Below are 56766 nucleotides of genomic sequence, written 5' to 3'. Positions count from 1 at the left end.
CACTACGCCGAACCCACCCGCGACGGTGGTGGCGGCACCGGCATCTTCAGCAGGTACCCGTTGCGGGACAGCAGGAAATACGACGGCTTCATCCTGAACAATGTCTCCGCGACAATGGATCACCCGGAACGAGGGCCGATCGCCGTCTTCGCGTTCCATCCGGTCCCGCCGCCGTTCGACTTCCCCGCGTGGCAGGCGGAGATGCGCAGGATTCGCGAAATCCTCGACGCGCACAACGGTCCCGCCATCGTCGGTGCCGACTTCAACGCGACTCGCGACCACACGGCGTATCGCGATCTCCTGCGCGGCCGCTTCGCCTCGGCCGCCGAGCAGACCGGGGCGGGTCTGCTGCCCACGTTTCCCGAGGACCGCCGCTGGGGCCCGGTAATCGGCATCGACCACATCCTCTTGGCCGACGCCACCGCCGAACAGCTGCGCACCCTTTCCGTTCCCGGTTCCGACCACCGAGCGCTGATCTGCCGCATCCACCTGCACTGACGGGTCCGTGCCGCGACCCTACCCACCGAGCGCTGTGTCACATCCAGGTCGGCGTACGCCTCTTCGGCCGGATCGCCGCCGTCCGCAAGTGGTTGCGCGCCTTGTGGACCGGAGGACGAACGTCGTGATGCGCGAAGCGCGTTCGTGGTGATTACGATGTGAGCGCTCGGCGGGCCCGAGACGCGGTACCGGGGAGGCTGGTCGATGCGGAAGAACAAGCGATTCGGTGTGGTGGCGGTGCTCGCGGTGGTGACCGCGGTGCTCGCCGGTTGTGCCACGGGAGCGAACGACCGTGCGGCGCAGCAGGTCTCGCCCCACGCCGACACCTGGGAGCTGGCCGGATCGATGACGGCCACCGGTCCGAACGGCCCGCGCAAGGGCGTGCCGGACGCACCGCTCACAGCGGAGAACGGCGACGGCGGCGCCATCGACAAGCTGGCGCTCAACGCCATCGCCGACGTGCAGGACTTCTGGGCCGCCGAGTACCCCGCGCACTTCCCTGGCACGCTCGAGCCGGTCGCGAGGTATATCTCCTGGGACGCCAAGGCGCCCAGAACGCAGTCGGTCAAGTTCTGCAAGTCCGACACCTACCAAGTGGTCAACGCCGCCTACTGCGGCGGCGACCACACCATCGGCTGGGACCGTGGCGTCCTGTTGCCGAAACTGGTGCAGAAGTACGGCGAGATGGCCGTGGTGATGGTGCTCGCCCACGAGTACGGGCACGCCATCCAAGGCCAGGCCAAGCTCGCCGGTCTGCTCACTCCGCCGCTCGTGCAGGAACAGCAGGCCGACTGCCTCGCCGGTGTCTTCCTCCGTCATGTGGCGGAGGGGGATTCGGCGCACTTCACGCTCAACACCACCGACGGGCTCAACGCCGTGCTCGGCGCGACGGTGGCCGTGCGCGACCGCGACCCGAACGACCCGGAGAACGTGCACGGGTCGGCCTTCGAGCGGGTGACCGCGGTGCAGATCGGCTACACCGACGGCGCCGACGGGTGCAAGAAGATCACCAGGAAGGAGATCGCCCAGCGCCGCGGCAAACTCCCCACCACCTTCGAGCCCGGCGAGGAGCAGGCGCAGCTGCCGGTGGATGCCGCCGCGTTGACCAGTTTGAGCAAGGCGCTGGCGCAGATCTTCCCCGTCACGCGGCCGCCGCAGTTCGATTACTCCGGCGTCGGCCGCGGTTGCTCGGACGTCACCCTCACCCGGCCGGTGTCCTACTGCCCGGGCGCGAACCGGATCGGCACCGACGTCCCCGCCCTGGCCCGCCGCGGCGGACCGATGGCGGGCGAGGACCCGCTGTCGGCGGTCGTGGACGGTGATTACAACGCGTTCGTCGTCTTCGTGTCGCGATATGTGCTCGCGGTGCAACAGGATCGGAAGCTGTCCCTCACCGGAGCCGAAACGGCCGGGTTGCGCACCGCCTGCCTCAGCGGCGTGGTGACCACCGAGTTGAGCGAGCCGGGCAGCGATCCGCACCTGTCCGCGGGCGATCTGGACGAGGCGGTCTCCGGCCTGCTCGCCGACGGCTCGGCGGCCGCCGACGTGAACGGCAAGGTCGTGCCGAGCGGCTACCAGCGGCTGGAGGCGTTCCGCACCGGCGTGCTGGACGGCGAGAGCGCCTGCCTGGCCAAGTTCCGGTAGGCGCGCTACACCGGCAGCGACCGCAGCGAGCTGAGCGTGCCCGCCAGTGCGCGGGCCGCCTCGGCGCCCTTGGTCACGAAGTGCTCGGTGAAGTACGTGACGTGCTCGCTGTGCTCGTGGAAGTGGTGCGGGGTGAGCACGACCGAGAACACCGGCACGTCCGTGTCCAGCTGGACCCGCATCAGCCCGTCGATCACCGCCGACGCCACGAAGTCGTGCCGGTAGATGCCGCCGTCCACCACCAGCGCCGACGCGACGATCGCCGCGTACCGGCCGGAATGCGCCAGGCGCTTGGCGTGCAGCGGGATCTCGAAGGCTCCCGGCACCTCGTAGACGTCGATGCCGGCGGGATCGAAACCGAGGTCGGCGTATTCGGTGCGGAAGCCCTCGTACGCCTTCTCGACGATCGAGCTGTGCCAGCTGGCGCGGATGAACGCGATGGATCCGGTGGTACTCATGGACGAATACTACTGTTCGGTAAGGTGCGCTTCCAGCCAGCCGACGACATCGTCGAGCACCTTCTGTTGCTCGGGCTCATTGAACACCTCGTGGTAAAGGCCCTCGTAGCGGATCACCCTGAGGTCCTCCGACCCCGCGCCGCGTTCGATGAGATCGGAACTCGACGGCGCGGCGATCGCGTCGGCGGTGCCGTGCAGCACCAGCACCGGCACGGTGAGCCGCGCCAGCCGCTGCTTGACGGTATCCGTCGCGCTCAGCATCTCGGCGCCGGTGCGGGCGGGCAGTTTGCCCCGGTAGACCAGCGGATCGTTGTCGTAGGCCGTGACCACCGCCGGATCGCGGCTGATCTGCGACGAATCCAGCTTCAGCACACCCAGATTGGGGGTGAACCGGCTCAACACCGGTGCGAGCATGCGCTGCACCGGATTGCCCACCGGGATGTCCAGCGGCGGGGCGGACAGCACGACGCCCGCCACGTCGATCGGCGCGCGGGTGGCCAGATACAGGGTGATCAGGCTGCCCATCGAGTGCGCGACGACGAACCGCGGCACGCCGGGCTGCTCCCGGCTCGCGATGGCGAGCATGGCGGCGACGTTGTCGGCGGCGGCGGCCATGGAGCCGATGTTGGCCTTGCCGCCCGCGGACTTCCCGTGCCCGATGTGGTCGAGCGCGTAGACCGCGAAACCGGCGGCGACCAGACGCTGCCCGACGTGCGCGTAGCGGCCGGAGTGCTCGGCCACGCCGTGCACCAGGACGATCACGCCCCGCGCTGAGCCCTCCGGCAGCCACGCCCGCCAGGCGACTCCGCTGCCGATACCGTCGAACTCACCGGATTCGGTGCGGATCGCGGGCGGCTCGGTGGGCGTGGCGTCGCCCGCCGTCGGCTCGGTCGTCATGCCTCGGCTCCTGACGTCGATGGCGCGCCGACCGTCGCGAAATGCTGGATCAGTCGCCGATTGAACTCGATGAGTCGAGCGTAGTTGACCCGCGACAGCCGTTCGTCGGTTCCGTGGATCGAGGCCAGGTCGCGTTCGTCCAGCACGATCGGCGCGAAATTGCACCGGGTGCCCGCCAGGTCGTCGTAGTGCCTGGAGTCGGTCGCGCCGGGCACGATGCCGGTGGTCACCGCGATGCCGGGGACGACGGCGCGCGCGAGTCCCGCGATCAAGTCGAAGGCGGGACCGGGCCCGGTGATCCGCGACGGCTCCGACGACATGCCGATCAGCTCGAACCGGATGCCCTTGTCCCGGACCACCTTGCGGCAGTGCGCCAGCACCGAGGCAACCGTGTCACCGGGCAGGATGCGGAAGTTCACCATGGCCTCGGCCCGCTGGGGCAGCACGTTCGCCCGCACGCCGCCGCGGATCACCGTCGGCGCCGTGGTGGTGCGCACCATGGCCTCGGTCTGCGGCTGGGCCGCCATCACCCGGGCGACCACCGGTGCGGCGACGCGCGCCAGACCGAGCAGACGCCGCCGCGGGGCCGGCATGACCTCGCGCACCCGGTCCAGCATGTCCGCGATCACCGGGATCAGGCGCAGCGGCATCGGATGGTCCTGGATGCGGGCCACCGCCCGCGCGATCCGGCCGACCGCCGTCTGCTTGCCCGGCATGGACGAATGCCCGCCGACCTCGGTAACCGACAACCGGACCGTGGCGTAGCCCTTCTCGCCGAGCATGATCGTCGCCACCGGCTGCCGCACGCCGTCGACGACGCCCGCGGTGATCACCCCGCCCTCGTCCAGCAGCAGATCCGCCCGCACGCCGGCCTGCCGCAGATGGTCGGCCATGCGCTCGGCCCCCTCGCCGCCGAAGACCTCCTCGTCGTGCCCGAAGGCCAGGTAGACGGTGTGCCGGGGCCGCACGCCCGCGGCGAGCGCGGACTCCGTCGCCTCCAGGATGGCCAGCACGCGGCTCTTGTCATCGATCGCGCCGCGACCCCAGATGAATTCGTCGTCGACCACTCCGGCGAACGGCGGATGGGTCCAGCGCTGAGCGTCGTCCACCGGCACCACGTCCTGGTGCGCGAGCAGGATCGCGGCCACCCGGTCCGGTTCGACGCCGGGCCAGCGGTAGAGCCTGCTGTGCGCGAACCGCTCCAGCTCTAGTTCGGCGTGCACGCGCGGGAAGGACGCCCGCAGATGCGCGTCGAGGCGCTCGAACGCCGCGCTGTCGGCGTCGCGCGGGTCGTCGGTGGACACCGTCGCGCATCGCAGCGCGGCGGCGAGGCGTTCGGCGGTCGGGTCGTCGACCGGCTCCGTCATCGGTCACCGGTGCGGTCGGGCAGAGTCATGGGCACCGTTGCATTGTTCAGCATGCTCGGGTCGAGGGCGATCGTCTTCTCGTTTCGCCACTTCACGATGCCCTCGGTGAGCCCACCGGCGAGCTCGGGACGACGCGTTCCGGTCAGCAGCGGCAGCTCGACGCGCGCGGAGGTCACCGTCACCGGGGCGAAGGCGGGGGAGTGCGACCACACGTCGTCGACCACGTCGGTGACCCGCACGCCGATCCGGTGGCCTGCCGCGATCGGCCAGTCCTGCGCGAGCAGCCGGACCTCGGCGGTGTCGCCGACCGGTGCGATCCCTCGGGTGATGACGGTCGCGCGCGAGTCAGGGGCGATGTCGTAGAGCTCGACCGCGACCGTCGCGTTCGCCGGGCCGGTCAGCCGGAGAGTGGCGGTCGGGATGCCGGACAGGTGCTGGTCCACGGTCAGCGGCGCGGAGACCGACCACAGTTCACGGTCGGGTCCGGGGACCAGCCCGCGGTCGGTATAGGAGCCGGTCCGCAGCTCGACCGGGACCCGCCGCGCGTCGGCGGGCGGCCAGGCGGTCTCCGCGCGCCAGCGGCCGTCGAACTGGCCGACGGTGATCCGCGGTCCCGGCACCTGCACGGCACGGTCCGCGACATGCTTGTCGAAGAACGCCAGCAACTCGGTGTCGAAGTGCGGTGTGCCGCATTTGTCGTGGCAGGTGCGGTGTCCCCACTGGCCGAACCAGGCCCGGTGCTCGCCGGGGCCGAGGCCGTTCCACAGATCGAACACGCGGTAGGCGCGGGTGTTGTAGTCGACGAAACCCTGGCCGAGGAACACCGGAATCGTGCTGCCGCGCAGTCGCGCGACCAGGTCGCGGTCGCGCCAGAACGCGGTGTCGGGGTTGTGGTCGCCGATCTCGGACAGGTATCGCTGATAGCACTGCCACGGCATTTGCGTCGCGTTCGCCTGGTATTCGCCGGAGTCCTCAGGACGGGGCGGGGTCGAGGCGATGAGCAAGTGCTCCAGCCCAGCGAAATCGGCGGGGCGCACGCCGCTTTCGGTGATCGGCTTGCCGGAGAACTTCCACGAGACGCCCTGCATGTACAGGTAGGAGTAGGGATCGACGACCGGCTCGAACGCGCCCACCGCGGCGAGGCCCTTCGGTGCGGCGGCCAGACCCATCAGGCCGGTCCAGGCTTCGTACGAGGTGCCGAACAATCCGACCTTGCCGGTGGACCACGGCCGGCTCGCCGCCCACTCCACGGCCGCGGCGACGTCCGCGCGTTCGCCGGGGCCGCCGAAGTCCGGGCAGCCGTTGGAGCCGCCGAACCCGCGCAGGTCGACGACGACGTAGGTGTAGCCCGCGTTCAGGAAGAGTTCGGCGGTGAGGTTGTCGGTGGACGGTCCCCCGGTCAGGCGCGGCTCGCTCAAGTACGCCAGGTGCGCGCGATACGGGCTGACGGTGAGGACGACAGGAGTGCGGGCGTCGTCCGGGAGACCGGCCGGGCGCAGGATGTCCGCGTGCAGGCGGGTGCCGTCCGCGCTGTCGATGAACGCTTGCTTCCACTGGTAGGGCACCGGCAGCGGTTCGGCGGCGGCGGTCACCGGGGTGAACGCGGCCAGCAGCAACAGCAGGCCGCACAGGGCACGAGACAGGACGGCGCGGTCGGTCACCATAGGACTATCGAGTGTGCCCGGACGGTCGTCCAGCCCCCGGAATCGGGGTAGTCGTCCAGCAGCCGGGCCGACGCCATCCGGTGTTCATCCGGGCGGGTCAGCATCGAGGCCATGCCGGAACACGGTTTCGGGTCGGTCGACTCGATGGCGACGATCGCCTTGGCGTTACTGGCCGCGTTCCTGTTCGCGGTGTCCGCGGCGCTGCAACAGAGCGCCGCCCGGCAGGCCGCCACCGAATCCGGGCAGGGACGGTTCCTGCTACTCGCCGCCATCGCTCGGCGTTTGATCGCCGACCGTCGCTGGCTGGCCGGGCAGGCGGCGAACGTGGCCGGGTTCGTCGTGCACGCGCTCGCGCTGCGTTTCGGGGCCATCGCGGTGGTGCAGGCGTTGCTGGTGGTGCAACTGCTGTTCGCGTTGCCGTTCGCGGCGCTGCGGCGCAGGCGCGCGCTGCTGGTGCGCGACTGGGCCGGAACCACAGCGGTGTGCGCCGGGCTGATCCTGCTCGTCGCGCAGGGGATTCCCGCGCATTCGGCGGTGCACGGCGACCTGTTGCCCGCCGCGGGCGCCGGTGTCATCGTCGTGGTCGTCGTGCTGTTCGGCACATCTCGGCTCGCCCGCTCGACGCAACTGCGCTCGGCGCTGGTGGCGGTGGCGGCGGGCTGCTGTTTCGCCACGACGGCGGTCCTGGTCGTGGTGGCGACGGGCGCGCTGCCGGAGCCGAGCTGGGCGCTGCTGGGCATTCCGGTGTCGACCGTCGTCGGCGGCATCCTGACCCAGGAGGCGTACGCCCGCGGCTCGCTGCCCACGGCGCTGACGGCGATGACGATCACCGACCCGGTGCTCAGCTATCTGGTCGGCCTGACGTTGTTCACCGCGACCGTCCACCCGCGCCCGCCGGTGCTGGCCTGCGCGGCCACCGCCGTGATCGTGGGCGTCGCGTTGCTGGCGAATTCGCCGACGCTGCACGACGAACGGGATCTTTCCGAGCAGGCCCCGGCGCGGGCGGCGATCGCTTAGGTGTGGTCAGGCGGAGCGAGCCGGGGTCTCGTAATCGGCATAGAGCGCGAGCATGCTCTCGATCGTCGCCGACCACGGAAAGCGTTCCGCGGCGGCGCGGGCGGCCGCGCGGCGCTGCGCCTCCGGCAGGGTGAGCAGTGCGCGGACGCCGTCGGCGAGGCCGCTCGGGGTGCCGTCGCAGACGACGCCGGAGCCGGGATCGCCGACGAGTTCGCGGGCGGCGCCCGCCGTGGGAACGACGACCGGGGTCCCGCAGGCGAGGGCCTCCAGCACGGCGAGGCCGAAAGTCTCCGCAGGGGAGGGGAATACGGCGATGTCGGCGTCGGCGACGAGCGCGGCCATCGCGGACCGGTCGGTGAGGTGGCCGTGGAAGACGACCGGAAGCCCGGCCGCCTGATGTTCGAGTCGAGCACGCAGCGGGCCGTCCCCGATGACCGACAGCGCACAGCGCAGGCCGGAGCCGACCAGCACCCGAATCGCCTCGATGGCCCGTTCGGCGCGTTTCTCCCGCGACAGCCTGCTCACCAGGACCAGTCGCACCGGATCGCCGCAGCGGTCGCCGGACGGCTGCCCGGCGGACGGACGGAAGGTCGCGAGGTCGACGCCGAGCGGCACGCGGCGCACGTTGCGCGCGCCGACGCGGTCGAACTCGGCCGTGGCGAAACGCGAGGTGACCACGACCTGCTCGGCACGCACCCAGAGTCGCCGGTTGGCCAGATCGGCCGCGGCGGTGAGCGGGAACCCGCGCGGCACCCGCGAGCGCAGGATGGCGTCGATCCGTTCGTGCGAGAACAGCACCAGTGGGACACCCGCGCCGCGCGCCCACGGCGCCAGCCAGCGCACGCTGAGTTTGTCGCTGCACTCGAGCACGTCCGGAGCCAACCGGTCGAGCACGGGGCGGGTGCTCCGGGCGGTGAGCACGTGATACCCGGCGTCGCCGAACTTCGGGCTGCGCACAGTGATCCGGTGGCCGGAGGCGGTGTGCTCGTCGTCGTCGCGCTGGCCGGGCACCACCAGGACCCGGTCGTGACCCGCCGCGCGATAGCCGCGTCCGATCTCGTCGACACACGTGCGCAAACCACCGGAGGCGGGGGTGTAGAAGTTGGCGATCTGCACGATCCGCACTAGCCGACCGCCGATCCGACCAGCTCGCCGTAGGTGATCGCATGCGCGCCGGTCCGCAGTACCGCATCGATGGCGCGCAGCGTGGAGTCGCGCAGACCCGGCCTGCTCAGATCGTCGGGGTGCAGCGCCAGCCGGACCAACCCGCCGCGCTCGGCCGTGCGCCGCGCCACCGTCTCCAGCATCGCCGCGCCGAACCGTTCGGACCAGCCGCCGCCCGGCCGGTGCGACAGCGCGAATCCGCGATACCGGCGTCCGGTGCCCAGGTGCTCGGCGCCGAAATGCGAAGTCGTGTAGGTGAATCCCGCCGCGCGCAGCGCCTGCTTCGCGCCGGGTGAGGCCAGCCAGCCGGGGGGAGTGAAACCGGTCGTGGGCAAACCTGATCCGGACATCACCTCGGCGGCGGCACGCAGTTTGTCGGTGGCCGCGCCCGCGTTCAAGGCGGCGAACTCCGCCGCGCCGCGCGCCACCGCACGGCCTACCGCCCGGCGCGGCCACCCGCCCTCCGGCCCCGCCCGGTGCGACCACCCGTGCGTCAGGACGTCGTCACCGGCCTGCCTGCGCTCCCGCAGGAACGCGGCGTAATCGGGTTCGTCGGACAACCGCCTGCCCCGCCACGGCCCCGGAATCACCAGCAGCGAGACGGGGATGCCGAACCGATCGGCGTCGGCGCACCAACGCGCCGTCTCCGCCGCACTCGCCGGTGCGACGTCATGGACGCTCACCACCAACCGCGCACACACGTCGGGGAAGCTAACACCGCCCGGTGGCCGCGAGCTGAACAGCGCGGTGCGCTCGTCTGAAGGATGCGTTCCCGGCTCCCGGCGCGGTCGCGACCGCGCCGGGCATGCTCGATACGGTTGCGGCTGTGTCGCCGAGTCGATCGCCGGATAGATATCGGCCCGAACCGGCAGCTCGGATACGACCGACCGCGCGCCCGCCGCAGACCCCACGCAGCACGTGCCCGGAGCAGCGGGACCCGGTGATCCGGGCGAATCCCGTACTTCCGCGCAACGTCGGCCGGACAGACGACTGTGCGAGGACCACGTGGCGAAAGCGCGGCAGCAATTGCCTTTTCGTTTCCGAGCCGGCGTTTTCCGCAGGTGAAGGAATGGCGTCCACGGGAAACGCTTGCGATCTCCACAGTGCATTCCGCACTTGGTTCTACGGCGGCTTCTCCGGACTGTCGTGGGTAAGACGCGCCCGCGGGTCCCGGACGCTGTCCGCGATCGTGAACGGACGCGGCGGTATCCGGTCGAACGCCGGGCCCACGATGGAGATGCCGCAGGCAGGCGTAGTTTCGAGGGGGAACGGCCGACGGCGGCGAACCGGAGCGAACCAGTAGGCGAGGCAACAAATTTCGTCTGGTGTTCCCGGCGGCGCGGCGTATGATCAGGCCAGTGCGAATACCCGGGGGAAGAATGAGCGAGCCGGAAACCGCGGACTGGGAACGGTTCGTGCAAGCACTGGCGCACTGTCTCGCGGAGCTGCCCTCCCGGGCGACCCTGATCATCGCCGCCCCGGGAAATCGCTATGTCCAATTTGTCCAATACGACATCAAATTGTCCGCCGAACTGGCCGGGAATCATTACCTGACCGACCCCATCCCGGAGACCGCCGCGCAGGCGTTGCGCGCACTGGGCTGGCACGAGCCCGTCGTGCGGCGCGACGTGGACAACTGGACCAGGACCCTCTTCTGGCCGATCGCGCCGAACAGCCTGCTCGAGTTCGCTCGCTCGGTGGCCGTCGGCTTGCGGGACGCTCTCGGGGTCGCGGCCCCGGTCGAGTTGCGGGCGATGGGCTGGACCGAGGCGTCCGGCGACCTGGATCTCACCGTGCTCGGTCCGATCGCGCGCCGGGGGTAGCCCGTCGGGCCGCTGTCCGGCGGCGAGCCGCGACTACCTGGGCACTATTCTGAGAGACATGGCAGCAGGTAAGCCCACCAAGGAAGCGAAGGCCGCGGCGAAAGCGGCCCGCAAGCAGCAGTCGAGAGAGCGCCGCAAGCAGCTGTGGCAGGCGTTCCAGATGCAGCGCAAGGAAGACAAGCTGCTGCTGCCGCTGATGATCGGCGCCTTGGTCGGCATCACCGCCGTCTTCGTCGTGATCGGCCTGATCTTCGGGCTGACCTGGTTCCTGGTCCCGCTGGGCGTGGTGCTCGGCGCGCTGGCGGCGTTCATCATCTTCGGCAGGCGGGTGCAGAAGAGCGTCTACCGCAAGGCCGAGGGCCAGGCGGGCGCCGCAGCCTGGGTGCTGGACAACCTTCAGGGCAAGTGGCGGGTGAGCAACGGCGTCGCCGCCACCACGCAGCTGGACGCGGTGCACCGGGTGATCGGCCTGCCCGGCGTGGTGCTGGTCGCCGAAGGCGCCCCGCAACGGGTCAAGTCGCTGCTCGCCCAAGAGAAGAAGCGCACGGCCCGGCTGATCGGCGACACCCCGATCTACGACGTCGTCATCGGCAACGACGAAGGCCAGATCCCGCTCAAGGACCTGCAGCGCTACCTCACCAAGCTGCCCCGCAACATCGACACCAAGCGCATGGACCTCATCGAAGGCCGGCTTTCCGCGCTCAGCGCGCGCAGCGGACCCGCCCTCCCGAAGGGGCCGATGCCCGCCGGCGCCAAGATGCGCGGAGTGCAGCGGACCATCCGCCGCCGCTGACCTGAGCGGGCCCATTCGGTGCACGGGCCTTGCGACTGCTCCGGCGGACTACGGTCGACGCCGCGTCGCCGAATCACGGGTGAGCAGCCAGACGACCCGGTCGTAGGCGAGCACGTGATAGACGATCACCAGCACGGCGAGCGCCACACCCCAGTGCGGCAGCCCCGCCGACTGCAGCGCGAGCGCCCCGCCGCCGAGCACCGAGAGCTCGATCGCCAAGCGCGCGGAGCCGGACACGGCGACCCTCGCCTGCCCGGCACGGCTCGGGTCGCCAGGCACCGCGAAGGTTCCCCAGGCGACTGCCGCGACGACGGGCAGCGCCACCATCAGGAGAAAATTCCACGGCTCTCCGAACGCCCGCCAGCCGAAGACGCCGAACGAAGCCACCGCGACGAGCTCGAGCAGGAAACGGATGACGAGCATCACCGGACGCGACGACACCGGCGCAGCCTAACGCGGTGACACGGTGGCCGATGGCGGGCGGCTCAGCGTGAACGCACCAGCGCGGTACCGGTCGCACGGTCGTGCATTCCGCGGCCGTCGGCGTCGGTGAACAGCGCGGGCACCACGAACAGCAGCAGCACCTGTCTGGCCAGCGCGCGGACGAAGCCGACCGGCGCCGGGGCGTCGATGCGGACCGTCCGCAGGCGCAGGAAGTACTGACCCGGGGTGAAGCCGAACAGTGTGACCGCGCCCACGCCGATGACGAACCAGATCAGCAGTGTCAGGCTCGACGCCGACCCGCTTCGGGTGATCAGCGCCGCGATGCCCAGCGCGATCAGCCAGTCGACGAACAGGGCGGCGATGCGGCGGCCCATGCCGGCCAGTGAGCCCGCTCCGGTCTTCGGCAGGCCGAGTTGTGCACCGGGGAACTCGGAGGTTGCCGGGCCGCCGGAGTCGGCCGGGGGTCCGGAGAGCCAGGAGCCGGTGATGCGTGCCATGCACCCAGGATAGGCGCGGCCGAACCGGCGGCCGGGACCGCATAAGCGCCAGTTCAGCGTCGGCGAGCGCCGTGGCGGGGGCAGGACTACCATGCATTTCGAGTCCGGGTGGTCAGCACCACGCTGCCTGACGCACGTGTAACACCGGCGAAACACATCCTTGACTGCAGGGAAACACGGCATCCATAGCGTCTGGTCGCGACGAACCCATGCAAGCGACACTGGCTGGGAACCGATCCGTAAGGAGAACAAGTGACGTTCAGCACGGCCGACGAGGTCATCAAATACATCGCTGACGAGGACATCGAGTACGTCGACATCCGCTTCAGCGACCTGCCCGGTGTGCAGCAGCACTTCTCGATCCCCGGGAAGGCCTTCACCACCGACCTCGCCGAGGAAGGGCTAGCGTTCGACGGCTCCTCCGTTCGTGGGTTCCAGTCCATCGATGAGTCGGACATGCTGCTGCTGCCCGACTTCTCCACCGCGCGCGTCGACCCGTTCCGCGCCGCCAAGACGCTGAACCTGAACTTCTTCGTGCACGACCCGTTCACCCGGGAGGCCTACAGCCGCGACCCGCGTAACGTCGCGCGCAAGGCGGAGGAGTACCTGCGCTCCACCGGCATCGCCGACACCGCGTACTTCGGCCCCGAGGCGGAGTTCTACATCTTCGACTCGATCCGCTACGACTCGGCCATGAACGGCGCGTTCTACGAGATCGAGTCGGTCTCCGGTTCGTGGAACACCGGTGCGGAGTTCAACCCGGACGGCACCCGCAACCGCGGCTACAAGGTCCGCAACAAGGGCGGCTACTTCCCCGTCGCGCCCTACGACCACTACGTCGACCTGCGCGACAAGATCTCGACCAACCTGCAGAACTCCGGCTTCGAGCTGGAGCGCGGCCACCACGAGGTCGGCACCGCCGGTCAGGCCGAGATCAACTACAAGTTCAACACCCTGCTCGCCGCGGCCGACGACCTGCAGCTGTTCAAGTACATCGTCAAGAACACCGCGTGGCAGGAAGGCAAGACCGTCACCTTCATGCCGAAGCCGCTGTTCGGCGACAACGGCTCGGGCATGCACGTGCACCAGTCGCTGTGGAAGGACGGCAAGCCGCTGTTCCACGACGAGGCCGGCTACGGCGGCCTGTCCGACCTGGCGCGCCACTACATCGGCGGCATCCTGCACCACGCGCCGTCGCTGCTGGCGTTCACCAACCCGACGGTGAACTCCTACCACCGCCTGGTCCCCGGCTACGAGGCCCCCATCAACCTGGTGTACTCGCAGCGCAACCGCTCCGCCGCGGTCCGCATCCCGGTCACCGGCAACAACCCGAAGGCCAAGCGCCTCGAGTTCCGCGCGCCGGACTCCTCGGGCAACCCGTACCTGGCCTTCGCCGCCATGATGATGGCCGGCCTGGACGGCATCAAGAAGAAGATCGAGCCGCTGGCTCCGGTCGACAAGGACCTCTACGAGCTCCCGCCGGAGGAGGCCAAGAACATCCCGCAGGCCCCCACCAGCCTGGCGTCGGTCATCGACCGCCTCGAGCAGGACCACGACTACCTCACCGAAGGCAACGTCTTCACCGAGGACCTGATCGAGACCTGGATCACCCTCAAGCGCGAAGGCGAGATCGCCCCGGTGAACCTGCGGCCGCACCCGTACGAGTTCGAGCTGTACTTCGACGTGTAAGCCGTTACCGGCTTCGTCGGTAGTAGTCAGCGAGTCCACCTGTTCTGTGACCCTTCGACGGTCGCGAGCAGGTGGACTCGTCTGCTTTTCGGACACGCTCGAGACTTCCCGGCTGTGGGAAGTGTGTGGGGGACCGAGAAGAATGGCCCCGTAACATTCACGGGTGGAGGTGGCATGCGTAGAGAGCTGAGTGCCGTTCCGAGTTCGCGTCCGACAGCTTCGCTGCCGGACGTGCTTGTTCGAGCGGTGTGGGGCCCGTGCCTTGTTGCCGCGGAGATGGTTCGTCACCTGTCCGAGGAGGGCTGATCGTGGCGGACATCTGGCCCCGTGATATGCATCCGGAAACGGTGTCGGCGGTGCAATCCGGTCGGAATGTGGTGAACACCATTGACGACATGCTGGAACGGATCGACCGTATCCGCGCCCGGCGGCCTTCGCCCAGCGCCCGGGTGATCCCGGAAGTGGACGGGATGGGCAGGCTCACCGATCTGTACATCGCGCCCGGGACGCTCGCGGGCGCCGCGAGCGGACAGGAGATCGCCGCCGACATCATGGCGGCGATTCGGGACAGTACGGTCGACGCCCTACGGCAGCACAAAATCGCCATCCAGGAAACGGCCCTGCCGAAGGTGCCGTGGCCGCAGCCCTGACTCGCCGGTGCGGTCGACGATACCCAGGAGTGATGCCGTGACCGATCTCGATATGCCGGGCGCCGCGGGAGCGGAAGCCGCGCCCGACTGGCGCAATCTGATCTACGAGGTGTTCAACCCGGACTATTCCGTCGGTGTGGCCTGCGACCGCAGCGGCATGATCGTCGGTCTGCACCTCGCTGACGAAGTGCTCGACCATCCCGACAGCTGGCTCGCCGAGGAGATTCTGCGCGTCGCTCGGCTGGCCCGCCAGAAGTCCCGCGTAGGCCGCCGCGCCGAGTTGCTGTACAAAGGCGGATTGCCCCATTTCGCCGACTCGTTGGAGCTGCCTACCGAGGCGGATTACAACCTCATGGAGAAGACCGAGTTCGCTCGAGATCACTGATCGCGAACTCGGCGAAACCGGACTGGCACGGCTTCGCCGGCGTCCGGGCCATTCCTCGGAGTCTCAGTCCCCAGCGATGGGGATGCCCGAGAATGGGGGGAGCCGGTGGGAATGGAGTCGTCGATATGGTCGAGAAGTTTGTTCAGGATCCGCAGGAACTGCGCAGGTTGGGTGATGCCAACCGCGCCGCCAGCGCTCCCGCGTATGCGCGGGCAGAGGGAGATCCCGAATGGGAGGCCCAGTTCGAGGCGCAGTACGGCAAGGCAGCCAACGCGTACCGGCTGTTCGCCGTCCAATATGGCGTCGAGCGGGGAATCGGCTGGACGCAGGTGGGCGACGGGCGCAATGCGACCGGTGACAACTCGACGACCGCCGGAAACACCTTCGAGGTGACAGATATCGATGGCGGCGCACACGTGCGGCGGACGAACCCGGAGATCTGAGGCCGAGGGGTCGAAGATTTCGGGTAGGAGGATTTGGAATGGCTGTTCCCGGCTCACGAGCAGTTCGGAATCACATGTGTGATCGGGGGTGGAACTGATGGGTGACATCGAGGGTGGCATCCTCAATCGGGAACAGAGAATCAAAGAGGGTGAGTGGCTCTACTCCCCGAACAAGCAATACCGCATGGGCATGCGGGACGGCGAGATGGTCATCGAGCATGTCCCCACAGGCAATGTCGTCGATAGATATGGAGAGAAGGGCAGCGACGCCAACCAGATCAGATTCGAAGATCAGGGAGGTGATGGCAGCGAAACCCGGCTCGAACTCCACGACAAAGATGACGATGAAGTCACGGCAATTTCCGAGCCCGGCGATGAAAAGCACGAAGGTGGCGCGGCCACTGACGACTGGGATGACGAAGACGACGGGGTCGGGCAATATGTACTGACCAACGACGGACAACTGGTCGCCGTCAAAGACAAAGTCGGTGACAACTGGGACGGCAATCGCCCGGCGGACGGCAACATTGTCTGGTTCAACGAGCTCCCTGCCGATGTCGCCAAGCGAAAGTTCCTCGGCCAGGACGCCGATGAGAATGATATCACCGACGGCAAAAAGATATCTGATTTCAAGCTGGAAATCCGGACGCCGCCGGGTAAAGTCTCCCCCGAACTCAAGGCGTTCATCGATGTAGCCAATTCTCAGCTGCTCTATCTGATGGCTCAGATGGGCAACGGGAAGCCGGAGAAGCCCAAATTTCTGATTTCCCCTAAAGAGGGCAAAGACGACAACTGGCGCGACGACAACCTGGCCGACTCCTTCATTCAGCAACTCGAACATCGGGGTCACGGTTCCGGTTACACCGAAGAAGCCTACAATTCTGCCGTCTTTTATCTCAACGGACTCGCGGACCAATGGCAGAGTGGGGATCTCAAGTTCGAGCAGACGACCGAGGAGCTTTCCCGCACCAATTACTCGTACTACCGCAGTATGTACAACAAGATCCAGGACACCCACGACAAGATATGGGACAAGCTCAACGACGGTGTCGAGGGGCAGGGCCCGGGTCAAGGCCGGATGTACGCGGAGGACGGCATCCAGAATGTCGCGGAGGAAGCACCGCTTTACGGCCTGATCAGGGATGCGGTGAAGCATTGCACCGACCAGGTCATCGCGTACGCGGATAGGGCCGCGCAGCTTCCGTTTCCGATCGGCTCGAGTTCTGGGTCCGGCTCGGGTTCCGGGTCGGGCTCGGGCTCCGGTTCGGGCTCGGGTTCCGGGTCCGGTTCGGGTTCGGGTTCAGGTTCGGGTTCGACCTCTGGCTCGGGTTCCGGGTCGGGCGACACACACAGCTCGGCCACCCAGCACACGAGCGCCGGCCAGCCGTACACCCCGCCATACACCCCCCCGGCCACGACGTCTCAGTCGCCAGGCACCACCGCTCAGCCGGTCAGTACGAGCCAGGATTTCAGTTCCACATACGACGACCTGCTCACGTCGGATTCGGACACCACCGGTTCGGTGGACAGCACCCAGCCGACCTTGGGCACCGGCAGCGGTGACACCGCGTCCAGCACGGATCTCGGTTCCGTGGTGACCGCGTCGATGCCGACCGGCACCGGGACCGGGACCGGGACCGCGACGACCGCTCCCACCGCCAATGCCACACCGGCCGCCAATACCGGGAGCAACGCGTCCGATCTGATGGGGCAGATGGCGCTGATGAACGCTCTCGGTCAAGCGACTCAGCAGCCGCGCGTTCCGGCCGATGACAGGGGCTACGACGAGCGGGACTCGCGTGAGGAACGCGATCGGGAACGGGAACGAGAACGAGCCCGGGAGCAGAACCGCGCTCAACAAGCCGCGAACACCCAACAAACTGCTCAACCGTCTCCTGCCGGCGTGACGGCCCCGGTGTACGCGGGTGCTCCGCCGGCGGTGACGACGCCGGGTACTACGGTCGATGTCCCCATCGACAATACGAATGTGAAGGCGTCCCCACCGGTAGCAGAAGCTTTGCAGAAGCAGGTGCAGAACGTCGCCCTCGACGCGATGTCCGCGTACAAGGGAACTGCGGGCGAGTTGACGGCGGATCATCCGCCCGCGGTGGTCAACGGTCCCGGCGAGCTGAAAACGGGCGACATCCTCCAGTGGGAGCGGCACAGCGCGCTGATCGTCAGAGACGAGGAGCACAACAAACTGTTCGTCCTCGACGGCGGTCATCTCGTTCCGCTCGACCCCAATAACCCTCCGCTGAAAGAAAAGTACGGTAATTTCGCGGGCTACCTGCATCCGACCGGTTTGGATACCGGCAATGCCGATCTGGGGACTGCGGCGGCACCGCCACCGACCGTGAGCCAGGCGCAGCCGTCGGCTCCGCCCCCCGTGGCGCCACCGCCACCGCAACAGATCTGAGCGGGCCCAAGGCGTGGCTGCGAAAAAGGACATCGTCATCGGAGCGGCAGCGGGCTACGAGTGGCCCGCTGTCGAGCCGTGGGCCAGGAGCCTGGTCGCGAGCGGTTTCGCCGGTGTGGGCGCGGTCATCGTGTACGACCGCGACGACCGCGGCGATGCCATAGCCGAACATCTGGACGCGCTGGGTTTGTACGCGGTCCGGATGCCGCCTCGGGACAGCGTGTACAACGGGCGATTCGAGGATGTCGCCCATGTGCTGCGTATGTTCGCGCCTTCCCTCCGGTTCGCGATCGTCACCGATGTGCGCGATGTGTTCTTCCAGTCGGATCCGATCACGTGGTTGGAAGCCCACTTGCGACGCCCCTTTCTCGCTGTCAGCGAGGGCGTGCGGTATTCCGACGAAGAGTGGAACCGGGCCAATTTGCAACGAAGTTTCCCGGCACATGTACAGCGCCTGTGGTCGAAACCGGTCTGCAACGTCGGAGTCATCGCTGGAGAGGCGGGGGTGATGGCAGATTTGTGCTTGGCCATCTCCCTGATCGCGGCATCGTCCGGGGTGTCGATCGCCGATCAGAGTGGGTACAACCTGTTGCTCGATATGGAGCCGTATCGATCGGCGGTGCAATTCGTGACGTCCGAGGAGGGGTTCGCCTGTCAAGCCGGGACATTCGCGGACCCCGGCAAGCTCGGCGCTTTGCGCCCATTTCTCTTGGAGCCCGAGCCGACCTTGATCGGGGAGTGTGTCCACACCTCCACAGGCATGCCGTATCCCATCGTCCATCAATACGACCGGGTGCCCTCGTGGAAACAGGCGCTGTCGAGCAGGCTGCGGTCGGCCCCGGCGGTGGGGGGATCCGATCCTCGACCTGGCCTGGCCCGAGTGCTCGGTGACGCCGACGGCGCATCTGTTCTGCAGATGGCGCAACGCGTCGGAGTGCCGCGCGAGCAGTCCTCGATAAGCTTGTTCTCAGCCGTTTCCAGCGATCTCGTCCACGCTGACGGCTCGCCTTCTCAGGAGGGCACGGCGTGATCCGCCGAGCTTCCGTCACTGGGGCTGCTCGACGCCTTTCTCCGCATCGGCATCCGTACCCCGTTGCCGGAAACTGAACTCGTAACTGCTGTAGCGGTATTTGCCGCTACCCGCGTCTTCCCACGTGAATCCGTACTTGCCGATGTGCTCCAGACGGATACGGGTATCGGCGTAGATGCTGAAGCCACTGCGCCGGGCACGTTCGGAGAACGCGTAATCTTCGCCCAGATACCACTGGTTCTCGCCATCCGGGACGATCATCGGCAAGAAGTACGGCACGTTGGCGCGCCCGAACTGCAAGTTGCAGACCGGCAGTTCCTCTTTCTCCGCGATCGTCTCGTAAACGTCGCGTTTGGTGAGCAGGAACCCGCCGGCCGCGTAACGGATCTCCACTGTGCCGCCGCCGTCGCCGAAAATTATCTTGTCGGTACCGGGCAGCAGACTGCAGACCAGTTCGCGCGTCATCTTCTTGGCGTAGATCCCGCAGACCACCGGCAGATCGTGGGACCGCAGCATTGTCACCGCATCTGGATCGAAGCGCACGTCCGCGTCGATCCACATCAACTCCTCGAAACCTTGCGCCAAAGCGTCGGTGGCGATTTGGCTGCGGGCCTGATCGATCGCGGAGCAACCGTAGACGCGCCAAACCGGGTAGCCGCGCCGTTCCAGTTCCGCTAGACCCTCCGAGCAACCGGGTTCGATGTAGTCGTGCACCGGCACCAGCACGACGCAGCGCGCGGGGTCCATTTCCATTTCTCCACCTACCAAGGCTCGAATACGAGCCCAACTGTACCCGGCAGCACGAGATCAACAGCCAGTGGGAAGTCGGCCCGATGTGGTTACGCGCGTGCCTTTTCCCCGCGCATCGACGCGGCGATCTGATTCGGCATCGGCTCGTGGCGCGCGTAGCTGCGGGTGAAATCGGCGGTGCCGTGCGAGATCGAACGCAGGTCGATGGCGTAGCGGCTGAGTTCGAGTTCGGGGACTTCGGCGTGGATCCGGGTGCGGCCTGCGCCGTGCGGCTCGGTGCCGAGGACGCGACCGCGGCGGCTGGACAGGTCGCTCAGTACCGGTCCGACGTAGTCGTCGGAGACCAGCACCCAGACTTCTGCTAGTGGCTCGAGCACCCTGATCCCCGCGGCCGCGGCGGCCTCGCGCAGGGCGAGCGCGCCGGCGGTCTGGAATGCGGCATCGGAGGAGTCGACGGAGTGGGCTTTGCCGTCGAACAGGGTTACGCGCACGTCCACCAGGGGATATCCCGCAGTCAACCCGCGCGCGGCCTGCGCTCGGACACCCTTCTCCACCGAGGGGATGAACTGGCGCGGAACGACGCCGCCGACCACTTTGTCCACGAACTCGATCCCCGACCCCTCCGGCAGCGGTTCGACCTCGATCTCGCACACGGCGTACTGCCCATGCCCGCCGGACTGCTTGACGTGCCTGCCGCGTCCGTTCGCCTTGCCCGCGAACGTTTCCCGCAACGCCACCTCGTGGTCGGTCACGTCGACCTGCACGCCGAACCGGGTCCGCAACCGTTCCAGGGCGACGTCGCGATGCGCTTCGCCGAGGCACCAGAGCACCAGCTGATGGGTTTGCGCGTTGTGCTCGAGGCGCAGCGCCGGATCCTCGGCGGCCAGGCGGGCGAGGCTCTGGGAGAGTTTGTCCTCGTCGGCTTTGCTGTGTGCGCGGATGGCGACGGGCAGCAGGGGATCGGGCATCGGCCACGGTTCGATCCGCAAAGGACTGCCGGTGGACGACAACGTATCGCCGGTTTCGGCGTGACCGAGCTTGGTGACGTAGGCGATATCGCCCGCGATCGCCTGCCGGAGCGGGCGTTGCTGCTTGCCGAAGGGCGCGGAGATCGCGCCGACCCGCTCGTCCAGCTCGTGGCTCTCGTGGCCGCGATCCTCGAGGCCGTGCCCGCTGATGTGCACCGTGTCGTCGGCGTGCAAGGTGCCGGAGAAGACGCGGACCATGCAGACCCGCCCGACGTACGGGTCGGACGCGGTGCGGATGACCTCCGCGGCCAGCTCGCCGTCCGGATCGCAGCGCAGCGGATGCGGTCCGGCGCCGTTGCTGGCGGTGATGGGGTGCTCCGCGGGCGTCGGGAAACCACCGGTGATCAGGTCGAGCAACTCGACCGTGCCGAGGCCCTGCTTAGCGCCCTCGGGCGCGGGCGCGGCGAACAGCACCGGGTGGAAGCTGCCCCGCGCCACCGCGCGCTCCAGGTCGGCGACGAGCGTCGCCAGGCTGATCTCCGCGCCCTCGAGGTAGCGCTCCATGAGGCTCTCGTCTTCACTCTCGGCGATGATGCCCTCGATGAGGCGGTTGCGCGCTTCCTCCAGCTCCGGCACCTGATCGGGTGACGGGTCGCCCTGGACCTCCTCGCCGGAGGAGTAGTCGCCGACGCAGTGCGGCAGCAGCTCCACCATGCCGGTGACCGGACGGTGACCGTCCGGATTCTTCGGGCCGTACACGGGCAGATGCAGCGGGAGGATGTTCTCCGAGGATCCGCCGCCCAGCACGGTCCGGCAGGTCTCGGTCATCACGTCGAACTCGTCGCGGGCCGTGTCCAGGTGGGTGATCACGATCGCGCGCGGCATCCCGACCGCGGCGCACTCCTCCCACAGCGCCCTGGTCGCCCCGGCGATTCCGTCCGCGCCCTCGGCCGCCGAGATGACGAACAGTGCCGCGTCGGCCGCCCGCAGCCCCGCCCGCAACTCGCCGACGAAGTCGGCGTATCCGGGCGTGTCGACCAGGTTGACCTTCATCCCGCCCCACGCGACCGGCACCACCGACAGCTGCACCGACCGGTGCTGGCGGTGCTCGATCTCGTCGTAATCCGACAGCGACGTGCCGTCCTCGACGCGCCCCGCACGGTTGACCGCCCGCGCGGTGAGCGCCATGGCGTCGACGAGCGTGGTCTTGCCCGACCCGCTGTGCCCGACCAGGACCACGTTGCGGATCTGCTCCGGCCGGTCCGCCGTCATCACGCCGCCGTCGCCCGCGGCAGCTCCGTTGGTCTTGTCCACCATGTGTCTCGCTCCTTTGCCGACACCTGCCGTACCTCAACCTTCCCACCGGTCGTGGCGTTCCGCCGACGAATCGGCAGATCAGCGTGGGCGGTCACGGGCAGGCGGGGGAGGACTCGCCGGTCGTCACGAGCGTCTGGCAGGCCCAGCCCGTGGCGATGCGCCAGGAGCCGTCGCGGGCGACGAACGGCACGACGGCCGGCACGCGGCGTTCCGGGCTGCCGAGCACGACGGTCCCGAGCAGCTGACCGGGGCCGACCTCGGTCGCTTCGACAACCGTCGTGGTGATCGGCGCGTAGACCCGGGATATCCGCGCGATCAACTCCGGATCCTTGTCGTCGTCGGCGATCCGCAGCGGTTTGTCCGCCGCCGGGACCGCCGGATCGAGCGTGCGCCGCAGGCGGCCGTCGAGCTCGGCGACCGCGGGGATCGGCGGGCTCGGCTCGGCGTTCACGGAAGCCTCGGGCGCTGTGCCCGGGTACAGCTGACGGACGATGCCGAACCAGATGATCGAGGCGGTCACCCCGAGCAGGGGCGGAGAGCTGAATTCGTTGACCGCGACCACGACGCCGACGTCCCGCTCGGGTAGATAACCGAGGTGGGTGGTGTAGCCCGGGACCGCCCCGCTGTGGCCGATCCAGCGGCCGTACTCCATCACGCCCAGCCCGTAGCGCAGGTCTCCGGCGAACTGGGTCCTGGCACGGAAGGTCTCCGGTTTCAGTAGATCGCCGCGGCCGAGCATGCGGGCGTAGTCGGCGAGGTCGGAGATCGTGGACACCATGGTGCCCGCGGCACCGGCGAGCGCAGGGGTGGTCCGCGCGGTGACATCGGTGGCCGCTTCGTCGAAGTGCGCGTACCCGCGGCTCTCCGGTGCCGGCATGGTGGCGTCGATGGGATACGTCGTGGCGCGCAACCCGTGTGCGGCGACGACATCATCGATCACGCGGTGCACCGGTTTTCCGTAGACCTTCTCGAGTATGAGGCCCAAGAGGTAGTACTCGGAGTTGGAGTACTCCACGCGATTGCGTGGCGGCATCGCCCTTTCCGGGTGCGCGATGATGGCACGCAGGCGGTCGCCCTCATGCCATTCGGATGCCGGAGTCTTCGCAGTGATCTGCTCGGCGAAAGCTGGTTCTTCCCGGACATCCCAGACGCCGCCCTGCATGCCGAGCAAATCGCGGAGGGTGATGACGTCGCCGTTCGGCACTCCCGGCACGTACCGTGCCAGCACATCGTCCAACGAGAGTCTTCCTTCGTCGGCCGCGCGCAGCACCGCGGTGGCGGTGAACGTCTTGGTGATGCTCCCGATCCGCACATGATTCGCCACGTCCATCGGACGACCGGTCGCGAGATCGGCTGTGCCGTAGGCCGTGACGAAAGTGCCTCGTTCGGGGTCGTTCACCGCGACCAGTGCCCCGGGGGCGAGCCGCGCGCGCATCTGCGGCCGCACGATGCGGTCGATCCGCTCGGCTGCCTCGGATGGAAAACTCCGTTCCGCATGGTCGTTCGACGTACACCCGGCCAGCAGCGCCGCCGCCGTCGTCAGTGCCACGGCGATCGCAGCCCACGTTCTGAATCGTCCACCCATCGAGCCATCCCCCCATTTCGATACTTCTGTCAGTGTGCCATTGTCGTGAGCGGCCGGGGTCCTGCTGAGACGCCGTCGCACATCTCGCGAGACGTGCGAGAACGTATCGTTCTGGAACGTTCGGGACTCAGGACAACTGGCGGATGTCCCCGCGCACGCGGTAGAACCCGCCACGCGCCGACTCCGCGATGCCGTCGACCACGTACCGCGCCCCCGCTCGGCGAATGTCCTTGGGAAACTGCACGTTCCAGCCTTGGTGATATCCGGGCGAGACGACTCGCACGCGCAGGGAACTCCCCTGGTGCACACATTCCACGATGACGCCGGTGCCCGCGTCGGAGGTGATCTCGACGGTGTCGCTCGGCACCACCGCGGAGATCTCGGGAGCCTTCACCGACACCGTTTCCGGCAGCACGCCCTGCTCGGCATCACGGATCGCGGCCTCGCCGACGTCGAGACAGGCCAGCGTGCCGGTGGTGGTGACCAGGTACAGCTTCTCGTCGTGGTACTGCATGGAATAGGCCGAGCCGCAGCCGGTGGCCAGCTTCCACACGCGGTTACCGGCGGCGTCGAAGCAGTACACCGAGGAGTAGTTGTCGCCCGCGAAGACGTAGCGGCCGTCGGGCGAGGTGGCGCAGGAGAAGACCGCGGCATCGCACTGGTAGGTGCGCTCGGCCCGGCCGCTCTTGGCCACCATGCGGACCTGGTTGCGGGCGGTGCCCGCGTAGACGGCGCCGGATTCCTGCCAGCCGAACAGGACGTCGCCGCCGGTGCCCGCGTGCCACAGGGTGTTTCCGCTGTCCAGGTCGTATTTCGTGACGCCGGCGGAATGCCCGTGGTAGACGCCGCCGGTGTCGATGCGCACCATCCAGCCCGAGTCGCCGGTGCTGCGCCGGGTCCACAGCGACTCTTCCTCGTAGTCGATCACGGTGATGCCGCCCTGGCGGTCGGAGACGCCGAGGATGCCGTCGTGGATGTCGAGCCAGTAGATGTCGACGTCGGCCGCGATGTCGTAGGCCGCCCGCGGCACCTTGCCCGACAAGTCGTAGACGCGTCCGTCGTCACAACCGGCGTAGATCCAGAAATCGTCCGCCACAATGCATTTGACCGCATCCGGCAAGCGGTACCGGCCGGTGACCACGCCGTCCGGGGTGAGGGTGAACACGTCGCCGCTCTCGTTGCCCACCCAGCAGCGGCGCTCGTCGACGAAGATGCCGAAAGCGGCGGCCCCGGAGTCGAAACTCCACAGCACGGGCGCGGCTTTCGCGGTGGAGCGGCCGCTGCTGATCGCCCGCCGGGTGACCGGGCGCCTGGCCCGCGCTCCCAGCACGGCGGGCGCATAGCCCTTCCGCACCTTCTCACCGATCTTCTTCGCCGCGGCCGCCTGCGCCTTCTCCTCGGAGGCGAACGAACTCACCTTCGTCTGCCCTTGCTCCCCGATGCGACCGAAACGGACGCTCACCTGCGTGCCCGCCACGATCACCTCGTAGAACTTGTGCGCGGTACCACTGTCCTCGGACAGTTCGAGATAGGTGGTTCCCCCGATTGTCATAGCGCCTCGCCTGGTTTCGTCAGATCAGAACGAAACGAAAGTTAGCAACGGGCACCGACATTCAGCGGAAACCGGCCGCGGTCACGTACTTGCGGGCCGTGGCGGTTCTGGCAGAATCGTGCCGGGTTCGTCAGGAGGGGGGACACAGCATGGCGTTGACCGCACGATTCCAGCCGGGTTCGACCAGCCGCCCGTTCGTCGACCGTGAGCTGGTGCTGACGCGATTCGACGAACTACTGGCCGACGCCGCCGAGCAGCCGCGGGTCATGCTGCTCAGCGGCGTGGGCGGGATCGGCAAATCGCGTTTGGTCACCGAGCTGCGCGCGCGAGTCGAGAAGAAGCATCCGGCGGCGGTGCTGGATCTGCAGGTTCCGAGTCATCGGCAGGCCGCGGAGGGCCTCGCCGTGCTGCGCATGCAGTTCGGCGCGCAGAAGATCAAATTCCACCGCTTCGACATCGCCTGCGCGGTGCTGTGGCAGCGCATGCACCCGCATCTGCGCCTGACCTCGGAGTCGCTGGCGCTGGCCGAGCACAGCGAGATCCTGACCGAGATCCTCAACGACGCCACCGGGATCCCGGTCTTCGGCACCGCGACCCGGCTGCTGGACATCGGCGCCCGCCGCGCGATCCGCACCCATCGGATACGCCAGGACCCGGTTCTCCAGGAACTCGACCGATTGAGTCTCGCGGGCCTGGAAGAGGCCGTCTCCTATCTCTTCGCCGAAGATCTCAAGAGCGGGACCGACGGCAGGCAGCCCTACGCGGTCTTCCTGGACGCCTACGAAGCGCTGATGGGCGGCACCGACCGCGAAGGCCGCGCGGCGGCGTCGGACGCGTGGTTACGCGATGTGGTCGCGCAGCTGGACACCGGACTGGTGGTGATCGCCAGCCGCGAGCCGCTGGGCTGGGAGCGGCACGACCCGGAGTGGTCGGCCAGAATCCGGGCGGTGCCGGTCGACGATCTGCCGATGGACGCCCGCTTCGCCTTGCTCGACGCGTCCGGCATCGAGGATTCCGCGGAGCGCGCCGCGATCGCCGCGTCGAGTGCGGGCGTGCCGTTCTACCTGCATCTGGCCATCGACGCCCGCACCCGCGCGGGCTGGGTGACGCCTGCCGAATTGGTCTCTCCCGAACCGATTCTCGAACGTTTCCTGCAACACGTGCGCCCCGACGAGGTTCGGATGCTGGAATTGCTGGGCCTGCCGCGCACCTTCGATCGGGAGATCTTCACCGTGGTGGCACGGCAGTTCGGGCTACCACACCACATCGCCGCTTGGAAGTCCCTCATCGGATACTCGTTCGTGTACGCGGCGGACGAAGGCGAGCGTTTCCAGCTGCACCAACTGATGGTGGACGCACTGCAGCGGCGTTTGGATCCGGACGTGCGGCGCACGCTGCACGGGGTGCTGCACGACCTCTGGTTCACGCGTGCGGAGCGACCGGCAGGCCGCGTCGCCGCTCTGCGGGAGGCGGGATACCACGGGGTCCGGTCCGGGCTGCTGTCCGCGGTGACGTTGCTGGGATACGTCGATCGGATCGAAGCGGCCGGGGGCAGCCAAGGAATCGGCGGGGTGATCAGCGATCTCGACCGTTACCTGACCGATCCGCATGAGAACCTGGCAGGTATGGCGGAACTGTCGGAACTGACGCGGTGCCTGGAAGCGGAAGCGGCGGTGCTGCTCGGCGACGCCAAGCAAGCCGATCGGCTCACCCGCGGCGTCGACCTGGATGGGACCGGACCGATCGCGGAACGGTTGGCCGTCGCCGCGGCGAACGCACGCCGCATCCTCGGTGACACCGACGACGCGTTGGCCATCTACCACGACGTGTGGTCGCGCGGATCGGGCCGGGCCCGGCTCGTCGCCGGCCAGTGGGCGGCCGACTTGCACATGTGCCAGGGCCGATTCGGCCAGGCACTGGCCATGTGCGAGGAACTCGTCGCGATGGCGGACGGCGACGACCGTGAGTTCCTCGGGGACGTGGCGCGGTTGCGTCATCTCGCCTACCGGCTGGCATTCGACACCGAGCGCGCCGCACGATATCTGGACGAGGCCGACACCCACTATCGAGCCGCCGGAAGCGTCGTCGGCCAAGCCAATATCGCGACGAATGTCGCCGAGCTGCTGGCGCTCACCGACCCGGCCCGGGCGATCGCGGCCGCTGGGACCGCGATCGTGCGGCAGCGTGAGCTGGGTGCGCTGCACGAGCTCGGAAAGGCCTACACCGCACTCGGTTTGGCGCGGTTGTCACTCGGCGAACTGGACGCCGCGGAGCGTGCGCTCACCGAAGCCTGCGAGATCCTCGAGCAGGCCGGGTACCGGTCCGGGCGGGCCAGGGCCGAGCTGTTCCGCGCCGGTGTCTTCGCGCGCCGTGGGCAACGCGAGGCGGCCGTCCGCAGCGCGCGCTGGGCTATCGCGGAATTCGAGGGCGCGAACGTCTATCCGGGGCTGGTCCTCGTCGCGCGAGCGGTCCTGGCGCTCTACGGCTGGACCGAACCCGACATCTCCAGAGCCGCCGCGGCCGCGCGGTCGCGCATCCAGCCGCCGACGCCCGGCTCGGCCGTGGACCGCGATGCCGCCCGACTGATCGCACGAGTACTCGGTGTCGACGCCGAGGCGATGTACGACGACGCGCTCACCCGGCCGCAGTCGGCCGCCGGGTATTACAACCACAACGTCCGGGTCGACGGTGTCGCGGGTGCGGTGAACGTCCGGATTCCCGTCGAAGGCGCCGACGTGATGGACCTGCGGCAGTGGCCGGAGCCCGCGGTGCTGATCGCGATCGAGCCGTTCGTCGCCGCGGCGCCGAAGCTGCGCTGGGAATCGGTGCGTCCCGCCTTCCAGATCCACGATTACATCGACGGCGACCTCCTGGATCGCATAGCGCCGCGCGGCGTCCCGGTCCCGGCGCACGTACCGGCGGATGTCGCGGCGTTGTTCGCCGAACTCAGGCGTATCCCACGCGAGTTGCTGCCGCCGATCGAGCCCGACGGGGCCGACGACCCCGCCGCCTTCGCCCGTCGATTGTCCGCCGTCACCGCCCGGGTGTATCGCGAGAGCAGCGCGGATTTCGGCGAGCTGTACCGCCGGTTGGGCGTCCCCGACGAGCCGCTCGAGCACATCGTCGCGTCGTGGGACACGCTCGAGGCGCGGCCCTTCCGGATGGTGCACGCCGACGTGCACCGCAAGAACATGATCGTGCGAGACGGCCGGGTCGTGTTCCTCGACTGGGAATTCGCCCTGTACGGCGACCCGGTGTACGACGTGGCCACCCACTTGCACAAGATGGGCTACCTCCCGCAGGAACAGGAGGCGTTCCTCGCGGCGTGGATCGCCGCCGAGCCCGAGGCCGCGACCGGGGAGTGGCGGCGCGACTTGCGGACCTTCCTCGATCACGAACGCGTCAAGTCGGTCGTCGTCGATGCGGTTCGCTACAGCAAACAGCTCAGGCAGGGCGGCGCCGACGCGGCGGCGGAGGCGGCGTTGGTGGCCGGCATGGCCGGGAAACTGCGGCTGGCGCGGAGGGTGTGGGGTCAGCCGGAGCCGGTCGAGGACGCGGTGGTGGAAGCGGCGCTACGCGGGCGTTCCTGAGGCGCGAGCGGGCGGATCATCTCGTGGGACCGCCGATCGAGATGCCGGTGATGAACTCGGCGACGATCGTCTGATCCGGATACTGCCGCCCGTAGACGGCGACGATGGCGCCCACGCGTATGTCGGAGGCGCGTTTGGCGACCAGGACGTTCACCTTCGTGTTGGCGTCGGCACGAACCTCGAGGCTGCTGCTGGTGAACGCGTTGCGCACCACCATCGTCGTACCGTCGTTGGAGATGACCTTTCCGAAGGTGATCCCGATGCCCGTCCGGACCGGCGGTGCGGCGGCGACGGAAGGCGTCGTGCGCGCGGTGGACGAGGGTGCCGTGGACGTCGGGGTGCTGGTGCGGACCGCTGTGGTGGACGTTGCCGCTGCCGTCTGCGTCGGGTGATCGACGAGCAGACACCCGGACACCACCAGCAGCAGCACACCGACGCAGAGCCCGACGAACGCGGCCGCGCCCGAGTGATACAGCCGATGCGGTTCGTCGTCCCGGTCCCGTGGCGGCAGCGGCGGCATTCCCATCGCCGTTGTGCGCGAGAGCGTTTCGGTCTTCGGTGCGAGGGAGCCCGGATGTACTCGAGGAGGCGTGGGCTCCGGTGCTTCGTCCTCGACATTCGACGGTGGCCTGCGCCCACTTCCCGAGGCCGTGATCGATCTGATCGTCGCCCTGGAAATGCTTGTGGCCGAGAGGGATTGGGAATCCGTGCCGAGCCGCGCCAGTCGCCCTACTCGCGCCGGGTTGCGACCGTGCGTACTCCAGCGAGGCATAGGCCAAGGTTAGGTCTCCATACCTCCGCATTTGTTTTCACTGCCGGGAGTACCTGCCTGACCAGCGCTTATTTGTGATCATCAGTTCAGTAATCCGATCAGCGCGGCGAGTTCGCCCGTGCGGGCGTCGTAGTCGAGCGCGAGTAGTGTTGCGCCGCAGCAACATTGTGGTGGACGTTTTCAGCGGCGCGTGGTCCTCCGCCAAAATAGGCGGCTCTTGGGTTCGGCCTCAGTTCGGTAGGACACCGATAGCACGGAATCCGATGGAACCGATCGGCCGTCCGCTGCGTCAGTGTCGATGTAGGACACGTGAAGATGCGTGTCGGTGTGTGTTGGTCGAACCAGGCAGTTGCGAAGTAGTAGGAGGTGTTGATGGCCGCATTCGATGTGCACCATGCTGCGGAAGACTTGGCGCGGATGGCAGCGGATTTCGAGCGTCGGGCCGAACGGTTTCAGGAGTTGGAAAGCCGCATGCGGGCGCTGACCGTCACCGAGGCCGGTAAGGATGATCGAGTTCGTGTCACCGTCGACAGCAGCGGTGCGCCCACGGCGATCGATCTGTCGCCCAGTTCGCGCGGGATGGACCCGGCGGTGTTGTCCGCCGAGATCATGGCGTGTCTGCGACGGGCGCAATCGGCGTTGCGGATACAGGTCGGCGAACTCGTGCGCAACACCGTCGGCGACGATGAGGCGGGTGCCGCGATCACCGCTCAGTACGCCGAGCGTTTCCCCGATCCCGAGCCGCGGACGAGCGCGCCATTCGAAGACCGTGCCGCGTCCGCGTCCAGCCACAGCCCGTCCATGACCTCGTCTCCTTTCCCGTCCGGGAGCGCGGGCGACGCCTACCGGAACCGGGCCACCGATCTCATCGACCAGATCGCCGGGGCGGGTGGGGTCGCGGCCACTCTCGGCGAGATCATGGATACCGCGTCGAAGATCGTCAAGGCCTTTCGGAAGATGGTGCAAGACATCCTGACCAGCCTGGCGGGAGCGATGATCGGGTACACCCTCGAACTCGCGGCGTCTCTGGGCGCGGCGGGCCCGCACGTCGCCGCCGCGGTGATCGCCCGGATCGGGCGCGACGGTTTGAAGATCTCCACGCTGCTTCTCGACATGGCGAAAGCCTTCAAGGACGTCCAGACGCTCACCCAGGCCGTCGCCGCCGTCATCTATGCCCTCCTGGGTAAGGAAAACCAGCCTGCTTCGGCCTGACGATCGTGCCAGTACAACGAGGGGAAGTACGCACTGTGAATTATCAGCAGGGACCGCATATCAGTGGCCCCGGGAGCCGACCATCCGCACCTCCGCCGCAGCCCGGGCGGACGGGGCCGGATATCGCCCAGGAGGGGCAGACGAGTTTCGGCGGGCCGTGGCCGCCGGGACGAGCCGGTTCAGGCGCTGCTCCACAGCCGGGGCAGGCTGGTTGGGCCAGTCCGCCGCGACCTGCACAGATGAGCACCGGCTCCGCGCAACCAAACTCCGAGGGGTTCATGGGGTCGGCGCAACCACATTGGGGCGGTAGTCCGATACCGTCCAATCAGTTGCACCCGAATCCGTATATGCCGGAGTCTATTTCGTATCGTGGGACGACACACTACGTGCCGCCGCCGATGCATACCGTCGACCGGCCGAGATTGCGGTTCTTTCAGAACGTCGAGCGTCACCCGGTGGAAGCCTTCCAACCGGAGCCGGGCGAGACCGGCATCGTGGTCGACACGTCCTACTTCCGGTGGTGGATCGCGGGCCCCATATACGCGACGACCGGACCGCGCATCTATGTGAACGGCAGCGAGATACCCGATGCCTCCTGGGGTCCCACCTACATCCCGGTGGGTCCTGGGCTCTACCGGGTCGAAGTCCTGACGCGGGGCGCCAACCTTCTCGTCAGGTTGTTGGTCCGCGCGTGGGACTCCGATATGGGTCCGGCGGAGACTGTCGTGCCGGTAGAACCCGGATGCCGCACGACGGTGTATTACCGCTCTCCGGCGTTCTACCTCCTGCCAGGGGCGATGGGTCCGAAGCCGCCGAGGTGGCCGGGTCTCAACTGGATCCGTACCAGCTGGGTCGTCTTCGGCGCATTTTTCGCCCTGATGTTTACGGCGGTGGTCCTGAACATCCTCGACTGAGCTGTCGAAGCACCCGCCGCTCCGGCAGGAAATAGGGCTGGAGCGGCTCGGGGTTCGATGCGTCAGGTGTAACTCGGATCGCTTTCCTCACGAAAGGCTGTGATCGTCGCACGGACGACTCGGTCGAGTTGGGTCCGTAGTTCGGTGGTGTCGGCGGGGACGGCCTTGATGGTGGCTCCGCTGCGGACGAGATAGCGGCCGTCGGGATAGTCCATCACGTGGAAGCCGCGGGAGGGTGCTGGGCGGTTGTCCCAGGCCGGGCCCGCGTACACCGCGACGTGGGCAATGGTGGTGCGGGGGCGTTCGAAGAATTGCTCGGCTCGGGCGCGGGGCGGGGGTGGTGCGCCTACGCGGAACGGCTCGTCGTCCTCGGCGTCGAGTTCGTGCCGAGCGATCTCGATGCCGGGGCCGCTGCCGCGTGTGGCGTCGGGCAGCAGATCGAAAACCCGACGGCTGACGTCCTCCGCACTGATCAGTGACATTTGCACCGCCCCACCGCTATCCGGCGACGAGGTGGGTTCTTGTATCAGCAGCACGGCATGGCGATATTGCACGGCGGCGTGCACGCGCAGTTTGTCTCTTCCGTTGAAACCCGCCATCTCGATGCGTGCCTCGGGTTCGGCCAAAACACGCAGTGCGCTGTAGAGGGACTCGTCCAGGCGACGGTGCAGTCCGGCTGCTTCGGCCTTCCACTCCGACTCGTAATCGGCGACGGTCTCCGCGGTGGACCGGTACTGCAAGGGGTACGGCAGCACGTCGCGCTCGACGGCTCGCCACAGCACCGTGAAGCCGAGCGCGGTGAACGACCAATCCTGTCGGCTCACGAAGCCGGCCCCTTCGTCATGCACCACGGCCGTATCCTGCGTGGCATGGTGTCGCTATTCGGCTCGCTCATTCGCCGATCACCGGCGGCACCGACTTCACCCTGTTCTCCGCACCGAGACCAGTGAGTTCCTCGCCGTTGCGCTGGTTCACCAAGTAGTCCTTCGTCTGGTGTTCCTTGTCGTCGTCGCCCTTGCCGCGAGCGCCCGGCGCCATCATGCCCGGCATGCCGCCTGATCCCGGTCGGCCGGTGCCGGGACGCGCGGACGCGACGGTGGGAACGCCGCCCGGGACGCCGTTGATGCTGCGGCCCGGCGCGGGGGTGCCGAGGCCGGGTACGCCCGGGCCGGGACTGCCCGGGCTCGGCGTGTTCGGAGATCCGGGACCCGGTGTTCCGGGGCGGGTCAGTGATGGATCGGTGCCAGGATTGGTGCTCGCCGGTTGGGTCGACGGATTCGTGCCGGCCGGCGTGGTCGTGGTTTGTTCGGGCGTGCTTTCTTGTTCAGCACCAGGATTCGTGCTCGACGGGACAGTGTTCTCCGCCGTGTTCTCGGTACCAGGTAGCTGTGCTGGGTCCACCGTGCCGGCTTTATCGCTGGTGTCGGTACCGGACGACGACGGCTGCCAACCGCTGTTCGACGCGGACGGCTGATCGCCGGAATCGTGCACCGGGTTGTACGGCTTGGGTACCAGCGGAACGCCGGTGTCGGCTTCCCGGACGGCAGGATAGAAGACGTTCTTGACGACGTTCACGGACGCATCGTGCGCGGCTTCGTCGCGATGCTGGTTCAACTTCCAGGTCGGGCCGGGCACCCAGCTCGCGACGTTGCTGGTCCAGGTATGCGCCGGTGCTTCTTGCACGGCGGGCCGGGTGACCTCGATGCCCGATCGGATGATCTTCACCTTCTCGGCGACGATCTGCACCGACCTGATCAGTCCGCTGGACTTGTCGACGTATTCCTTGATCCCGTCGGCCGCGGCCTTCGCCGCCGCCCCTTCCCATTTGCCTTCCATGGCCTTGCCGATCTCCGGCGCGAAACCCCGCAAACCCTGCTCCAGCCGATTGCGAATGGACTCCCACCGTTGATGCAGCGCGACGACATCGGTGATCGACATCGCCTGCACACGTTGATAGAGATCGTCGATCCCGTCCGGATTCTTGTACGCGGTCTCCGGAACTTTCGGCGACTGGGTCTGCAGATCGGAACCCGCACGCATGATTTCGGCGATGCGGTTGCGTGCGATGGCCGCGTCGGGGCTCTCGTCGCGCGAACCGCTGTCCGGCGGACCCGATTTCGACTGCTCCAACAGGGCGGCGCCAATCGCTACCAAGAACGGCAGACCCATGATTAATCCCCCGGTCAGTTCAGCAGATTGCTCGTGTCTCGCGCATTGGAGTCGTCCTGGGCGCCGATGCGGTCCACGGAAATTTGGATGGTATCACGGATGAGGGTCAGTACCTCGATGTGCTCTTTGAGCGCGGAGTCCACATCGCCGTCGCCGCCGATTGCCTTCGCGCCCAGCATGTTCGCCAGTTCGTCGGCGCAGTCGAAGCGGCCCAAGCCCGTCACCTTACGCATGTACAACAGGTCATTGCGCAAGTCTTGATACAGCTGTATTTGCTTATCGCAAGCGTCCCTACAGTCTTTCGCGACCGAAGGGTCGAGATATAGGCGGCCGCCTTTCGCCTCGCTGGCCAGGGACTGCCATCGTGACCTCTCCTCTTCCAGGACCATCTCATCTCCAATCAGTGTGGCAAAACGGGCAGCAACACTCTGGCGGCAGTCGATGCGCGCTCGCAGGGTGGAACTTGGCGGCTCTTCGCTGAGACATTGAAAATGGTGACCTCTACGGCTCCGAAACTGGTGGGAAAGATCAGGTCACAAGCCTCGTCGCGGTCGTATCGTTGATCACGAAATGTGAAGCCCGAGCGGCCGTCGATCGTGACGGCAGTGAAGTCAACATTGTCTGTCTTGTTTCTGAAGGCTTCGACAGTATGGATGGTCGACCAGACTCCGAGCGAATAGTTCCACGGATGGCCCGGGTCGTTCCAGTCACAGACCTTGAAACCGGGCTCCTCGATCCCAACCACGCCTGACTTCTTCGTGGCTGGGTCAACTCCTACCTGCCGCAGCATTTGATCCGTAACCTGCGTGCACGGATCCCACAACGCGGCCGTGGCCGCCGACGTGTCGGTCGTGCCGGGCGTGGCGGTTCCGTTCGTGCCCGATTCGCACCCCGAGGCGACCAGCACCACCCCAGCGAGCGCCGCAACCGTCGCCGTCGTCCGTCGTCCCACCGAAGCCTCCCGATCCGGGCCGTTGAAGTCGTCCCTGAAGTCTATGACGCACTCGCGGGGCTTCCGGTTCCATCGGAATCGGGTGCGTTCGGATCGGGAGTCTCGGGAACTTGCGCCATCCGATGGACGGGAGTGCAGCTCGGGTGATCGTTGTCAGGAGTGGTCTCGTGGCCGGTCCGGTCCCTGGAAACCATAGGGATGGTGCGGAGTTCGATCCGCGCAGATGATGATCGACTGCACGACGGTGCTGATGTGTGGGCGGAACGCGTCGCGCGGTGCGACGACCCACCACCGGTAGCCGGTCCGTTCGTCAGTAGGCGAGGGGAGCAGTATCTCGCCGCCGTCGGGGACGATCGTCGCGGACGCGCGCAGCAGTGCGATGAAGATATCGGTGTCGTTGGCGAGCTGGTGGGTGTCGTCGGGACGGACGAGAATCGTCCAGCGCCCGGAGCCGTGTGCGATGACGGGGCCGAGCAAGTATTGCCTGGCGAGGTCGGCGTGGACCATTCTGCCGAGCCGTTCGGGTACCGTGACCGCGCCTACCTCCCCTGCGCGCAGAGTGATTCGTCGAGTTTCCTCATGCACGTAGCACGGCAGCCCGTAGACGTGCCGATAGCGCTGGCAGCGGGCGAGTGTGGGATCTGTGTTCATGGCCGCGCCGTCAGCTCGAAGCAGGGTGGAGTCGATCTTGTACGAGTTGGACAGATCGCATCGATGCAGGTCTCCGTTGAGGTTTCGAGGATGGAGGGTGATGTGGCCGGGCGGAGCGATCAGTCCCACAGCTGCGCGCAAGGGAGGTGCGGGAGATCGTCGTCCAGGTCGTCGTCGACGGTCACCGTCATGTCGGGAAACCGTTGCGCCAGTGCGTGTGCGACGCTTTCGGCCTGTGCGGCGCTCGCCTGGTAGTCCAGGCGGAGCGGACCGCTTTCGATTTGGATGTGGCGGCGGTCCGGAGCCCCGGGGGCCGCTGCGTTCACTGCGGCCTGCTCGGGTCCGGCACCATGCGTCCGCTGTCGACCAGCACCTGCCGTGCCGCCGCTTTGCGTGCGCAGTGTTTCGCGCGGCAGGCCACATGGATCTGCATCACGTCATGCGCCTGGCGGATAGTGAAGGGCTGCATCGGCGCTTGGTGGGCGGCCGCGTCACACAGGGCGATGAATTGGTACATGGCGAGGGAATGCGGGGACACGGAAACCTCTCTGTTTCGCGGATCGACCGGTGCCCGGTCCCGGGGGCTCTCGCCACCAGCTCGCCACTCTGACAAGCCGGTGCGCCGCTGAGGGTGCGGCGTCGCCCCGGTACCGGGCACCCGCGACCGAACGTAGGTCGTGCGAAAGCCGAGGTGGGAGCACGGATCGCGGTTTCCGTTCCGGCTATCCGAAGAGCCGTATATCCTGCGGTTGCAGTCGCTTTCGGGGTAAAAGCTGTGGGGAAAATTCGACCGACGATCAGGGGGGCGCTGGGCCATGTACATGACCACGGGGGAAGTGATCCGGCGGATCAGGAAATCCGTCGGCATGACGCAGACGGAACTGGGCGCGCTCATCAACTTCTCCCAGCCCGCCGTTTCCGGTCTGGAGCGCGGCGGCCCTGCCTCGCACGACGTTCGGGTCTTGCGGCTCGTAGCCCGTGCACTGGGCGTTCCGCTTGCCATACTGGTAGTGGAGTCGGACCGGGAGGCAGATGTGGACCGTCGCAACTTCTTCAAAGCAGGGGCATCAGTAAGCGCGGGGGCTGCCATGATGTCGGTTCCCGCCCCCGCGAACGCCGCCTCGGCGTCCGCCGGGAAAGTCGGCGCGAGCGACGTGGAAGCCATCATCGACAGCGTCAACCAGATCCACGAACTCGATCTGGTGGTCGGCGGCGACCGGTTGTGCCGGGTGGCGGCCAATCAAGTCCGCTATGTCGAGCAGCTTCTGGACCAAGGCAGTTACACCGAGAAGGTCGGGCGTGCGCTCACCAGCGCTGCCGCCGAGATGATGACCGCCGCCGGATGGGTGCACTATGACGCCGGGCGGCTGGACGACGCTCGGCGGTACTACGCGGACGCGGCGAACGCCGCCAATGCGGCGGGTGACGGGATCGCTGCGGCGCATGCGCTGGGGAATGCCAGCTGTCTGATGGCCAGTCGTCCCGGGGACGACGCGAAGGGGAACCCTCTGGCCGTGCAGTACGCCCAGGCAGGGGCACGGGCGTCGCTCCGTGACGGCGGTCCGAAACTGCGCGCCTTGATGGCGATCAGGGAAGCCGAAGCGCATGGGGTTCGCAAAGACAAGTCGGCGATGACGGCCGCGATCGGTCGGGCGCACCGTGCGTACGAGTCAACCCGCGGGCACGATCCGGATTGGGTTTATCTGCCGGAAGCCGAATTCGTCGGTGGCATCGGCTGGGCGCAGATGCGGCTCGGCGAGCACTCCCAGGCGACTTCTAACCTGCAAGCCGCAATCGAGAGTTCGTCGGCATGGCCCAGGGAGCGCGCCGCGTGGCACGTCCATCTCGCGGAGAACTTCACAACGTCCGGTGACGTCGCGCGAGCATGCTCACTGCTGACGGACAACTACGACACCATCGCCGGACTCGCCTCCACCCGCCTCCACCAGCGAATCGACGCGATCGCCAACCTGGTTCGCACGCATGCCGCGGTTCCGGAGGTGCGGGAATTCCTCGGGAGGCGCGCCGCGCAGGTGTAGCCCGTGGAACAAAGGGACACTCCGTCGTCCGGATCGGCGACCACGCGCGGTTCCTGACGTACCGAGGCCGTGGTTTGTTTCGCCGTCGATGATCTGAGGCAACAGCACGAAACCCTTCTGCACAGCACTTCGCCGGAAGCAGCGGGGCGTGTCATCGTTATTCGTTCGTCAGCGTGGACGGCTCGCGAGAAACGGGACAAGACTCGGAGCCGTACCAGTCTGATCGAAAGCGGTCCTTGCTCGCGAGCCGCGTCATGGCGGTTCGGACACGCAGGCTCTCGAGTAGACGACCGCTCGGCGTTTTCCTTGGCAGTGTTCTCGGGAAGCGCGGCCGTTTCACCTCCTCCATGCATCCCCGGAGTCGATGTCTTGGACCGCGATCACCATCGCGCTGCTGGACGAAGGCGGGATCGCAGGGCAGTGGCCGATCGGGGACTCGAGTCGTACCCGGAAACGGCAGCGCCTCCGCGTCGCGAAGACGAGGAGGCGCTTGCTCGGATTCGAGGGCTCAGTAGGCCCCGTTGACGTTGTCCATCGAGCCGTACCGGTGGGCCGCGTAGTTGCAGGCGGCGGTGATGTTGGCGACCGGGTCCCAGATGTCGAAGGCGGTGCCGTCGACGTGGTAGGCGTTGAAGGTCGGGTCGATCACCTGGAGCAGGCCCTTGGAGGGGGTGCCTTTGGCGGCGTTGGAATCCGACAGGTTGATGGCGCGGGGATTGCCGCCGGATTCCCGCATGATGTTGCGGTGGATGCCTTCGTAACTCCCCGGAATCCCGTGGACGCGCATGATGTCCAGGGACTGGCGAATCCAGCCGTCGAGATTGTCCTCGTAGACGGGCGGCGGCGCGGGCAGGAAGCCCTGCGGCGGTAGCCCGGGCAGCGCGGGCAGTTCGGGTAGCGCGGGCAGTCCGGGCAGGGCCGGGAGATCGATCGGCGCGGCAGCGGCGACCGGCGTGACCGGGGCCGCAGCGGTGTCGTCGGCCACCGCCACACCGGCGGAGAAGCCGACGGCGATCACGCCGACGGTCGCGGCGATGGCAGCGCCCTTGACGAGTGACGGGCGGCGGAAAGAAAGGCGTGCGTGCATCGAGAAATCAGTTCCTTGTTCGTGCGGCGATCCGGCCGGAAAAACCAGCGCGGGATCCACGGCGACACCGGGTAAGGTGTTCGCCCTCTCGGCTCGTGTGCGGTTTTCGGATTTCGTTGTGAAAGCCAGGTTCGATTCCTGGCGGCGCGACGCGGTGCACAAGCCGGGCGGTGCCCTTCGGTGCCGCTGCCGTACCCGGAGAGAAACAAGCCGTTGGAGCAGTGGAGCTGGTTTCTCGGGTCTCTTCCGGACCTGATCTCAGCTTGATCACGACTGGTGAATATTTGGCAAACGGAAATTAAATATCCGGAATTGCCGATCTTGAGCTACCCTGACACGCCTTGGCGGCAGTGCGCTGAGCTGGACTTTTGTTGGCAAACGTGATTTACGCCACAAAGCAGCACTTCGCAGTGACGAGACCAAAACGTCTCGATCCGATCACTGAACCCGCTGAATCACGATGGATCACGACCGTCCGACGCAAGGTTTGGATGCATTGACGCTCCAAGTGACGGCGATCGAAATATCTGGCGGAGTGAAGTGCGTGGTCCGCCGGTATGTCGTAGAAATGCTTCTGCCCTCACGCCTTGAAGGGCGGCGCGAGGGCAGAACTGCTCGGAGGAGGTAGGTCAGCTGCCGAAGCGGGCCAGCACGGAACTGGCTTCCTGGGCGGCGGTGCCTTCCTCGGCGAGATGCGCCATCTCCGGGGCGATCTCGCGTCCGTGGTGGGCCATCGCCTGGGCGTACAGTCGGCCGGCCCGGTAAGAGGAGCGGACCAGCGGGCCTGCCATCACGCCGGCGAAGCCGATTTCCTCGGCCGTCTTGGAGTGCTCGACGAACTCCTCGGGCTTCACCCAGCGGTCGACCGGGTGGTGGCGGGGGGACGGGCGCAGGTATTGGGTGATGGTGAGGATGTCGCAGCCTGCCTCGTGCAGGTCGCGCATGGCCTGGGTGACTTCCTCGGGAGTTTCGCCCATGCCGAGGATGAGGTTCGACTTGGTGACCAATCCGGCTTCGCGGGCGGCGGTCAGAACCGCGAGGGAACGCTCGTAACGGAAGGCCGGGCGGATGCGCTTGAAGATGCGCGGGACCGTTTCGAGGTTGTGCGCCAGCACTTCCGGACGCGCGGAGAAGACCTCGGCGAGCTGGTCCGGATTCGCGTTGAAGTCGGGGATCAGCAGTTCCACGCCCGTATGCGGGTTCAAACGCTTGATGGCGCGGACTGTTTCGGCGTAGAGCCAGGCGCCGCCGTCTTCCAGGTCGTCGCGGGCGACGCCGGTGATGGTGGAGTAGCGCAGGCCCATGGCCTGGACGCTCTCGGCGACGCGGCGGGGCTCGTCGCGGTCCAAGGCGGCGGGCTTGCCGGTGTCGATCTGGCAGAAGTCGCAGCGGCGGGTGCACTGCTCGCCGCCGATCAGGAAGGTGGCCTCGCGATCTTCCCAGCATTCGAAGATGTTGGGGCAGCCCGCTTCCTCGCAGACCGTGTGCAGGCCCTCGCGCTTCACCAAGCCTTTGAGCTCGGAGTACTCAGGGCCCATGGTGGCGCGGGTGCGGATCCACTTGGGCTTGCGCTCGATCGGGGTTTCCGCGTTGCGGGCTTCGATGCGCAAGAGTTTGCGGCCGTTCGCGGCGCGAGCGTCGGACCCGGAGGAGGTAGCCTGCGTGGCCGCGGAGGGCCCCGGGAGTGCCGCAGCAGGTTCCGCTGCGGACGCGTTGTGCGGTGTCGGGGTGTCGACTGAGGTCACTTGATCGACCTTACGCCGTCGCGATCGGCCGCTGCGGAGGTGGTGTCGCCAGAGGTGACACGGGGAATATCGCGCTCGGTGACCGGGAGATCGCCGTCGAGCGCGCGGATGATGGCGCCGGCCACCAGGGGCTTCATCTCGGCGACGGTCACTTCGCGGCCGAGTTCACGAGTCAGCGTGGTGATGCCCGCGTCGCGGATGCCGCAGGGAACGATGGCCTGGAACCCATCCAGGGCGGCGTTGCAGTTGAACGAGACGCCGTGCAGGGCCACGCCGCGCTGCACGCGCACGCCGATGGCGGCGATCTTGCGTTCGGCGTACAGCTCGGTGGCGGGCAGCCAGACGCCGGAACGTCCCTCGACGCGGCCGCAGGCGAGGCCGAGATCGGTGCACACTGTGATCAACGCCTGCTCGAGGCGGCGCACATAGTCGACGACGTCGACCGGCTCGGCGAGCCGCACGATGGGATAGCCGACCAGTTGGCCGGGGCCATGCCAAGTGATCTTGCCGCCGCGGTCCACCCGCACTACCGGGCTGCCGTCGATCGGCAGGTCGTCGGCCTCGGTGCGGCGGCCGGCGGTGTACACCGAGGGGTGCTCGAGCAGCAGCAGATGATCCGAACCGCTGCCCTCGGCGCGCTGTTCGGCGATGCCGCGCTGCAGCTCCCAGGCGGCGTGGTAGTCGATGAGTCCGAGATCCTCGACCACGATCGGGGTCGTGTCGAATCGGGCGGACACGGTGGTGCGCGGGTTGGTCACGGCGACGACGGTACGCCCACGAGGTGATCCGATTCCAGCACCTCGATGGGCGAATCCGCACCGTCGATCGGGGTTGCCAGGGAAAGAGCTGGAAGGTTGCCGCGACAGCGGCGCGGATCGGGAGACCCTCAGCTCGACGCGGCCCCGACGCCACGCGCGCCGCAGCGAATCGAGAGGCGCCTTCTTCCTGTGTCCGCATCGGTTCGGCGGGTCCCGCCAGCTCTGAGAAGCTCGGTCGAGCGAGCGATATGTTCGAGTATTTCTGAGCGCGGCCGCTCGTGCGGCTTCGTCGGGTACCGACGGCGGGTGGGAGTGAATGTCGTTTCTGAGTAAGAGGTGGCAAGTTTTCCTGGCAGGTAGCGTCGCGTTGATCGTCGTCAGCCTGTTGTGCGTGATTGTTTCCGACCGATTGGAGACGAACTACGGGCCTGACTTCTGCCGCCTACCGTTGTCGCCGTGGTTCTTCGTGGTGAACTGGGCTGTGATTGTCCTGGCCGCGGCCTCGGTGGTGTGCACGATCGCCGCGGCGATCGGGAGCAGGTCACCGATCATCGCACTGCTGACGCTGATCGGATTACTGCTGCCCGGACTCTTCTTCCTCTACATCGGTGTGGCCGTCAACGGCGACTCGAGGGCTGCAGGCCATAAGGCTCCGCACCAACATCACTGCCTGAGTGTGGCCCCTTTTTCGGCGACTGAGCTTTTCGATGACCAGAGCCAGAACGAATCGGCACGGTAGGCCCTATGGCAGCGCTCGAGGACCGCTCGTCACTGTTCGGCTTCGTTCGGTCGCCCGCGTGACGGCACTGCGCCGTTCATGGACGTCGGCACCGAAGACGGGCGCCCGGTCAATCGGCGTCGACCGGCAAGGTCAGCTGCATGAGGGTCAAGTCCATCCAGCGGCCGAATTTGTGGCCTACCTCGGGAAGGACGCCGACGGTGCGGAAGCCGAAGCGTTCGTGCAGCAGGATCGAACCGGTGTTGCCGGATTCGATGGCCGCGATCATGGCGTGCACGGCGCCGCCCCGGCGCGCACGGTCGATCAGCTCGGTGAGCAGGGCGGTGGCGATGCCGCGCCGCTGGAAGCGTTCGTCGACGTAGACCGAGTTCTCGACCGTGTAGCGGTAGCCGGATTTGGTGCGCCAAGGCCCGTAGCTCGCGTAACCTGCCAGGGCGTCGCCGATCTCGGCGGCCAGCACGGGCAGCCCCGCTCCGGTGCGGGCCTGGTACCAGCCCAGGCGCTCCTCCAGGCCGACCCGCTCGGTGTCCCAGATCGCGGTGGACGTGGCGATATTCGCGTTGTGGATCTCCAGGATCGCCGGAAGGTCATCGGTGGTCGCGTCGCGGATGACGATGGCGGGCCTGGTGTCGAGTCGATCGGTCATCGAGCGTCTCCGGGTCGTCCCACCGCGGCCGCCAGCGCGGCGCCGATGGTGGGATGGTGGAACTGATAACCCGCTTCCTCGAGGGCGGTGGGAATCGCCCTCGGCCCGTGCAGAATCGCCTCCTGCGCCATCTCGCCGACCAGCGCGCGCAGCGCGAACGCCGGGACCACCAGCGGAGTGGGACGACGCAGCGCCCGGCCGAGTGCGCGGCTGAACTCGGCGTTGGTGACCGGTGCGGGGCCGACCACGTTGATCGGGCCGGACACCGTGTCGTGGGTGAGCGCGAAGACGATCGCGCCGATCTCGTCGTCCAGGGAAATCCACGGCGTGTACTGGCGGCCGTTGCCGAGCCGCCCGCCCAGGCCGAGCGCGTACAGCGGGTGCAGCATGCCGAGCATGCCTCCGGCCCGCGACAGCACCACCGCGCTGCGCAACAGCACCGTACGCACACCGGCCGCCGCGGCGGGCTCGGCCGCCTTCTCCCAGTCCCGGCACAGCGTGGCCAGGAATCCCGAACCAGCGGGGGAGGTCTCGTCCACCACCCGATCGCCGGTGTCGCCGCCGTAGTAATGCACGCCGCTGGCGTTGAGCAGCACGGGCACGCCCGCGGCGGCCACCGCACCGGCCAGCACGTCGGTCGGGGTGATCCGGCTGTCGCGCAGCTCCTGTTTGAAGCTGCCGGTCCAGCGCCGCCGGCCGACGCCCGCCCCGCACAGGTTGACCACGGCGTCGGCGCCGCGCAGCGCCCGCTCGTCCAGCTGGGCGCGGGCCGGATTCCACGTGAATTCGTCCGGGCCCGCCGCTTTCCTGCGCACCAGCCGGGCGACGTCGTGCCCGTCGCGGCGCAGAGCCGCGACGAGCGCCGTCCCGATCAATCCGGACGAGCCGGCGATCACGACCTTCATACGTGCCGCGGGACCTTCCTCACAGGCCGAGATCGGCCTCGAACGCCGCTTCCTCGAGCCGGTGCCGGATCGTGGTCAGGAAGCGACCGGCGTCGGCGCCGTCGATCAGGCGGTGGTCGTAGGTGAGCGGCAGGTAGCACATCGAACGGACGCCGATGGACTCGTTGCCGGTCTCGTCGGTCACCACGACCGGACGCTTCACGATCGCGCCCGTGCCGAGCATGGCCGCCTGTGGCGGAACCAGGATCGGGGTGTCGAACAGCGCGCCCTGGCTGCCGATGTTGGTGATGGTGAACGTGCCGCCGGCCAGCTCGTCGGGCTTGAGCCCGCCGGTGCGAGCGCGGTTGGCGATGTCGGCGATGGCGCGCGCCAGACCGGCCAGCGACAGGTCGCTGGCGTTGTGGATCACCGGGGACAGCAGGCCCTGCTCGGTGTCGACGGCGATGCCGAGGTGCACCGAGGCGTGGTAGGTGATCTCCTTGCTGGACTCGTCGTAGCTGGCGTTGACGTTCGGGTGCACGCCGAGCGCCTCGACCACGGCCTTGGCGAAGAAGGGCAGGAACGTCAGGTTGACGCCCTCGCGTTCCTTGAACGCCGCCTTGGCCTGGTTGCGCAGCGCCGCGATCTTGGTGACGTCGGCCTCGTGCACCTGGGTCAGCTGCGCGGTGGTCTGCAGCGACTCGCGGGTCTTGGTCGCGGTGATCTGGCGGATGCGGTTGGCTTTCTGCACGGTCCCGCGCAGGTGGGCCAGCTCCGGGCTCGCCGCGGCGGGAGCCGAGGGCGCCTTCGCCGCCGGGGCGGACGCGGCCGGAGCGGCGGCCGGGGCGGGGGCCTTCTTGGCCTCGGCGGCGGCGAGCACGTCCTGCTTGCGAATGCGGCCTCCGACACCGGAACCGGTGATCGTGGCGAGGTCGACGTTGTTCTCCTCGGCCAGCTTGCGCACCAGCGGGGTGACGTAGGGGGTTGCGCCGTTGGAGGATTCGGCAGCCGCGGCGGCCGGCGCGGGGGCGGGCTTGGGGGCCGGGGCGGGAGCGGGAGCCGGGGCCGGGGCGGGAGCCGGGGCCGGAGCGGGCGCGGCGGCGGCCGGGGCCGGTTCGGGCTTGGGAGCCGGTTCGGGCTTGGGAGCGGGCGCGGGAGCCGGGGCAGGGGCCGGTGCGGCGGCCGCCGGGGAACCGCTGCCGATGACGCCGAGCTGTCCACCGACCGCGACGACGTCGTCTTCCTGGGCGGTGATCTCCAGCAGGGTGCCCGCGACGGGCGAGGGAATCTCGGTGTCGACCTTGTCGGTGGAGACCTCGAGCAGCGGCTCGTCGACGGCGACCTCGTCGCCGACCGACTTCAGCCAGCGGGTGACGGTGCCCTCGGTGACCGACTCGCCGAGCTCCGGCATCTTCACCGGGGTGCCGTCACCGGAGGACGCGGGCGCGGCTTGGGCGGCGGGCGCGGACTCCTCGGCGGGAGCGGCCTGAGGTTCGGCCGCGGGCGCCTCCTCGGACGGGACCGGGGTCTCCTGCGCGGGCGCCGCGGCTTCCGGAGCGGGCGCGGGAGCGGACGCCGCCGCCTCACCGGCTTCGCTGATCACGCCGAGCTCGCCGCCGACCTCGACCACGTCGTCCTCGTTCGCGACGATCTTCGACAGCACACCCGCCGCGGGGGACGGGATTTCGGTGTCGACCTTGTCGGTGGAGACTTCGAGCAGCGGCTCGTCGACCTCGACCGTGTCTCCTTCCTGCTTCAGCCACCTGGTCACCGTTCCCTCGGTGACGCTCTCACCAAGAGCGGGCATCTGGACGGAGAAGGCCATGTCCGTTGACTCCTCTGACTGCTCGACGGGGTTCTACAACAGTTGATCTCGCTGCGGACGCCCGCCGCGGGTCGCGACGTGAGTCCGGAAGCCACCGATCATTGTGCGTGGCACCGGAGATCCGTGTGGTTCTTGTACCGCGGTCCATCCTTGCACTCGCGCGCAAGCTACGTAGCACAGGGCGGCCAACTGCGCGGAGCTGGCAGTATGGGAAGACCGGCGGTGAACATTCTCCGGTGCAGGAAAGGAGGTGCGCGTCGTTGGGTTTGCTGGATCGTTTCCGTGGCGGCGTCGCCCGGGGCGGGGGCGCTCTACGTGGGAGTTCGGTGTCCGGGCGGGACGCTCGCTATCTGGCCGACTGGGTGCGCACGCACGTGGGCGTCGAGGGCTACATCGAACCGAAGACCACGGTGACCGATGTCACAGTGGTGCTTGTTGCCGCAGATGGTGAATGGACGCGGCGGATCGTCGGCGAGCGTGGTGCGCAACGGCTTGCCAAGGATTTGCACATCCCCGTCTACGACGTGCACAAGACCGGTTATCCGCAGCGGATGCGCGACTACGACGCTCGCAGGCGGGTGCAGCGGCAGCGCGAGCTGGAACGGGATCTGTACGACCTCTGAGCCGCCGGATTGTCCGTTCCGCCCGGTTCCGGGGTGCTTTCCGAGTTGCCCCGACGACGCGCGAAGCGTCCCCCCGGAGTCGCGAGGCGGAACCCACTCCGAATATCAGTGGGCCGATGCGCGGCGGAGCGTGGAACGCGGGCCGCGGTCCGCCCTTCGGACCGCGGTGGACTACCCGCGTCGTCCGGGAACGCCCCGGACGACGCGCTTCCCACTCACTCCGCGGCGATGTCCTGCAATACCGCGATCAGCGTGCGGACCGGGACGCCGGTGCCGCCCTTGCCGATGTAGCCGAACGGGCCGCCGGTGTTGTAGGCGGGACCGGCCACGTCGAGGTGGGCCCACTGCACGTTCTCCGGTACGAACTCCTTGAGGAACAGTCCGGCCGAGAGCATGCCGCCCCAGCGGTGCGGCGCGACATTGGCCAGGTCGGCGATCTTGGAGTTCAGGTCAGCGCGCAGTTCGGCGGGAAGCGGCATCGCCCAGCCGTTCTCCCCGACCTCGCGGGAGATGCGGGCCACCCGGTCGCGGAACTCGTCGGTGCCCATCACGCCGGGCGTGCGGGTGCCGAGCGCGACCATCTGCGCTCCGGTCAGCGTCGCCACGTCGATCAGGTACTCCGGCTCGTCCTCGCTCGCGCGCACGATCGCGTCGGCCAGGATCAATCGGCCCTCGGCGTCGGTGTTGAGCACCTCGACGGTGGTGCCGCCGTACTGGGTGAGCACGTCGCCGGGGCGCTGCGCGGTGGCCGAGGGCATGTTCTCCGCCATCGGCACCGTGGCGGTGACGGTGAGCGGCAGGCTCAGGCGCGCCGCCAGCAGCGTCGTGGCGATCACGGCGGCGGCGCCCGCCATGTCGGAGGTCATGTTCTCCATGTTCTGCGCGGGCTTGATGGAGATGCCGCCGGTGTCGAAGGTGATGCCCTTGCCGACCAGCGCGACCTTCTTCGGACCGCCCGCGTAGGTGATGCGGATCAGGCGCGGCGGGCGCGAGGAGCCCTTGCCCACCCCGAGCACGCCGCCGTAACCGCCCGCTTCCAGCGCCTTCTCATCGAGCACCTCGACGGTGAGACCCGCGGCCTCGGCGAGTTCCTGCGCGCGCGAGGCGAACTCGGCCGGGAACAAATGGCTGGGCGGGGTGTTCACGAAATCCCGTGCGGTGGCGACGGCCTCGGCGGTGAGCTGGGCGCGGAACAAGGCCTCCTCGCCGAATCCGGGCTCGGGCACGAGCAACTCGACGCGGGCCACGGGGCGCTCGTCCGGCTTGGGCGCGGACTTGTCCGAGCGGAACGGCGTGAAGGAGTAGGCGCCCAGGTAGAAGCCTTCCGCCGCGGCGCCGATGTCCAGCCCGGACAGCGTGGTCACCACCAGTTCGGTGCCGGAGAGCGCGCGAGCGGCCACGCCGGCCGAGCGGCGGATCTGCTCGGCGTCGAGTTTGTCGGTGGAGCCCAGACCGACGGCCAGGACGCTGGTCACCCCGTCCAGCCCGGCCGGGGCCGGAATCCGGGTGAGCTCCTCGGCCTTGCCTTTCGCCCCCACCGCGCCGAGCTGATCGAGCAGTTCCGCGCGCACGTCGGCGGTGAGCACGTCGCTGAACAGGTCCTCGGGCACGATGGCGGGACCGTCCTCCGAGGAGGTCAACCCGATGACGAGCACATCGGTGTCCGCGCCGATGGTCTCGGTGCGTGCCAGTTCCGGTCCGAGCGAGCGATCTGCAACAGCGGTCATTGGCACAGGCTATTCGGTCGGTTCCGGATAGCGCACCGCGACGCCGTCGAGCAGCAGTTCCACCGCGTCGTGCAGCAGGTCGTCGAAGTCCATCTCGAAGGAATCCGAGTCGGCGAGGAGACGGTGCAGGACGGGGCGGACCGTGGGGTCCAGCAGTTCGGCGAACTCGTGGCGCAGCGCGGTAGCCTCGGCGGCGTCGCGCGGCTCGCCGAAGCGGTCGGCGCGCTCGGAACTCCACAACAGCGCGAGGCCCTGGACCAGGCCGGAGAGCGCGAGGTAGATCGCGAAACCCGTGCGCCGCGTCAGGCCGGGGCGATCGAGGGCGGCGAAGTTCCGTTCCAAGACGTCCAGCAGGGCCGGGCCCAGCGGGGGGCGGGTGCGCGCCAGCAGCGGCAGCATCCACGGATGCCTGCGGTAGAGGCGCCACTCCTCGTGCGCCTCGTGCCGCAGCCGTCGGCGCCAGCCCGCGCATCCGGCCGCGGGCGGTGGGATCTCGTCGAGTACCAGCTCCGCCATGTTCGCCAGCAGCGTTTCCCGGTCGGGGACGTGGCGGTAGAGGGTCGCGGTCGCGACGCCGAGCGCGCTGGCCAGGCGGCGCATGGTGAGACCGTCGATTCCGTCGCGGTCGGCCAGCTCCACCGCCGCCCGCGCGATGCCGACCGCGGTCAGCCGCGTCGGGCGGCTCGCGCGGCGTGCCGGGATCGACGCGCGGCGCGCGCGGTAGGCGCGCGCCTGGCAGGAGCGCGAGCAGTACTTGCGCCGCCGGCCCTTGGCGGGCTGGGCGAGTTCCTTGCGGCAGACCGCGCACATCATCGGTGGTTCCATTTCGACACACGAACAGGTGTGACGAAATAGTAGCGACACGTCTCTGACCTCCTTAGATTCGATGATCGACACGATGTTCACAGGAAGGTGACGCGGATGGAGTTCACTGTTCGCCAGGCCGGTCGGCGCGACCGGGACGCGCTGATCGATGCGTTCGGCATCGCCAGTGCGGACGAGGTGGTGACGGAGTGGGTGCTGGAAGGTCAGCCTGATCCGGCTTTCCGTACCGCGTTCGTGCCGGGTTTGGTGGATCGAGCGCTGCGCGAGGACGAGATCTGGGTAGCGGGGCCGGGCGAGCAGATCTGGTCCATGTCGATCTGGCAGCACGTCACCTCGGTCGAGCGATTCGCCGACGAAGCCGCCGAGGCTCGGACCATGCTCGAACAGGCTCCCGATCTGCGCGTGGCGCAGCGGCTGACGTATCTCACCGACCTGCTCGCCCGCGCACACCCCCGCGAGTTCCCGCACCGCTACCTGCAAGTGATCGTCACGCTGCCGGAGCATCGCGGCAAGGGGGCGGGTGCGGTGATACTCGCCGACCGTTTGAAAGCGGTGTCCGAAGCGGACCTCCCGGCGTTTCTCGAAGCCAGCACCGAACGATCCGCCCGGCTCTACAGCCGTTGCGGATTCGCGCCGACCGCGGCGACCCACACGCTGCCGGAGAACGGCCCGACGCTGATCCCGATGTGGTTCCGGCCGTAGCGCGCGGGGCGGGCTTGCGCCGCCGCGGTCCCGGATAAGCTCGGCTGGTGACCGAGACGAGCCTCCTGCAAGGACCCATTCACGCCGTGCACGTCGAGCTGGGCGCCACTTTCGCGCCGTTCGGCGGCTGGGAGATGCCGGTGTCCTACGCGGGCACGGTGACCGAGCACCAAGCGGTCCGCACGACGGCCGGGCTGTTCGACGTCAGCCACCTGGGCAAGGCGACGGTGCGCGGCCGAGGCGCCGCGGCGTTCGTGAACTCTGCCCTCACCAACGATCTCGGCCGCATCCGCCCGGGCAAGGCGCAGTACACGCTGTGCTGCGCGCAGGACGGCGGCGTGATCGACGACTTGATCGCCTATTACGTCGGCGACGACGAGATCTTCCTGGTACCGAACGCCGCCAACACCGCGGCGGTCGTCGCCGAACTGCGCGAGGCCGCGCCCGACGGCGTCACGGTGACCGACGAGCACCGCGACTACGCCGTGTTCGCGGTGCAGGGGCCGCGCTCCGGCGAGGTGCTCGGCGCGCTCGGCCTGCCCACCGATCTCGAGTACATGGCCTTTGCCGACGCGGACTGGGACGGCCGCCCCGTCCGGGTCTGCCGCACCGGCTACACCGGCGAACACGGCTACGAGTTACTGCCGCGCTGGGCCGACGCCGAACCGCTGTTCCGCGCCTTGGTGGAGCAAGTGCGCGCCGCCGAGGGGCAGGTGGCCGGGCTGGGCGCCCGCGACACCTTGCGCACCGAGATGGGCTATCCCCTGCACGGACACGAGCTCTCGCCGGACATCTCCCCGGTGCAGGCGCGCTGCGGTTGGGCGGTCGGCTGGCAGAAGTCGCAGTTCTGGGGCAAGGCCGCGCTGGAGCAGGAGAAGTCGGACGGTCCGCGCCGAATCCTGCTGGGCCTCAAGGCGCTCGACCGCGGTGTGCTCCGGCAAGGCCAAACCGTGCTGCGCGACGGCGAGCCGGTCGGTGCGACCACGTCCGGCACCTTCTCGCCCACGCTCAAGCTCGGCATCGCGCTGGCGCTGCTGGACACCGCGGCGGGCATCGAACCCGGCGTCGAGGTCGAGGTCGATGTGCGCGGCCGCCGTGTGCGCTGCGAAACCGTCCGTCCGCCGTTCGTCCGGACCAACACCAAGTGAGGGACGCGCCCACCAGCCGCCGAGGGTGACGCGGTGCGGTGCGGACCGTGGCGAAATGGCCGGAAGCGGGCCGGATAGGATCGTCGGCATGACCGCTGCCGCACAGTTCACCCGTGTTCCGCATCCCGCGCCGCTTCCGGCGCAGCGGCGGCAAGAGGTACTGGCGGAGCCGGGGTTCGGGCGCCACTTCACCGATCACATGGTCTCGATCGATTACGTCGGCGGCACGTGGACCAACGCGCGGGTGGAGCCGTACGGGCCGCTCGCGCTGGACCCCGCGACCATGGTCTTCCACTACGGCCAGGCCATCTTCGAGGGACTGAAGGCCTACCGGCAGAGCGACGGCAGCGTCTCCTGCTTCCGCATCGACGCCAACGCCGCGCGTTTCCGCCGGTCGGCTCGCCGGATGGCGATGGCCGAACTGCCCGACGAGCTGTTCGTCGAGTCGGTGCGGCAACTGCTGGAGGTGGACCGGGACTGGGTGCCCGCGGCGGGCGGCGAGGAATCGCTGTACCTGCGGCCGTTCATGTTCGCCACCGAGGCCGGGCTGGGCGTGAAGCCCGCCGCGGCGTACAAGTACCTGCTGCTCGGTTCCCCGGCGGGGGCGTACTTCCCGCGTGGTGTGAAGCCGGTGCGGGTCTGGCTGTCCACCGAATACGTGCGCGCCGCGCCGGGCGGCACCGGCGAGGCGAAGGTCGCGGGCAACTACGCGGCGTCGCTGCTCGCGCAGGCCGAGGCATCGGCCAAGGGGTGCGACCAAGTGGTGTGGCTGGACGCGTGTGAGCGCCGCTACGTCGAAGAGATGGGCACCAACAACCTGTTCTTCGTCTTCGGTTCCGGGTCCGAGGCGCGGCTGGTCACCCCGGAACTGTCCGGCTCGTTGCTGCCGGGCATCACCCGGGACTCACTGCTCACCCTCGCCGCCGACTCGGGCTTCCCGGTCGAGGAGCGCAAGATCTCGGTGGAGGAATGGCGTAAGGGCGCCGAAACCGGGGAGATCACCGAGGTTTTCGCGTGCGGCACCGCCGCGGTGATCACGCCGGTCGGCTGGGTCCGTTCCGAGGCGGGCGAATTCACCATCGGCGGCGGCGAGCCCGGCGCGGTCACCATGGCGCTGCGCGACACCCTCACCGGCATCCAGCGCGGCACCTTCGCCGACAAGCACGGGTGGATGCGGCCGATGTGACTCAGCCCGGCATCAGCATGTGCCACTGTTCCAGCGTCTGCGGACGCATGACGTAGTTCTTGTCCCGGACAGTGGACAGCGTGGCGTTGGGTTCCTGCGAATACCAGTGCCCCGGGTACACGACCGGGTCACCGGGAAGTCCGGCCAGGTAGCGCAGGCTGCGGAACATTTCGTCCGAGTCGCCGCCGGGGAAGTCGGTGCGGCCGCAGCCGTCGACGAACAACGTGTCGCCGGCGATCAGGCGGTTGTCGAACAAAAAGCATTGGCTGCCCGGGGTGTGACCGGGCGTGTGTAGTAACTCGATGTCGAAGGCTCCGACGGTGACCTTGTCGCCGTGCTCGTGGCCGGTCAGTTCGCTCTCCGCGATGCCGGTGACATTGGCCACCCAGGGCAGCTCTGTCGCGTTGACATGCACTGGGACGCTTGTCTTCTCGAGCAGTTCGCGCACTCCGCGCAGGGTGAAGCCGAGCATCGTGCCGCCCACGTGATCGGGGTGATGATGGGTGGCGAGCACCCCGCTGAGCCGCAAGCCGTCGCTCTCGGCGATGTCCACCAGATCACCCGCGGCGTAGGCCGGGTCGATCACCACGCACTCGCCCGTTTCCCGATCGCCGATGAGATACGCGAAGTTGCGCATCTGCGTCGCGATCGGATCGCCCACGGCGTAGTCGCGTCCCGACAACAGCTGGCGAAAATACAGGCGCTCAGAAGACATACCGCCCACCTTATTGCCCGACCCAGACGACCCGCGCGGCACGGCCGGAAAAATTCCAGTGACTCAGACTCTCGCTCCCGGTCCGCACCGGCCAAACACCCGAATCGGCGCCCGCGGCCGGTCAGCCGGGCTGGACGGTAAGCGACAGCACGGCCGCCGTGAGCGCCACCGTGGTCTCGACGGCGGCGCCGAGGACGTCACCGGAGAGCCCCTCGAAGCGGCGAGCGCAATGCCGGACCAGGATCACCGAGGCGGCCAGACCGAGCGCCACGGCGAGCGGGCCGAGCCACGGACGGCCCGGGACGGCGAGCACGGCGAGCGCGAGAGCGAGCACCGACCAGGTGGCCTCGGCAAGGGCGGACTGCGTGTCGGCGACCAGGATGCCGAAACCGGTGCCCGGCGCGGCGGGGATGCCCCGGCAAGCGAGGATCACGGCGATTCGGCCGGTCGTCACGGCGAGAGCGACGGCCAGCCACCTATCCGACTCGGCAAGGGCCGCGAACGAGAACGCTTGTATCCCGATGGTGAACGCGAGCCCCGCGACACCGAACGGTCCGGCTCCGCCGCTTTTCATGATCTGCCTGGCCCGCTCCGGCGGCCCGTAGCTGCCGAGGCCGTCCAAGGTGTCGGCGAGGCCGTCCAGGTGCATACCCCTGGTGATCAATGCCAGCGCGCCGACCACCACCAGCCCGGCCAGCGCGGCGCTCGCCCCGGCGCGGGTCAGAGCCCACAGCAGACCCGCGGCCCCCGCGCCGAGCAGCGCGCCGACCAGCGGTGCCAGCAGGATCGCGCGGCCCGCCGCCGCGCGATCCACGGCATCCGGGCCGCGCACCGGCAGCACCGTGAGCCAGGAAATCGCCAACCGAACGCCGTTCACACCGAACCTCGTGTGCCAGGCGGCATCGCGCGCGCTGTGCCGCTGACCTGATCGATTACCGGCTGCGGTCCAGCTGTCGGCCCGCGCGTCGCGGAGCCGGGAGTCGCCGGGAGCGGTTGCCTCCCGCTCGGCGTCGGCCGGTGGAGGAAGGGGTCGCAGGACCGGGAAGACTTCACTTGCGCAGGTCGAGCGCGCGATTCACCGGTTCGGCGTCGGCGGTGCTGACGCCCGCTTCGCCGAAGGTGGACATCTCCGCGAGCGTGGCCACCGCCGAGCGGAGGACGGGCAAGGCGGTCAGAGCTCCGGAGCCTTCGCCGAGGCGCATGGCCAGGTCGATCACGGGGTCCAGGCGCAGGTGTCGCAGCGCGAGGTCGTGCGCCGGTTCGGTCGAGCGGTGACCCGCCAGCCACCAGGCGCTCGCGCCCGCGGCGAGGTCTTCGGCGACCATCGCCGCGGCCGTGACGACGACGCCGTCGAGCAGGACGGGCGTGCGCCGGGTGGCGGCCTGGGCGAGGAACGCGGCCATCGCGGCGAAGTCGGCGCCCGCGGCCACCCGGAGCAGTTCGACCGGGTCCTTCACCACCGGGCGGGCGCGGCGCATCGCGTCGCGGATCGCGGCGACCTTGCGGATCCATCCCGCGTCGTCGACGCCGGTGCCGCGGCCCACGGCGGCGACCGGTTCGGTCTTGGTGAGGCTCGCGACGAGCACGGTGGCCGGAGTCGTGTTGCCGATGCCCATGTCGCCCGCGATCAGCAGGTCGGCGCCCGCGTCGATCTCCTCGTCGGCGATGGCGCGGCCCGCCTCGATCGCCGCCCGGATCTCGTCGTCGGTGAGCGCGTCCTCGCGATCGATCGCCCCGCTGGAACGGCGCACCTTGTGCTTGGACACCTGCGGGTCGGTGTCCGCGTCGACGGAGATGTCCGCGACCTGCACCGTCGCGCCCGCCACCGCCGCGAGCGCGTTCACCGCGGCGCCGCCGGCCAGGAAGTTCGCGACCATCTGCGCGGTCACTTCGCTCGGATACGCCGACACCCCGTGCCGGGCGACGCCGTGGTCCCCGGCGAAGATCACCACCCGCGCACGCTCGAACTGCTTCGGCGGGCACGTGCCCTGACAGGCCGCCACCCAGTTGCCGAGTTGCTCCAGACGGCCGAGTGCGCCGGCGGGTTTGGTCAGCTGCGCCTGGCGCTGCTCGGCCGCCGCACGAGATTGTGCGTCCGGAGGCGCTACCGGTCCGAATCCGTGCGTCACTATCGAGCCTTTCGGTCATGGCGGTTCGCCCGCTTCGCCGCCCAATCTTGCCATTGCCCCGTCGCACCGTGGGGCCGTGACCTGACCTCGCCGCACCGGTTCGCCGCGCCCGAGGCATCGCCGAGCCGTCCGGCTGTCGACGGAAGCCGCATCGCCTGCGGCAAGGCCGACTTGTGCCACGCGGCCCAGGAGATGTGTCGAGGCGACACCGCGGTCGACGTCGAGAATCCAGGCGCTCAGACGGATACGAGTGAAGGGCGTGGGATCCGCGATCGGCGACGCGGACCGCTCGGCGCGGTCGCGGGTATCGCTGGGTGGAAGACGTGGCTCGAGCGCTATTTGAGGCGGACCGGCAGACCGGCGATGACGAAGAAGGCCTCGTCACAGACTTGGGCCAGACGCTGGTTGAGGGTGCCGATCTCGTCGCGGAACAGGCGGCCGGAGCGCGTGGCCGGGATGACGCCCATGCCCACTTCCGGGGTGACGATCACGAGGTCGCCGATGTACGCGGCGACGGCGGCGACCAGCGCGTCGGTGTCGGGGGAGACCGTGCCGCGCGGGGCGTCCCACGCGTCGCGCGCATCGATGCGGGCGGTCAACCAGGTGCCGATGTCATCGATCAGGGTGAAGACGGACGGCGTCGGCGTCGGCTCGGTGAGGATTTCCGCCGGATCGGCGCTTTCGACGGTGGACCAGCCCGCCGGTCGCCGGCCGCGATGCCCGGCGATGCGTTCGGCGAAGTCGTGGTCGCCGGGGTCGGGCACGGCGGTGGCGAGATACCGCACCGGGCCGCCCGACCGGACCGCGAGGTCCTCCGCGAACGCCGACTTCCCGGACCGCGCGCCACCGAGAACGAGGGTGCTACGCGGCGCGGCGGACGGAGGAGGTTCGGACACGGGTGCACGCTATCAACCGAGCGTCAGGTCCCCGCACTGCTCCGAGGCGTGCCGGGTGTCGGCGGGCGAGCGATCAGACCGCTGCTTCCGGACTGCGGCCGAAGCGGCGACGATATTCGGTGGGGGCGATGCCGACGAGGCGCTGGAAATGGTGGCGCAGGAGGGCGCCGGAGCCGAAACCGCAGCGTGCGGCGATGTGTTCCAGCCCGAGGTCGGTTTCCTCGAGCAGTTGCTTGGCCAGCAGTACGCGCTGGTTGGTGAGCCATTTCACCGGGGTGGTCCCGGTTTCGGCGGCGAAGCGACGCGCGAAGGTGCGGGTGGACATGTTGGAGCGGGTGGCGAGGTCTTCCACCGTGTGCGGCAGGTCGAGGTGCTCGTTCATCCACTCCAGGGTGGGAATGAGACTGTCGGAGGTGCAGGCGGCGACGGGGCGTTCGATGAACTGGCGCTGCCCGCCGTCGCGCTGCGGCGGCACCACCATGCGCCGCGCGATCGCGTTGGCCACGCCGCTGCCGAGTTCGCGCCGCACCAGGTGCAGGCAGGCGTCGATGCCCGCGGCGGTGCCCGCGCTGGTGATCAGATCGCCCTCGTCGACGAACAGCACGTCCGGATCGACGGTCGCCGCCGGATACGCGGCGGCGAGTTGCTCCACATGACGCCAGTGCGTGGTGCATTTGCGGCCGTCGAGCAGCCCGGCCGCCCCGGCCAGGAAGGCTCCGGAACACACCGTGAGCACGGTTGCTCCAGCCGCCGCCGCGTCGCGCACGGCGGTGACGACCCGCGGGTCGAATCCTTGGTCCGCCGCGGCGGCGGGGATGGCCACCAGATCGGCCGTCGCGAGCTCCGCGAGGCCGTGTTCCGGTGTGATCGTGATCCCGGGGCTCGTCGAGCGCAGCGGGACGCCCGGCTCGGCCCCGCACACCCGGAAATCGAAGCCGGGCAGCCCGTCAGCCGTGCGGTCGAGACCGAAAACCTCACACACCACCCCGAATTCGAACATGGCCATGCGTTCGGACAGCACCACGGCGACCTTCGACAGCATGCCGCCAGTCTAGTGGCCGAATTTTTACGAACTATGTCAGCACCGCCACTTTCGGCAGTAAATGAATGAACGAAAAATTACTGCCATGGCTACTTTCCTCATCACCCTGGCGGTTCTCGTGGTTTTCGCCACAGTCATCGCGCGCGGCACGGCCAGCGCGGGCTCCTCGAACGTGATCGACCGCGACGCGGAGCGACTGCACTCGGAACTGACGGCGATGCTCGGCCGCAACACCCACCACCGCTGACCGCGAGACACCGGTCCGCGCTCATGGCGGACCCACGACCGGGCAGAGTCCGTGGAAACCGGCCGAGCGCACGGTGCGCACGCCGCATCCGAACACCCCGCTTGTGTCGAGCGTCCTTGCCTCCCGCCATGTGTGGCAGGCCCTCAGACGAAGGGCGAAGACCGCGTACCCAGGTTCGCAGACGCTGCCGACCGCAATCACGCCAGGTCAACCCCGATTTCGAGCGAAGCCGGACCGAGCATTGCCGTCTGCGGCCCGGCTCGCGTGTGCGCCGCCGCGTACCCGACGAAGGAGCAAGAGACAACTGGGCCCAGCCGACAGCAAGCCATAGCGGACCCGTGTACTTCTTGGTAGCGAGTTGCGGTACCGACGCGCCCAGCGCACCACAACCACGTCTTCCGAGCGAAGCGAGACCGAGCATTGCCCGTTCGCGGCCCGGCTCGCGTTTGCGCGGCCGCCGCGTACGCGACGAAGGAGCAAGCGGCGGCCGCG

Annotated in this window: 54 protein-coding genes (1 of these 54 only partly in view); 21 read left to right on the top strand and 33 right to left on the bottom strand. The window is 68.4% G+C overall.

The genetic code is table 11. The annotated features are described in order from the left end of the window. A protein-coding gene (locus ABZ552_RS20740) for an endonuclease/exonuclease/phosphatase family protein (RefSeq protein ID WP_357439104.1) crosses the window boundary here: on the top strand, nucleotides 1-498 show its 3' portion. Its footprint begins 447 nt before the window's first position; only the last 498 of its 945 coding nucleotides appear in the window; its start codon lies off the left edge, out of view; it ends in the stop codon at nucleotides 496-498. 204 nt (nucleotides 499-702) lie between these two features. Further along, nucleotides 703-2142: a metallopeptidase gene (locus ABZ552_RS20735; protein WP_281874689.1), complete on the top strand. Its 1440-nt coding sequence runs from the start codon at nucleotides 703-705 to the stop codon at nucleotides 2140-2142. A 5-nt stretch (nucleotides 2143-2147) separates the two neighbouring features. On the opposite strand, the gene ABZ552_RS20730 is transcribed toward ABZ552_RS20735, so the two are convergent. Genes ABZ552_RS20730 through ABZ552_RS20715 form a run of 4 tightly spaced genes read right to left on the bottom strand, consistent with a single transcriptional unit; the run spans nucleotide 2148 to nucleotide 6528 of the window. After that, nucleotides 2148-2600: a 6,7-dimethyl-8-ribityllumazine synthase gene (locus ABZ552_RS20730; protein ID WP_281874688.1), complete on the bottom strand. Its 453-nt coding sequence runs from the start codon at nucleotides 2598-2600 to the stop codon at nucleotides 2148-2150. A 9-nt stretch (nucleotides 2601-2609) separates the two neighbouring features. After that, complete coding sequence (locus tag ABZ552_RS20725) at nucleotides 2610-3497, bottom strand: lysophospholipase (protein ID WP_357439099.1); 888 nt, start codon at nucleotides 3495-3497, stop codon at nucleotides 2610-2612. Continuing rightward, nucleotides 3494-4864 carry a M20 family peptidase gene (locus ABZ552_RS20720; protein ID WP_281874686.1) on the bottom strand — a complete coding sequence of 457 codons (1371 nt, stop codon included), beginning with the start codon at nucleotides 4862-4864 and terminating at the stop codon, nucleotides 3494-3496. Before ABZ552_RS20720 ends, ABZ552_RS20725 begins: the two co-directional genes overlap by 4 nt. Further along, nucleotides 4861-6528 (bottom strand): CocE/NonD family hydrolase, encoded by a 1668-nt coding sequence (locus ABZ552_RS20715; RefSeq protein WP_357439095.1) that lies wholly within the window; start codon nucleotides 6526-6528, stop codon nucleotides 4861-4863. The genes ABZ552_RS20720 and ABZ552_RS20715 overlap by 4 nt, the downstream gene beginning before the upstream one ends. Nucleotides 6529-6639: 111 nt before the next feature. Here ABZ552_RS20715 and ABZ552_RS20710 point away from each other — a divergent pair, with 111 nt between their 5' ends. After that, entirely contained in the window at nucleotides 6640-7545 is a 906-nt protein-coding gene (locus tag ABZ552_RS20710) for a DMT family transporter (RefSeq protein WP_357439092.1), read from the top strand. A 6-nt stretch (nucleotides 7546-7551) separates the two neighbouring features. Here ABZ552_RS20710 and ABZ552_RS20705 read toward each other — a convergent pair whose 3' ends face one another. Continuing rightward, nucleotides 7552-8670, bottom strand: a complete 1119-nt coding sequence (locus ABZ552_RS20705; RefSeq protein WP_357439089.1) for a glycosyltransferase — start codon at nucleotides 8668-8670, stop codon at nucleotides 7552-7554. Then, on the bottom strand, nucleotides 8670-9410 hold the full coding sequence (locus ABZ552_RS20700; RefSeq protein ID WP_357439086.1) for a polysaccharide deacetylase family protein: 741 nt from the start codon (nucleotides 9408-9410) through the stop codon (nucleotides 8670-8672). Before ABZ552_RS20700 ends, ABZ552_RS20705 begins: the two co-directional genes overlap by 1 nt. Before the next feature lie 678 nt (nucleotides 9411-10088). On the opposite strand from ABZ552_RS20700, the gene ABZ552_RS20695 reads away from it, so the two are divergent. Further along, entirely contained in the window at nucleotides 10089-10532 is a 444-nt protein-coding gene (locus ABZ552_RS20695) for a hypothetical protein (RefSeq protein WP_281874681.1), read from the top strand. A gap of 58 nt (nucleotides 10533-10590) precedes the next feature. Beyond that, complete coding sequence (locus ABZ552_RS20690) at nucleotides 10591-11325, top strand: DUF4191 domain-containing protein (protein WP_281874680.1); 735 nt, start codon at nucleotides 10591-10593, stop codon at nucleotides 11323-11325. A 48-nt stretch (nucleotides 11326-11373) separates the two neighbouring features. Here ABZ552_RS20690 and ABZ552_RS20685 read toward each other — a convergent pair whose 3' ends face one another. Then, nucleotides 11374-11766: a YrdB family protein gene (locus tag ABZ552_RS20685; RefSeq protein ID WP_281874679.1), complete on the bottom strand. Its 393-nt coding sequence runs from the start codon at nucleotides 11764-11766 to the stop codon at nucleotides 11374-11376. 44 nt (nucleotides 11767-11810) lie between these two features. Beyond that, the gene (locus ABZ552_RS20680) at nucleotides 11811-12266 is read right to left on the bottom strand and encodes an RDD family protein (protein WP_281874678.1); all 456 of its coding nucleotides are present in this window, start codon (nucleotides 12264-12266) and stop codon (nucleotides 11811-11813) included. Nucleotides 12267-12518: 252 nt separating this feature from the next. Here ABZ552_RS20680 and glnA point away from each other — a divergent pair, with 252 nt between their 5' ends. The 6 genes from glnA (at nucleotide 12519) to ABZ552_RS20650 (ending at nucleotide 18879) form a co-directional block, all read left to right on the top strand. Then, on the top strand, nucleotides 12519-13955 hold the full coding sequence (glnA, locus tag ABZ552_RS20675) for a type I glutamate--ammonia ligase (protein WP_067800793.1): 1437 nt from the start codon (nucleotides 12519-12521) through the stop codon (nucleotides 13953-13955). 374 nt (nucleotides 13956-14329) lie between these two features. Then, complete coding sequence (locus tag ABZ552_RS20670; RefSeq protein ID WP_281874677.1) at nucleotides 14330-14605, top strand: hypothetical protein; 276 nt, start codon at nucleotides 14330-14332, stop codon at nucleotides 14603-14605. Nucleotides 14606-14642: 37 nt separating this feature from the next. Then, nucleotides 14643-14990, top strand: a complete 348-nt coding sequence (locus tag ABZ552_RS20665) for a hypothetical protein (protein WP_281874676.1) — start codon at nucleotides 14643-14645, stop codon at nucleotides 14988-14990. A gap of 125 nt (nucleotides 14991-15115) precedes the next feature. Further along, nucleotides 15116-15433 (top strand): hypothetical protein, encoded by a 318-nt coding sequence (locus ABZ552_RS20660; protein WP_281917020.1) that lies wholly within the window; start codon nucleotides 15116-15118, stop codon nucleotides 15431-15433. Between the two features lie 97 nt (nucleotides 15434-15530). Beyond that, nucleotides 15531-17849, top strand: coding sequence for a hypothetical protein (locus ABZ552_RS20655; protein ID WP_281917021.1), 2319 nt, complete (start codon nucleotides 15531-15533; stop codon nucleotides 17847-17849). Between the two features lie 115 nt (nucleotides 17850-17964). Next, entirely contained in the window at nucleotides 17965-18879 is a 915-nt protein-coding gene (locus ABZ552_RS20650) for a hypothetical protein (RefSeq protein WP_281917022.1), read from the top strand. 15 nt (nucleotides 18880-18894) lie between these two features. Here the strand turns inward: ABZ552_RS20650 and ABZ552_RS20645 are convergent, their stop codons facing one another. The 4 genes from ABZ552_RS20645 to ABZ552_RS20630 all read right to left on the bottom strand — a co-directional run bounded on the left by ABZ552_RS20645 (nucleotide 18895) and on the right by ABZ552_RS20630 (nucleotide 25051). Beyond that, nucleotides 18895-19626 (bottom strand): hypothetical protein, encoded by a 732-nt coding sequence (locus ABZ552_RS20645; protein ID WP_281874672.1) that lies wholly within the window; start codon nucleotides 19624-19626, stop codon nucleotides 18895-18897. Nucleotides 19627-19718: 92 nt separating this feature from the next. Then, the gene (locus ABZ552_RS20640; RefSeq protein WP_281874671.1) at nucleotides 19719-21914 is read right to left on the bottom strand and encodes an elongation factor G-like protein EF-G2; all 2196 of its coding nucleotides are present in this window, start codon (nucleotides 21912-21914) and stop codon (nucleotides 19719-19721) included. A 91-nt stretch (nucleotides 21915-22005) separates the two neighbouring features. Beyond that, nucleotides 22006-23499 carry a serine hydrolase domain-containing protein gene (locus tag ABZ552_RS20635; RefSeq protein ID WP_357439078.1) on the bottom strand — a complete coding sequence of 498 codons (1494 nt, stop codon included), beginning with the start codon at nucleotides 23497-23499 and terminating at the stop codon, nucleotides 22006-22008. A gap of 127 nt (nucleotides 23500-23626) precedes the next feature. Further along, complete coding sequence (locus ABZ552_RS20630; protein WP_357439075.1) at nucleotides 23627-25051, bottom strand: WGR domain-containing protein; 1425 nt, start codon at nucleotides 25049-25051, stop codon at nucleotides 23627-23629. Between the two features lie 149 nt (nucleotides 25052-25200). Here ABZ552_RS20630 and ABZ552_RS20625 point away from each other — a divergent pair, with 149 nt between their 5' ends. Further along, on the top strand, nucleotides 25201-28641 hold the full coding sequence (locus tag ABZ552_RS20625) for a phosphotransferase (RefSeq protein WP_357439072.1): 3441 nt from the start codon (nucleotides 25201-25203) through the stop codon (nucleotides 28639-28641). A 16-nt stretch (nucleotides 28642-28657) separates the two neighbouring features. Here ABZ552_RS20625 and ABZ552_RS20620 read toward each other — a convergent pair whose 3' ends face one another. Beyond that, on the bottom strand, nucleotides 28658-29161 hold the full coding sequence (locus ABZ552_RS20620) for a hypothetical protein (protein ID WP_281874666.1): 504 nt from the start codon (nucleotides 29159-29161) through the stop codon (nucleotides 28658-28660). 624 nt (nucleotides 29162-29785) lie between these two features. Between ABZ552_RS20620 and ABZ552_RS20615 the strand changes: the two genes are divergently transcribed. Together ABZ552_RS20615 and ABZ552_RS20610 are read left to right on the top strand one after the other, a co-directional pair. Beyond that, nucleotides 29786-30625, top strand: a complete 840-nt coding sequence (locus ABZ552_RS20615; RefSeq protein ID WP_357439069.1) for a YbaB/EbfC family nucleoid-associated protein — start codon at nucleotides 29786-29788, stop codon at nucleotides 30623-30625. 455 nt (nucleotides 30626-31080) lie between these two features. Next, entirely contained in the window at nucleotides 31081-31539 is a 459-nt protein-coding gene (locus tag ABZ552_RS20610; RefSeq protein ID WP_357439067.1) for a hypothetical protein, read from the top strand. 62 nt (nucleotides 31540-31601) lie between these two features. On the opposite strand, the gene ABZ552_RS20605 is transcribed toward ABZ552_RS20610, so the two are convergent. From ABZ552_RS20605 to ABZ552_RS20575, 7 genes are all read right to left on the bottom strand, one after another. Then, nucleotides 31602-32363: an ESX secretion-associated protein EspG gene (locus ABZ552_RS20605; protein ID WP_281874661.1), complete on the bottom strand. Its 762-nt coding sequence runs from the start codon at nucleotides 32361-32363 to the stop codon at nucleotides 31602-31604. 67 nt (nucleotides 32364-32430) lie between these two features. Further along, nucleotides 32431-33708: a hypothetical protein gene (locus tag ABZ552_RS20600; RefSeq protein WP_281874660.1), complete on the bottom strand. Its 1278-nt coding sequence runs from the start codon at nucleotides 33706-33708 to the stop codon at nucleotides 32431-32433. Nucleotides 33709-33722: 14 nt separating this feature from the next. Continuing rightward, nucleotides 33723-34097, bottom strand: a complete 375-nt coding sequence (locus tag ABZ552_RS20595) for a hypothetical protein (RefSeq protein ID WP_281874659.1) — start codon at nucleotides 34095-34097, stop codon at nucleotides 33723-33725. Between the two features lie 11 nt (nucleotides 34098-34108). Beyond that, nucleotides 34109-34660 (bottom strand): DUF3558 domain-containing protein, encoded by a 552-nt coding sequence (locus ABZ552_RS20590; RefSeq protein ID WP_281874658.1) that lies wholly within the window; start codon nucleotides 34658-34660, stop codon nucleotides 34109-34111. A gap of 153 nt (nucleotides 34661-34813) precedes the next feature. Then, nucleotides 34814-35311 carry a DNA-directed RNA polymerase subunit beta gene (locus tag ABZ552_RS20585; RefSeq protein ID WP_281874657.1) on the bottom strand — a complete coding sequence of 166 codons (498 nt, stop codon included), beginning with the start codon at nucleotides 35309-35311 and terminating at the stop codon, nucleotides 34814-34816. A 119-nt stretch (nucleotides 35312-35430) separates the two neighbouring features. Further along, the gene (locus tag ABZ552_RS20580) at nucleotides 35431-35637 is read right to left on the bottom strand and encodes a hypothetical protein (RefSeq protein ID WP_281874653.1); all 207 of its coding nucleotides are present in this window, start codon (nucleotides 35635-35637) and stop codon (nucleotides 35431-35433) included. Beyond that, nucleotides 35634-35849: a hypothetical protein gene (locus ABZ552_RS20575; RefSeq protein WP_281874652.1), complete on the bottom strand. Its 216-nt coding sequence runs from the start codon at nucleotides 35847-35849 to the stop codon at nucleotides 35634-35636. Before ABZ552_RS20575 ends, ABZ552_RS20580 begins: the two co-directional genes overlap by 4 nt. A 277-nt stretch (nucleotides 35850-36126) precedes the next feature. Here ABZ552_RS20575 and ABZ552_RS20570 point away from each other — a divergent pair, with 277 nt between their 5' ends. Next, nucleotides 36127-37350, top strand: a complete 1224-nt coding sequence (locus ABZ552_RS20570) for a helix-turn-helix transcriptional regulator (protein WP_357439061.1) — start codon at nucleotides 36127-36129, stop codon at nucleotides 37348-37350. 508 nt (nucleotides 37351-37858) lie between these two features. Here ABZ552_RS20570 and ABZ552_RS20565 read toward each other — a convergent pair. The 3 genes from ABZ552_RS20565 to lipB form a co-directional block, all read right to left on the bottom strand. After that, nucleotides 37859-38437, bottom strand: a complete 579-nt coding sequence (locus ABZ552_RS20565) for a transglycosylase SLT domain-containing protein (protein WP_281874650.1) — start codon at nucleotides 38435-38437, stop codon at nucleotides 37859-37861. Between the two features lie 629 nt (nucleotides 38438-39066). Continuing rightward, entirely contained in the window at nucleotides 39067-40047 is a 981-nt protein-coding gene (lipA, locus tag ABZ552_RS20560; protein WP_281881085.1) for a lipoyl synthase, read from the bottom strand. Between the two features lie 131 nt (nucleotides 40048-40178). Continuing rightward, nucleotides 40179-40940 carry a lipoyl(octanoyl) transferase LipB gene (lipB, locus tag ABZ552_RS20555; protein WP_281874649.1) on the bottom strand — a complete coding sequence of 254 codons (762 nt, stop codon included), beginning with the start codon at nucleotides 40938-40940 and terminating at the stop codon, nucleotides 40179-40181. 316 nt (nucleotides 40941-41256) lie between these two features. Here lipB and ABZ552_RS20550 point away from each other — a divergent pair, with 316 nt between their 5' ends. Beyond that, nucleotides 41257-41679 carry a hypothetical protein gene (locus ABZ552_RS20550; protein WP_357439057.1) on the top strand — a complete coding sequence of 141 codons (423 nt, stop codon included), beginning with the start codon at nucleotides 41257-41259 and terminating at the stop codon, nucleotides 41677-41679. A gap of 109 nt (nucleotides 41680-41788) precedes the next feature. Here the strand turns inward: ABZ552_RS20550 and ABZ552_RS20545 are convergent, their stop codons facing one another. The 3 genes from ABZ552_RS20545 to sucB are packed head-to-tail and all read right to left on the bottom strand — an operon-like array spanning nucleotide 41789 to nucleotide 45034. Next, the gene (locus ABZ552_RS20545; RefSeq protein WP_357439054.1) at nucleotides 41789-42325 is read right to left on the bottom strand and encodes an N-acetyltransferase family protein; all 537 of its coding nucleotides are present in this window, start codon (nucleotides 42323-42325) and stop codon (nucleotides 41789-41791) included. Continuing rightward, on the bottom strand, nucleotides 42322-43230 hold the full coding sequence (locus tag ABZ552_RS20540; protein WP_281874645.1) for a TIGR01777 family oxidoreductase: 909 nt from the start codon (nucleotides 43228-43230) through the stop codon (nucleotides 42322-42324). Before ABZ552_RS20540 ends, ABZ552_RS20545 begins: the two co-directional genes overlap by 4 nt. Nucleotides 43231-43249: 19 nt before the next feature. Continuing rightward, entirely contained in the window at nucleotides 43250-45034 is a 1785-nt protein-coding gene (sucB, locus tag ABZ552_RS20535) for a 2-oxoglutarate dehydrogenase, E2 component, dihydrolipoamide succinyltransferase (RefSeq protein ID WP_281874643.1), read from the bottom strand. A 326-nt stretch (nucleotides 45035-45360) separates the two neighbouring features. Here sucB and ABZ552_RS20530 point away from each other — a divergent pair, with 326 nt between their 5' ends. Then, the gene (locus ABZ552_RS20530; RefSeq protein ID WP_281881084.1) at nucleotides 45361-45657 is read left to right on the top strand and encodes an oxidoreductase; all 297 of its coding nucleotides are present in this window, start codon (nucleotides 45361-45363) and stop codon (nucleotides 45655-45657) included. 215 nt (nucleotides 45658-45872) lie between these two features. Here ABZ552_RS20530 and ABZ552_RS20525 read toward each other — a convergent pair whose 3' ends face one another. Together ABZ552_RS20525 and ABZ552_RS20520 are read right to left on the bottom strand one after the other, a co-directional pair. Beyond that, nucleotides 45873-47384, bottom strand: a complete 1512-nt coding sequence (locus ABZ552_RS20525) for a leucyl aminopeptidase (protein WP_281874641.1) — start codon at nucleotides 47382-47384, stop codon at nucleotides 45873-45875. A gap of 9 nt (nucleotides 47385-47393) precedes the next feature. Next, complete coding sequence (locus ABZ552_RS20520; RefSeq protein ID WP_281874640.1) at nucleotides 47394-48209, bottom strand: TetR/AcrR family transcriptional regulator C-terminal domain-containing protein; 816 nt, start codon at nucleotides 48207-48209, stop codon at nucleotides 47394-47396. 96 nt (nucleotides 48210-48305) lie between these two features. Here ABZ552_RS20520 and ABZ552_RS20515 point away from each other — a divergent pair, with 96 nt between their 5' ends. From ABZ552_RS20515 to ABZ552_RS20505, 3 genes are all read left to right on the top strand, one after another. Then, nucleotides 48306-48911 (top strand): GNAT family N-acetyltransferase, encoded by a 606-nt coding sequence (locus ABZ552_RS20515; protein ID WP_281874639.1) that lies wholly within the window; start codon nucleotides 48306-48308, stop codon nucleotides 48909-48911. A gap of 47 nt (nucleotides 48912-48958) precedes the next feature. Further along, entirely contained in the window at nucleotides 48959-50059 is a 1101-nt protein-coding gene (gcvT, locus tag ABZ552_RS20510) for a glycine cleavage system aminomethyltransferase GcvT (protein ID WP_281874638.1), read from the top strand. Nucleotides 50060-50147: 88 nt separating this feature from the next. Next, nucleotides 50148-51245, top strand: a complete 1098-nt coding sequence (locus ABZ552_RS20505; protein ID WP_281874636.1) for a branched-chain amino acid aminotransferase — start codon at nucleotides 50148-50150, stop codon at nucleotides 51243-51245. A 1-nt stretch (nucleotide 51246) separates the two neighbouring features. Here ABZ552_RS20505 and ABZ552_RS20500 read toward each other — a convergent pair whose 3' ends face one another. From ABZ552_RS20500 to ABZ552_RS20480, 5 genes are all read right to left on the bottom strand, one after another. After that, nucleotides 51247-51960, bottom strand: coding sequence for an MBL fold metallo-hydrolase (locus ABZ552_RS20500; RefSeq protein WP_281874634.1), 714 nt, complete (start codon nucleotides 51958-51960; stop codon nucleotides 51247-51249). A gap of 121 nt (nucleotides 51961-52081) precedes the next feature. Continuing rightward, nucleotides 52082-52837 (bottom strand): adenosylcobinamide-GDP ribazoletransferase, encoded by a 756-nt coding sequence (locus ABZ552_RS20495; RefSeq protein ID WP_281874633.1) that lies wholly within the window; start codon nucleotides 52835-52837, stop codon nucleotides 52082-52084. Nucleotides 52838-53009: 172 nt separating this feature from the next. Continuing rightward, a complete protein-coding gene (gene cobT / locus ABZ552_RS20490) occupies nucleotides 53010-54089 on the bottom strand; it encodes a nicotinate-nucleotide--dimethylbenzimidazole phosphoribosyltransferase (protein WP_281874632.1) in 1080 nt (359 codons plus the stop codon). Between the two features lie 335 nt (nucleotides 54090-54424). After that, complete coding sequence (locus tag ABZ552_RS20485) at nucleotides 54425-54985, bottom strand: bifunctional adenosylcobinamide kinase/adenosylcobinamide-phosphate guanylyltransferase (RefSeq protein ID WP_281874631.1); 561 nt, start codon at nucleotides 54983-54985, stop codon at nucleotides 54425-54427. A gap of 73 nt (nucleotides 54986-55058) precedes the next feature. Beyond that, on the bottom strand, nucleotides 55059-56027 hold the full coding sequence (locus tag ABZ552_RS20480; protein WP_281874629.1) for a helix-turn-helix domain-containing protein: 969 nt from the start codon (nucleotides 56025-56027) through the stop codon (nucleotides 55059-55061). Nucleotides 56028-56112: 85 nt separating this feature from the next. Between ABZ552_RS20480 and ABZ552_RS20475 the strand changes: the two genes are divergently transcribed. After that, nucleotides 56113-56274: a hypothetical protein gene (locus ABZ552_RS20475; RefSeq protein WP_281874628.1), complete on the top strand. Its 162-nt coding sequence runs from the start codon at nucleotides 56113-56115 to the stop codon at nucleotides 56272-56274. Nucleotides 56275-56766 lie beyond the last annotated feature (492 nt).

This window comes from Nocardia sp. NPDC019219 (genome assembly GCF_040632645.1).
Taxonomy (GTDB): Bacteria; Actinomycetota; Actinomycetes; order Mycobacteriales; family Mycobacteriaceae; genus Nocardia; species Nocardia sputorum.
This window is presented reverse-complemented; position numbering and strand designations above follow the sequence as displayed.

Bases quoted from the DNA above. Each gene is read 5' to 3' on its own strand.
- ABZ552_RS20735 (WP_281874689.1), top strand. From the start codon at position 703: ATGCGGAAGAACAAGCGATTCGGTGTGGTGGCGGTGCTCGCGGTGGTG.
- ABZ552_RS20730 (WP_281874688.1), bottom strand. From the start codon at position 2,600: ATGAGTACCACCGGATCCATCGCGTTCATCCGCGCCAGCTGGCACAGC.
- ABZ552_RS20725 (WP_357439099.1), bottom strand. From the start codon at position 3,497: ATGACGACCGAGCCGACGGCGGGCGACGCCACGCCCACCGAGCCGCCC.
- ABZ552_RS20720 (WP_281874686.1), bottom strand. From the start codon at position 4,864: ATGACGGAGCCGGTCGACGACCCGACCGCCGAACGCCTCGCCGCCGCG.
- ABZ552_RS20715 (WP_357439095.1), bottom strand. From the start codon at position 6,528: ATGGTGACCGACCGCGCCGTCCTGTCTCGTGCCCTGTGCGGCCTGCTG.
- ABZ552_RS20710 (WP_357439092.1), top strand. From the start codon at position 6,640: ATGCCGGAACACGGTTTCGGGTCGGTCGACTCGATGGCGACGATCGCC.
- ABZ552_RS20695 (WP_281874681.1), top strand. From the start codon at position 10,089: ATGAGCGAGCCGGAAACCGCGGACTGGGAACGGTTCGTGCAAGCACTG.
- ABZ552_RS20690 (WP_281874680.1), top strand. From the start codon at position 10,591: ATGGCAGCAGGTAAGCCCACCAAGGAAGCGAAGGCCGCGGCGAAAGCG.
- ABZ552_RS20680 (WP_281874678.1), bottom strand. From the start codon at position 12,266: ATGGCACGCATCACCGGCTCCTGGCTCTCCGGACCCCCGGCCGACTCC.
- ABZ552_RS20660 (WP_281917020.1), top strand. From the start codon at position 15,116: ATGGTCGAGAAGTTTGTTCAGGATCCGCAGGAACTGCGCAGGTTGGGT.
- ABZ552_RS20655 (WP_281917021.1), top strand. From the start codon at position 15,531: ATGGGTGACATCGAGGGTGGCATCCTCAATCGGGAACAGAGAATCAAA.
- ABZ552_RS20645 (WP_281874672.1), bottom strand. From the start codon at position 19,626: ATGGACCCCGCGCGCTGCGTCGTGCTGGTGCCGGTGCACGACTACATC.
- ABZ552_RS20640 (WP_281874671.1), bottom strand. From the start codon at position 21,914: ATGGTGGACAAGACCAACGGAGCTGCCGCGGGCGACGGCGGCGTGATG.
- ABZ552_RS20635 (WP_357439078.1), bottom strand. From the start codon at position 23,499: ATGGGTGGACGATTCAGAACGTGGGCTGCGATCGCCGTGGCACTGACG.
- ABZ552_RS20630 (WP_357439075.1), bottom strand. From the start codon at position 25,051: ATGACAATCGGGGGAACCACCTATCTCGAACTGTCCGAGGACAGTGGT.
- ABZ552_RS20625 (WP_357439072.1), top strand. From the start codon at position 25,201: ATGGCGTTGACCGCACGATTCCAGCCGGGTTCGACCAGCCGCCCGTTC.
- ABZ552_RS20620 (WP_281874666.1), bottom strand. From the start codon at position 29,161: ATGCCGCCGCTGCCGCCACGGGACCGGGACGACGAACCGCATCGGCTG.
- ABZ552_RS20615 (WP_357439069.1), top strand. From the start codon at position 29,786: ATGGCCGCATTCGATGTGCACCATGCTGCGGAAGACTTGGCGCGGATG.
- ABZ552_RS20600 (WP_281874660.1), bottom strand. From the start codon at position 33,708: ATGGGTCTGCCGTTCTTGGTAGCGATTGGCGCCGCCCTGTTGGAGCAG.
- ABZ552_RS20595 (WP_281874659.1), bottom strand. From the start codon at position 34,097: ATGGTCCTGGAAGAGGAGAGGTCACGATGGCAGTCCCTGGCCAGCGAG.
- ABZ552_RS20585 (WP_281874657.1), bottom strand. From the start codon at position 35,311: ATGAACACAGATCCCACACTCGCCCGCTGCCAGCGCTATCGGCACGTC.
- ABZ552_RS20570 (WP_357439061.1), top strand. From the start codon at position 36,127: ATGTACATGACCACGGGGGAAGTGATCCGGCGGATCAGGAAATCCGTC.
- ABZ552_RS20565 (WP_281874650.1), bottom strand. From the start codon at position 38,437: ATGCACGCACGCCTTTCTTTCCGCCGCCCGTCACTCGTCAAGGGCGCT.
- ABZ552_RS20550 (WP_357439057.1), top strand. From the start codon at position 41,257: ATGTCGTTTCTGAGTAAGAGGTGGCAAGTTTTCCTGGCAGGTAGCGTC.
- ABZ552_RS20545 (WP_357439054.1), bottom strand. From the start codon at position 42,325: ATGACCGATCGACTCGACACCAGGCCCGCCATCGTCATCCGCGACGCG.
- ABZ552_RS20540 (WP_281874645.1), bottom strand. From the start codon at position 43,230: ATGAAGGTCGTGATCGCCGGCTCGTCCGGATTGATCGGGACGGCGCTC.
- sucB (WP_281874643.1), bottom strand. From the start codon at position 45,034: ATGGCCTTCTCCGTCCAGATGCCCGCTCTTGGTGAGAGCGTCACCGAG.
- ABZ552_RS20525 (WP_281874641.1), bottom strand. From the start codon at position 47,384: ATGACCGCTGTTGCAGATCGCTCGCTCGGACCGGAACTGGCACGCACC.
- ABZ552_RS20520 (WP_281874640.1), bottom strand. From the start codon at position 48,209: ATGGAACCACCGATGATGTGCGCGGTCTGCCGCAAGGAACTCGCCCAG.
- ABZ552_RS20515 (WP_281874639.1), top strand. From the start codon at position 48,306: ATGGAGTTCACTGTTCGCCAGGCCGGTCGGCGCGACCGGGACGCGCTG.
- ABZ552_RS20505 (WP_281874636.1), top strand. From the start codon at position 50,148: ATGACCGCTGCCGCACAGTTCACCCGTGTTCCGCATCCCGCGCCGCTT.
- ABZ552_RS20500 (WP_281874634.1), bottom strand. From the start codon at position 51,960: ATGTCTTCTGAGCGCCTGTATTTTCGCCAGCTGTTGTCGGGACGCGAC.
- ABZ552_RS20480 (WP_281874629.1), bottom strand. From the start codon at position 56,027: ATGCTGTCGAAGGTCGCCGTGGTGCTGTCCGAACGCATGGCCATGTTC.
- ABZ552_RS20475 (WP_281874628.1), top strand. From the start codon at position 56,113: ATGGCTACTTTCCTCATCACCCTGGCGGTTCTCGTGGTTTTCGCCACA.